Origin of the sequence: Vibrio sp. B172a, assembly GCF_030248355.1 — a bacterium.
Classification (GTDB): domain Bacteria; phylum Pseudomonadota; class Gammaproteobacteria; order Enterobacterales; family Vibrionaceae; genus Vibrio; species Vibrio owensii.
Window position 1 is genome coordinate 346,029 of record NZ_JAHGAC010000007.1, and the last position, 53,041, is coordinate 399,069.

Sequence of the window (53,041 nt, forward strand, 5' to 3'; positions counted from 1 at the left end):
TGAGACAGAAACGCTCATATCTGGCATTTTGGTTAATTTCCGTGCTTCAACTCACACTTTTCTGACAATTCTCTACTATGTTCAGCGGGTAATCTAAATCCGCAATAGGAAACAATATGAATAAATACATGGCAGAGGTTTTTGGTACTTTTTGGTTAGTGCTTGGTGGTTGTGGTAGTGCAGTGTTAGCGGCTGGCTTCCCTGATGTCGGCATTGGCCTGTTGGGCGTTTCTTTGGCGTTTGGTCTTACCGTACTTACAATGGCATTTGCTATTGGCCATATCTCAGGTTGTCACCTAAACCCAGCAGTAACTATCGGTCTATGGGCTGGTGGTCGTTTCGAGACTAAAGACGTAGTGCCTTACATCATCGCGCAAGTGATTGGTGGTGTTATTGCGGGTGGCGTACTTTACGTAATCGCAACCGGTCAAGCAGGCTTTGATGTAGTTGGTTCTGGCTTTGCTGCGAACGGTTACGGCGCGCATTCTCCAGGCCAATATTCAATGGTTGCAGCTTTAGTGACTGAAGTTGTAATGACGATGATGTTCTTAATCGTGATCATGGGTGCGACAGACAAACGTGCACCGCAAGGCTTTGCGCCTATCGCTATCGGTCTATGTTTGACACTGATTCACCTAATCAGCATCCCTGTGACAAACACATCGGTTAACCCAGCGCGTAGTACTGGTGTTGCGGTATTTGTTGGCGACTGGGCGGTTTCTCAGCTTTGGCTATTCTGGGTAGCACCAATCGTTGGTGGTATTCTAGGTGCACTTATCTACAAGAACCTTCTAGGTACAGAATCAAACGATTAATCGATTCTCGAACCTCAAGATCAAAAAAGCCGCTGAATTCAGCGGCTTTTTTATTAAATCTTGTGTCGACCCAGAAGGGAGTGTGACAAGGTAGTCCCGTCCACGAGCTCAAGCTCGCCACCTACTGGTACACCGTGTGCAATGCGACTTGCTTCCACTTGGTGTTCTTTACAAAGTTCTGCGATGTAATGAGCCGTCGCTTCCCCTTCTACCGTTGGGTTGGTAGCGAGAATCACCTCAGAGATATCTCCGCGGCGCAGACGGTAATCCAATACATCTAGACCAATATCACTTGGACCAATTCCGTCCAGCGGTGATAAATGTCCCATCAGTACAAAGTATCGACCTGAGTATTGACCCGTTGCTTCTACTGCTGCGATGTCTGCCGGACTTTCTACCACACAAATCTGACCATTTTCTTGGCGTTTTGGGTTAGTACAAATATGACAAACTTCTTCTTCAGTGAAAGTACGACACTCGGTGCAATGGCCAATTTCTGTCATTGCTTGGCTCAGCGCATCTGCTAGTTGCAGACCGCCTTTTCTATCACGCTGTAACAAATGAAAGGCCATACGCTGCGCCGACTTGGGGCCAACCCCAGGTAGACAACGTAAGGCCTCCATCAATTGTTCCAGCATATGACTGGTACGCATTGAAAATCCGCTTAGTTAGAATTCAGCAGATTAGAATGGCATTTTCATGCCTGGTGGTAGTTGCATACCGCCAGTTACTGAAGCCATTTTCTCTTTTTGAGTTTCTTCAACGCGACGTGCTGCATCGTTGAATGCTGCAGCGATAAGATCTTCTAGCATTTCTTTGTCGTCTTCCATCAGACTTTCATCGATTTCTACACGACGCACACTGTGGCTACCAGTGATTGTAACTTTAACTAGACCAGCACCAGACTCGCCAGTTACTTCCATATTCGCGATTTCTTCTTGAAGCTTTTGCATGCGATCTTGCATTTGCTGGGCTTGCTTCATTAGGTTGCCCATACCGCCTTTACCAAACATGTTTATCTCTCTGGTTTAATTAGGTGTTGCATCTGTTAATGGGGCTGCCACTTTGTGTTTTCAACCCCATTCCGTTCATTTTTTAGATAGGACGTACACTATCTTTATCAAGCTCTGCTGCAAAACGGCGCTCGATGAATTGTACGTGCGGATCGTTTTCTAAACTGTTCAGCGCTTGCTGTAATTTCTCTTGGTAGAGTCTATCTCTCAACTCTAGTGGCGTCTCACCACTTTCGCTAACATCAATACTCAAATGACACTCTTCACCCAACACATGGTTCAGTGCACTGTGCAGTTCACTTTGCGCTCTATCGGTGTTCAAGTGTGCCTGACTGCCTCTTAATTGTAGCGAAACTGTCGAGCCTTCTTTGTTGAAATGCGAGTTTAGTGCAAGTTGTTCGACCAACTTAGGCGTATCCATCTTGCTAATCAGGTTCGCCCACTCGCTTTTCTCTAGCGATTCATCAACCAATTTTTGCGCCATCTCTGGCGTCTTTTCGTGCTCTAGCGCTTGCTTGAGCTGCGTAGGTGTCAGCTGCGTATTGGCTTTCTTTTCAACCGGTTTGGTTGGTCGCCAACGATACGCTTCATCCTCTGGGGCTTGTTTTTCAGCTTGAGGAGCAGACTTAGGCGACACCTGCGCGGAATTGCCATGCAATTGCGCTAGACGGTCAATAACCGATTCTTTCTGTGCAGATGTCGCGTTAGACTTTTTTGGGCCACCACTTTGCGTTGATGCTCGTTGCTGCCCCTGACGCTGTGAACGTAATTGGTGACGTAGGCCGCTCAAATTACCACGAGCAGGTGCCGGAGCACTTTCTTGTGGCTGAGCTTGTTGAGGAGCTTGCTGCGTTGGCGCAGGGTTCTCACTCATCGGCGGAGCCATATCGTATTGTGGTGCCATATCGTAGCCACCCTGATACTCAGGTTGGTACTGCGGCGCTTCATTCATGGGAGCCGGGGATTGTGTCGCCGGCTGACTCATCGACTGAGCTGGCGCTTGATGTTGCGCTGACGGCGTTGGTCGGCTTTGCATGTGCTGTGCAGGCGCCTGAGCCACTGGAGCTTGTTGCTGCGATGGTCGTTGTGCCGATGACTGCGGAGCCGCTTGCGATGATGGGCTCACGCTTGATGTCGGCGCGACTTGAGGCTGTGATGAAGTAGAAATCACGTTCGCGCTATTATTTGCTGACGGACGGAATGCCATCATGCGCAATACGATCATTTCCATGCCGACGCGACCATTTGGTGACAACGTCAGATCTTCACGGCCTTTTAAAGCAATTTGGTAGTAAAGCTGAACATCTTGTGGTGTGAGAGCTTTACTCAATAATTCGATTTTTTCGGCATCAGGTTGCGCCTGATCCAAGGTCGATGGCAAAGCTTGGTACATCGCGACACGGTGAAGCTGCGACGCCAATTGTTGTAGCAATCCATCCCACTCGACACCGTTTGATGCAAGTTGCTGGATTTTGTCCATCGCCTGTTGCGGCTGCTTACTGCTGATCGATTCCAGCAAGTGAATCGCTTGGTCTGTATCAATCGTTCCAAGCATGTGACTCACGATATCGGTTTGAATCGTACCGTTGCCTAGAGCGATAGCTTGGTCAGTTAAGCTCAGTGCATCACGCATACTGCCATCTGCAGCGTGCGAGATCATGCCAAGTGCTCTTGCTTCTGCAGAGACTTGTTCTTTTTCCAGAATATGGTCAAGCTGCTGATGAATATCATCAACACTGATTGGCTTAAGATGGAACTGCAAACAGCGTGACAGAATCGTCACCGGCAGTTTTTGTGGATCTGTCGTAGCCAACAAGAACTTCACATACTCAGGCGGCTCTTCCAGCGTTTTTAACAGCGCATTGAAAGAGTGACGCGAAAGCATGTGTACCTCATCGATGAGGTACACTTTAAAACGTCCGCGAGCGGGTTTGTATTGAACGTTGTCTAACAGTTCACGAGTGTCTTCAACTTTAGTACGAGAAGCTGCGTCGATCTCCAGTAGGTCAACAAAGCGACCTTCATCAATCTCACGACAAGTATCACACTCACCACAAGGGTTAGCAGTAATACCTGTTTCACAGTTCAGGCCCTTAGCAAACAGTCGGCCAATCGACGTTTTACCAACGCCTCGCGTGCCGCTAAATAGGTACGCATGGTGTAAACGATTTTGCGCTAACGCGTTCTCCAAAGCAGTTAAGACATGGCTCTGCCCGACTACTTGATCAAACTTATTAGGACGCCATTTTCGCGCTAAAGCTAAATAACTCATTGAATGTATTAGTGTCCTTCAAACTCGCAAATGCTGTAAACGTTCAGACCTAGACCTTCTAGGCGCTTATCACCACCGATTTCTGGTAGGTTGATAACGAATGCAGCGTGCTCTAATTCACCACCTAGTTGGCGGATCAGTTTTGTTGTTGCTTCAATTGTGCCGCCAGTTGCTAGCAGATCATCAACAACCAATACTTTATCGCCTTCTACGATTGCATCAGTATGAATTTCTAGCGTATCAACGCCGTACTCAAGCTCGTAAGATTGAGCGACTGTTGGACGAGGAAGTTTGCCTGGCTTACGCACAGGAACAAAACCTACACCCAGCTCTAGTGCTAGAGGTGCGCCAAAAAGGAAACCACGCGCTTCTGTACCGACAACTTTCGTGAAGCCCATGTCTTTGTAACGCTCAACCAAAAGGTTAATCGTTGCTTGGTACGCTTTTGCGTCTTCAAGAAGGCTAGTCACGTCGCGGAAAAGAATGCCTGGCTTTGGATAGTCTTGGATGCTTTTGATGCTAGATTTGATCAGTGAAATTGTTTCTGTAGTCATAATACCGATTTACTTAGATTGGCTCATCGCCCTCTGTTCTTATCGCAGTATATATGAGGGCAACAAACAATAGGTTTTCATCCCTATGAGCTCATTTTCTTAAAAAGTCACAGGCGCTGAAAATACAAACGCCCACTCGAAGAGCGGGCACACTATTCTCTACAATCTTAGTGATTTTCTTCTCGGTCAGCAACCAACTCAGTCACAGGTAGACGCATAAACCAACTCAGTAAAACGATTAGCATCACTAAAAGCGCAATTTTTACCCAAATGATAGGGGCGACGAGAATGGATACGGTAAAGCTCAGCACAATAAATACCGCTCCACGTTGTTTTACTTTACGGGTAACGGCTCTGTGCTTATGCCAATTATCGAGCATTGGACCAAACGTTTTGTGTTCGTGTAACCAACGATGAAACGCAGGGCTTCCACGCATAAAACACGCGCTTGCCAATAAGATAAAGGGAGTGGTGGGTAATAAAGGAAGAACGATACCGGCGATGCCAAGTATCATGCAGAGTCCACCAGCAATATTGAAAAAGTAACGCTTAATACGAATGGTGGACTCCAGTAAACAATCGCTCGATTAAAAACCTGCGTAACCGTTCATTACGCGAAGCCAGGTTAGCGTTGCAGGTAGAGTTGGGATCAAAAGGACTGCAATGAAACCTAGAAAGTAAAAAATATTATAAGGCTCTTTAAAATCTTTGTCTGCCATGATGCTTCTTCTCACTTGTTGACTTTGCTTCTCCCAACCATGCGTCGTTAAAATATCGTTGCACAAATGGGTCATTATTGTTTTAAGCGCTGACTATACCTTAAACATCAAACGCTAAACACCAACAAAAAGTAAGGTTATAAAGGGAAACAACGAGGGAGATACGGAATGAAAAAACAAAAAAAGCAGCATCGATATGCTGCTTTCATTTAGATGATTTATGTTTACATCAAGCGGTTCAAACGAACGATGTTTAAGCTAAAGCTTGATGTTCCTAGACAGCCAATAGACAGTTGACCACTCGTCGTAATCGGGAGCTCACGAGTGATGAAGTTCTTCATACTGCCATCACCAAGACGGTTCCCCGCCGCTATATGTTGATTCGTATGACCATCAGACCATTGGCTATCAAGACCCGCTGGTAAAATTGAAACCGTCGATGACGCTAAATCCGCAACACCAAACACGGCATTTACTGCTCCAGCGCAATCCGAGCATTGAATGCCCTTCTCAATGATCTCGACCATATCTTTCAGATCGGCACTAAAGCTTTTCAGGTTGCGTAAGTAGTCATCAAACAGAGCGCGCACAAGTAATGTCGTCGCTACCCCATCCTCTTCCAGTGATGCTGAATCGACGAGGTAAAACGCAAACTGACCGTTCATCAACCACCGATAATCAAACACCAACGGCATAACATCCGTAGACTGCAATAATCGGTAAGAGCACTTCCAGTCGCCTTGCGATGCATCTTTCTCCGGAAGCAGTGCATGGAGCAAATCACGTGCAGCATTCGGGTTTTGCTGTAAATACTCTAAGTGCCAATGGAGCTCTTGCTCATCAGGCATTTCTCCGCCGTCATCGACTCTAAACCACTGGCTGGAGAAGTCCCTATGGTCAGAATAATGGCAGTCGGCTTCCTCAAGCGTGTTATCGATCGCTTGAGACAAATGTTTATAGTTTCCAATTGGTTTTGGTAAGAAGTCTTTAATGCCAAAACGCAGCGCTTTCGCTACATCAGACATTTCGTCGGTGCCCGATACCACGATCAGTGGCATAGATGGATACTCTAGGCTTACCTCTTCTACAAATTCGATTCCGTCTAGGACGGGCATTGATAAGTCACATAAGACAAGATCAGGCTGGCACTCCCTCAGCTGCTGAAGCGCCTCTAGGCCATTTTCAGCTTCTACTACCTTGAAACCCTGACTTTCCAAATAGGCACTAGTTACTCTACGAAATATAGGGTCATCGTCCACCAACATGATGAGCTTGTGATTGACCACTTCCTGCGCCGAGACCATTGCCGTTTGACTGTGAGTCTTAAACATACCTTTACACCTCACAAAGCTCAGTCAAAAAACAAATTCTAAGTTATTATTGTTGTTGTATTCACATCTTACGAAACGTTGTGCAGCAAGACGTCAGGCCCTTTCACCTTGTTATAAACCGTAGCCTGAAATTGACGTTTATACAAATATTCCATTGTTTATCAGTATTTACTAAGAGCCTCCTGCTGTGTTCAAATGACGCAACATGTTGACTTAAAGCAAACTTTGATCACAAAGTTAATTATAAATTAGCCATAAACGGTAGTTTAATGTGTCTGGAAATATGAAATTAGATGATCTAAACCTATTTCGATTGGTTGTCGAAAATGGGAGCTATACCGCAACTTCGCGAAAAACCATGATTCCGGTGGCAACCATCACCCGACGCATTCAAGCGCTTGAAGACTCTGTCAATCTTCGATTGCTGAACCGTCATGCGCGTAAACTTTCTCTGACTGAAGCCGGAGAACGTTTTTACCATGAATGCTCACCTTTGCTGCAACGCCTAACCTCGACAGCAGAGGAAATTACGGATGATTGCCGTGGTGCATCGGGCAAGATCAAGATCTCTGCGCCGTACAACTTGACGAAGCGCATGATGATGCCGATGTTCAATTCGTTCATGAAACAGTACCCAGATATCAACATCGAACTGACAACGGAAAGCAACGCTGATCAACTTGATCCTACAGAATGGGATGTGATCTTCCGTGTTGGCCCACAACGTGATTCCAGCCTGATTGCACGTAAAATCGGTGAAGTGAAAGACATTCTGGTCGCGAGTCCTGATTACTTGAGCGCAAACCCTGCTCCAAATCACGCTGAAGAGCTTTCTAACCACTCTTTGCTAAAAGGTTCACCACTTATCAAGTGGACGCTGATTAACAGCAAGGGCGAGTCTGTGGTGAACGTAGAGCGTGGTCGTTTTCAAGCAAACGCACTGAACGTGGTTCGTAGCTCTTGTTCGGAAGGTCTTGGCATTACGTTGATGCCTGATGTGATGATCAAAGAGTACATCGAAAGTGGCGATCTCGTGCGCATATTGCCAGATTGGAGCGCAAACCCGCGTGACATTTACATGCTTTACAACCACAAAGATCACCTACCAGAAAAAGTACGACTATTCATCGACTTCGTGATCGCCTACAACATTCATTAATGTTGAGCACAGATACAAAAAACCAGAGCCGAAGCTCTGGTTTTTTTATGTCTTTAGTAGCGCGATTTAAGCACCTTCGTTGTGCAGTTCTAGGTTTGCTAAGTCTTGCTGAATCTCGAGTTGCGTTTTCGCATCATCGTTGCGCAAGCCATCAAGGAAATCTAGATATTGCTGATCGATATCACCTGTCACGTATTCACCGTTAAATACAGAGGTATCGAATTGCGTGATGTCTTGATTGCCAAGACCAACCGCTTCAACCAAGTCATCCAAACGCTGATAAATCAGTGCATCTGCGCCGATTTGCTTACAGATAGTTTCGTTATCACGGCCATGTGCAATCAGCTCTGTTGCGCTTGGCATATCGATACCGTAAACGTTCGGGAAGCGCACTTCAGGAGCCGCTGAAACCATAAACACTTTGTTCGCACCGGAATCACGAGCCATCTCAATGATCTGCTCTGAAGTTGTGCCACGAACAATAGAATCATCGACAAGTAGTACATTCTTATCTTTGAACTCAGAACGAATAGCATTTAGCTTACGACGAACAGATTTCTTACGTTGCTGTTGACCCGGCATGATGAACGTACGGCCGACGTAACGGTTTTTCACGAAACCTTGGCGGTATGGTTTATCAATGGCTTGTGCAATTTGCAGCGCAATATCACATGATGTTTCAGGAATTGGGATAACCACGTCGATATCAAGATCTGCGTAATCTTCACGGATACGGTCACCCAGCTTTTTACCCATTTCAACACGAGCGCTGTAAACCGAGATCTTATCAATGAATGAGTCTGGACGAGCGAAGTAAACGAATTCAAAGATACATGGGTTCAGTTTTGGATTGTCGCCACATTGCTTGGTAAACAACTCGCCTTCAAACGTTGCGTAAATCGCTTCACCTGGTGCGACATCACGAACAAAGTCAAAACCAACCGCATCAAGTGCTACAGATTCTGAAGCCACCATATACTCTGTTCTGCCTTCGACTTCACGCTTACCTAAACATAAAGGGCGAATACCATGTGGGTCACGGAAAGCAATCATGCCATGACCGATGATCATCGCTGCGACAGCATAAGCGCCACGGATTGTGCGGTGTACATTCGTTACAGCGCGGAAAACGTCATCCGCCGTAACGTTACCTTTTACCGTATCGATCTCATGAGCAAGTACGTTTAGAAGTACTTCTGAGTCTGAAGTGGTGTTGATATGGCGGCGGTCTTTTTCAAACAGCTTCTGACGAACTTCATGAGCGTTAGTCAGGTTACCATTGTGGGCAAGTGTAATACCGAAAGGGGAGTTTACGTAGAAAGGTTGAGCTTCAGAGGCACTTGAACTGCCAGCGGTTGGGTAACGAACGTGACCGATACCAACCTCACCTTGTAAGCGTTGCATGTGTCTTGCTTCGAACACATCCTTCACTAAACCGTTCGCCTTACGCAGACGAAAACGATTGCTTTCTATGGTACAAATACCAGCGGCATCTTGGCCACGATGCTGTAACACCGTTAACGCGTCATAAATAGACTGGTTTACAGGCGTTGTGCCCACGATTCCAACAATACCACACATGTCCTAATCCTCGATTTGCGACAGTAGCTGGCACTACTAGATAGTGCCAGACAGAAAACTTGATGTTGCTTTTAAATGCTCGAAGAATGGGGCGATGATACGGCTGAACTCAGGGACCAACTGTGACTCTTTCCACCAATCCGAGCTTGGGAATGCAGTAAACGCATCCATAAAAAACAGCACCGCAGAAACAATCAGTACTCCGCGTAAACCACCAAACACCACACCGAGAATTCGATCGGTACCTGATAGCCCTGTTTTTTGTACCAGTTGACCAATGACGTAATTCACCACTGCACCAACCACTAAGGTTGCGACGAATAACGCCGCAATTGCGGCTCCGTTTCGAAACATTTCATCTTCGATGTTGGTGAAGTACACCGCCAATTTGGCGTAGTAGTTGCTGGAGATAAAAAATGCTCCAAACCAAATCACCAAAGACAAAGCTTCTTTAGCAAAACCGCGAACTAAACTGATCAGAGCTGAAAATCCGATCACACCTAAAATGACAAAATCTAACCAATTCATGTTTTCTTCATCTTAAGTTGGCGCGCATTTTAACAGAAAAAATGCTGACGCAAACGTTTTCTTATGGATTTAATGGCTTAAATTTAAGCAATTGACCTTTTGAGCCTGTAATTTTTTGTAATTCCTTGACCTGTCGTTCAAGTTTACTTTTTGATACATCAGGACCAACAATCACTCGAGTAAAAGCTGTCTCTTTTTTTACATGAGCTTGGTAACCACGCTTCTGTAAATCCTCTACTAATGCAACAGCATTCTCATGATTTTTCAGTGCCATCAACTGAATGATCCAAGCAGAATCTTCATATTGATTTTTTTCTTCAACTGGACGAACCGCAACTTCCACCTGTTCAGGTTGTTTCGTTTCTTCTGGTTGGGTAACTGGCTCTGGTTCTGGCTCCGAAACGGCGATTTGAGGCTCTTCAGATTCATCCACCGTTGCCGTAACCGGAGATTCAGGCAAAGAGACATCATCTTCTACAGGCTCTAGTATTTCGAAGTTCTCCACATCGCTATCAAGCTCAGGTTTGATAGGAATACTGGCAAACTCTTCTTTGTAGTGCAGTTTCTTACCATCTAGCACGTCTGGAAGCACGATGACCCCCACCGCCACTAGAATGATGGTGCCGACTAAACGACTTTGGAATTTACTTGCCATCAAATTACCTTTGATTACTCATTATTTGATTGCCAATGCTCCAACACTTCGCCCACTGTATGGAATGAACCAACCACCAAAATAACATCGGCTTGAGCGGCGTGTTTCTGCGCGCTCTCAAACGCTTCGACTGGGGTTTGGAACTGAACTTGACCTTGAGGTAAGTATTGGCACAGTTCATCTGCTGTCGCCGCGCGTGGGCCAGTTAGCGATGCTGGGTACCATTGTGTTGCAATTGGAGTTAATGCTTCGATTGTTGCCTTGATGTCTTTATCGTGCAGCATCGCGACCACAACGTGGATATTCTTATCCGCGTATTGGCGTTTCACCTTCTCAACTAAGTATTCAGCTGAGTGAGGGTTGTGCGCAACATCAAGAACGATTTCAGGCCCCGTTTGCAGAACCTGCATTCGGCCAGCTAGACGAGCATTATTCAAGCCATTAACGATATTAATGTCAGTGATTTGCAATTCTGAAGCGCCAAGTGCCATTAAAGCTGTTGCTGCATTTGGTAGCGGTAACGATGGAACTGGTAGGTCTTCTAATGCAAATGCACCACTGGTCCACTTCCAGCCTTTCTCAGTCAATTGGTAATCGAACTGGATACCAACTTGGAAGAACTCAGCTTGAATGTCATCAGCGTGCGCAGCAACGGTTGCTGGCGGCGTTGGTTGGCCACAAATCGCAGGTTTACCAGCACGGTAGATGCCTGCTTTCTCAAAGCCAATCACATTGATGTCATCACCAAGCCAATCAACATGGTCAATGGCCAAGCTGGTAATAACAGAGACATCATGATCCACAACGTTTGTTGCATCTAAACGCCCGCCGAGGCCAACTTCTAGCAGAACGACATCGACTTTCTCAACTTGGAAAATACGAAGTGCGGCTAACGTACCGAATTCAAACAAGCTTAGACTAATATCACCGCGTTGTTGCTCAACGTAGTCAAACGCTGCACAGTGCTTGCTGTCTTCTGCATCGACTCCGTTAATACGAACACGCTCGTTGTAACGAATTAGGTGTGGTGAGCTGTAAACACCCACTGAATAGCCTGCATCTAATAGAATCGCTTCCATCAATGCACACGTCGAACCCTTGCCATTGGTGCCGGCAACAGTAATCACAGTAGGAGCTGGTTTGGTGAGGTTGGCTTTTTGCGCTACCGCTTGAACACGGTCTAAGCCAAGGTCGATAGCTGAAGTGTGGAGATTTGTTAAATAATCAAGCCACATCGTTAGAGAGGATGTGGCTTGAGGAATAGAGTTTTGGGTCATCTAACTTTAACCATTAATTTCTTTGGTTTTTATGTTAGCTGATACTTTACCCTTTTTCGTCCGCTTCTGGTACAGAATATGGTTCTTCATTTGGAGATTCGTTAACCGAAACCACCATAGGAGACTTGTGGTTAGTTAGCTTAGCCACTAGACCACCCACGCGCTGACGCATTTCACGACGGTCAACGATCATGTCAATCGCACCGTGCTCAAGAAGGAACTCACTACGTTGGAAACCTTCAGGAAGATCTTCACGTACTGTCTGTTCGATTACACGACGACCTGCAAAGCCGATAAGTGCTTTAGGTTCACCAATGTTGATGTCACCTAGCATTGCCAAACTCGCTGATACACCACCCATTGTTGGGTCAGTCAGTACAGAGATGAATGGTAGGCCTTTGTCAGAAAGACGCTCAAGTGCTGCACTGGTTTTCGCCATTTGCATTAGAGACATCAGTGCCTCTTGCATACGCGCACCGCCACTTGCTGAGAAACAAACAAGCGCACAGTTGTTTTCAATTGCTGCTTCTACTGCTTTAACAAAGCGTGCACCAACAACAGAACCCATTGAACCGCCCATGAAAGAGAATTCAAACGCACACGCTACTAGTGGCATGCCCAGCAATTCACCTTGCATTACGATCAGTGCATCTTTCTCGCCGCTGCTCTTTTGCGCTGCAGAGATACGTTCTTTGTAGCGTTTAGAATCTTTAAACTTCAGTTTATCTTGTGGCTCAAGTTCAGTGCCAAGCTCTACGCGTTCACCTTCATCTAAGAATGTTTCTAGACGACGACGCGCTTTCATGCGCATGTGGTGATTACACTTAGGACAAACTTCTAGGTTGCGCTCAAGCTCAGCATGGTACAGAACCTGCTCACAAGAAGTACATTTGGTCCACACGCCTTCAGGAATAGAGGCTTTACGTGAACTTACTAGGTTGCTTTTCTCTAAAATCTTTTCAAGCCAACTCATGGAAGACCTTTTCTCTCAACTCTTCCGCTTCATTGCGAAAGATATAAATTCGGGAATATTGCGGATGGATTAAAACATATCTTGCCGCGACTGTAGATAAAAAACTGGTTGTACCTATTTTTGATATCATTAATAACGCACAGTTTCTGCACGTATCCAGTCTAAAGTACCGATATTTTGAAACAAAATCGCAAATTTAGTTCAAATTATCTGGCAAAAACAGCGGACCGATCGGAACTTGTGGTAATCCAAACTCTTCAGGGTAGTCCACGTCCACTAAATACAGACCTTCAGCTTTCGCCGTTGCACCTGCTAATTTGCGGTCTTTTGCTTCAAGTAGCCACTTGATCCATTCTGGTTTTTCTTCGCCACGACCTACCTTGATCAGGCTGCCAGTAATGTTACGCACCATATGGTGGACAAAAGCATTCGCTTTAATATCAATCACGATGTAATCACCATGGCGGGTCACATTAAGGTGCATCAAGTTGCGGAATGGGCTCAACGACTGGCAATGCGCAGCGCGGAATGAACTAAAGTCGTTCTCACCTAACAGGTACTGACCTGCTTCATGCATTTTCTTCTCGTCTAGCTCACCGTGATAGTGGCTAACGCCAGAATTTAAAATACCAGGACGCAATGCGTGGTTGAAGATGATGTAGCGGTAACGACGTGCGGTTGCTGAGAATCGAGCATGGAAATCATCGTTCACTTCCACTGCCCAGCGGACAGCGATATCACTTGGCATGTTCGCGTTTGCGCCCATGGTCCAAGCCACCATTTTACGACTCACGTTGGTGTCAAAGTGAACGACCTGACCAGTGCCATGTACGCCAGCATCGGTACGACCTGCACACTGTACTTCGACAGGGTGGTTCGCGACCACAGATAATGCTTTCTCTAGCTCTTCTTGGACACTTTTCACGTCTCTTTGGCGTTGCCAACCAAAGTAGTTTGTACCGTTGTATTCGATACCTAATGCGATTCTCATTTTAACCTTCGAACTCTAAAATGGGGCGGGAAGTATATACGTAAGTCCTTCCAGATACAAAAAAGGGCAGCGTTTGCTACCCCTTTTTACTTATCGACCGTTAATCGTGTCGATGAGAGTTTTAGCCTCTCGGCGAATATCGTCCTCACCGTAGACGATCGCTTCCTCTAACAGTTTAATCGCGCCTTGAGGGTCGTTCATTTCAAGGTAGATCTTTGCTAGGTCTAGCTTGCCAGCTGCTTCAGCATTGGTATCTACGTCAACATCACCAATATCGCCAATCACATCCGGAAACTCATTCAAACCCACATCGAGTTTGAGCTCTTGCTCTTCAAACTCACCACCGTCTTTGTCTACCTGAGCCATCAATTCATCAATGGTCATGAATTGATTTTTCTTCGGATCAAAATCGGTTAGGTCGTCTTGCTCACCCCAGTTTTCTTGCGCGATCTCAGGCTGTGCAAGTGCTTCTGATGAACTCCACACTTCACGCTGGTCTTCTGGAACCTCTGCCGTTGATGAGGTGTTTTCTGGCGACAGCTTAAAGCCATCCCAATCGTCACCAACATCCAGCATGGTTTCAAAGTCCATACCTGCACTTGCAATAGTGTCGCTGTCTAACTTGCCATCAAACACTTCAGATTCAGCATTTTCAGACAACAAGTTCGCCATCGCAGACTCTTCAAAGTCATTTAATTCCGACTCTAGGTCATTGCTCGGCTCAGGCTCTAAATCGGCACTGAAAGCGTCTGGTTGCGCGAAGACTTCAAACAGAGCGTCATGGTCATTCTCTGCTTGTTGTACAGCTTGAGAGACTTCTGAGTGCTCTTTAACAACCTCAGGTTCAACAGTGTCAGAGTCAGAACTTGCTACCTCTTCTGTCACTGATGCCAAAGCATCTTCTTCATTGAACTCTGGTAGTTCAAAGTCATCGAAGTTGAACTCGTCTTCTGCTTCAACAATCGGCGCTTGAGGCTCAGCGATTTCAGATTCCGCTAGCGCTGGCTCTTCAGCCATCGAAGCTAATGCGTCTTCTTCGTTGAACTCTGGAAGCTCGAACTCGTCGAAGTTGAACTCTTCTTCTACTTCCGCGACTGGCGCTTCAGGCTCAGCGATTTCAGATTCCGCAAGCGCAGGCTCTTCGGCCATCGAAGCTAATGCGTCTTCTTCATTGAACTCTGGAAGCTCTAACTCATCGAAGTTGAACTCTTCTTCTGCTTCCGCAACTGGCGCTGCAGGCTCAGCGATTTCAGATTCCGCTAGCGCTGGCTCTTCAGCCATCGAAGCCAATGCATCTTCTTCGTTGAACTCTGGAAGCTCTAACTCATCGAAGTTGAACTCTTCTTTTGTTTCCGCAACTGGCGCTTGAGGCTCCGCGATTTCAGATTCCGCTAGCGCTGGCTCTTCAGCCATTGAAGCTAATGCGTCTTCTTCGTTGAACTCCGGAAGCTCTAACTCGTCGAAGTTGAACTCTTCTTCTGCTTCCGCAACTGGTGCCTGAGGCTCAGCGATTTCAGATTCCGCTAGCGCAGGCTCTTCGGCCATTGAAGCTAATGCATCTTCTTCGTTGAACTCTGGAAGCTCTAACTCATCGAAATTGAACTCTTCTTCTGCTTCCGCAACTGGCGCTTGAGGCTCAGCGATTTCAGATTCCGCTAGCGCAGGCTCTTCAGCCATCGAAGCCAATGCGTCTTCTTCGTTGAACTCCGGAAGCTCCAACTCGTCAAAGTTGAACTCTTCTTCATCAATAGCCGATTCAGTCGAGCTTGCTGCTACGGGTTCTTGTTCAATTTTGTTTTCAGGTTCTATCTCATCAACCAGCCAATCTTCCTCTTGAGGAATTCCAAATTCGTTTTCAACCGTATTTGGTGTTGGCGTGAACGCTGGAGCCGGCTCAGTTTCCGGTTCTACCATCGTTTCTTCTTGTGGCTGAGACGCTTCTGTTAAGCTTTCTGCTTGAGGATCTAACGCTTCAGAAACTTCAGCTGAATACTCTTCAATTGTATTTTCTGCTAGTTCGTTACCTTCAACCGATAGTTCAGCCGGAGCTTCAGGTTGCTGCTCCGCATTCTCACTTGCTACTGGCTCTTCACCAATTAAAGCATCAAGTTCTGCTGCAAAGTCTGAACGCTCTTGCTCACTTGGTAGCAACGCTTCGTTGTTACTTTCGAATAACTCATCAAGCTCCGTCATTAACGGTTCATGCTCTGGGGAAACGTCCTCAAGGTCACCTAAGAAATCATGGCTATCAAAATCATCAATCGATTCTGGTTGCTCTTGTTCAATCGGCTCACTTGAAAGTTCTGCCTGAGTTTGGCTATCAACTTCAGGTTGGTTCTCACTCAGCAGAGCGTCAATATCCAAACCAGAATCCAGACCAAGCGCTGCTTTTTCCTCCTCCAGATCGGCAGCAGGCTCAACATCTGCCATTGGCTGAGGTTGTTGAACACTCTCTTCAGCTTCTGGCTCTTGCTCATCAAAGCCTAACGAAGCAAGGAGATCGTCGCCACTCTGCTTGTTTTCTGCTTGCTCTAACTCGTCATCTTCACGAATCAGTTCATCAAATGGATCGATTTCACTGCTTGTTTCGTCCTGCTCTTCTACGCTCTCGTCGCTAAGCAGTTCGTCCAGCAGATCAACACTGTTTTCATCAATGTCTTCAAGAGAATCGTCACCATCGAACCCCGACAGCTTTTCTAGCTCATCAAGCGGGTCAAAGTCATCATCGGAGGCGTCTTCATCATCGAAGCCAATGAGCTCATCAAGTAAATCTGTGCTGTCTTCATCGATGGTAGGCTCTTCACTTAAACCTGCGATGTCTTCCAACTCTTCAAGTGGATCAAGTTCGTTAAGCGGTTCGCCATCGTCTTCACCGATCAATTCATCAAGTAACGCAGATGCTTCTTCTTCACTTGAATCGCTATCAGATAAACTAGATAACGTTTCTAGCTCATCAAACAAATCATCATCAGTGTCTTTTGGCGTTGGCTGTTCGTACTGTGCAAGCAACTTGTCGATGTCGTCATCTGTCGCTTCACCTGCAGAGAATGCGGTTTCTGATACCGTTGGCTTATCGTCTTCAACGTCTAAGTTGAGATCGTCCCCATCAAGGTCAGCAAATAGATCATCGAGCATCGCTTGATCAAGCGCATTACTTTGTAACTCTTCCGCAGGATCATCTGCAGCGAGCAACTCAGCAAAGGCGTCGTCAGACATGGCGTCAGAGCCGTCTTCGTCAGAAAGATCGAAGCCTGCGTCATCGTCGTCATCCAACACTTCCAACTCTGGCGTGACTTCATCGAGCGCACGCTCCATCTCTTCAAGACCAAGGGCTTTTTCTTCGCCATTGACCTTGATGCCGTTGCTTGAAGAGTCAAACTCATCGAAGCCGACATCCAACTCGCCATCGTCGCCAATGCCAGCGAATGGGTCTTCGCCGTCGTCGCCTTCTAGATTGAAGTCGAGGTCATCGTCATCGAGGTTACCGAAAACATCCTCTTCTTCAGGCTGTTGTTCTTCTTGTTCGAATAGGTTTTCTGTTTCGTCGTCATCGCCGAACAGGTCATCATCTAGGCTTAGCTCTTCATCTAATTCATCAGCAGCCGCTAAACCGATTGGCGCCGCAAGAGGATCAACGTTTTGCTGTTCTTGTGCAGCAGCTTCTTCCTCTTTCGCTTTAGAGCGTCGACCAAGTAGCATAACGACTAGCAACGCAATCAAAGCACCCGGAATTAATGCCGCAAGACCGACAAGCCAACCATTCGACAAAATTTTGTCCATGGTGCTTGGTTGCATGCGTTGTTGCTCAGCGACACGCTGGCGTTCCTCTGCCAGCAGTTTTTCTACTTCTGAACGAATGCGTTCTTCATCGTTGAGCGAGGTTTTTAGCGTTTCGACTTCACTCTGTACTTCAGAAAGCATTAAACGCAGGCGATGGTTCTTCTCTTCTAAAGATTCCAACTCACTTTGCGAACCTTGCAGCTTGTCTTTTAGCGCACTGACTTGCTTTTCACCCTCAGGTGATGTGCTCACTGCAGGTACTGGAGTGGTTGGTTCTACCGCTTTAATTGGCTCTGGTTTCGGTGCTTCTGGCTTAACTGGCTCAGGTTTAGGCTTTGGCGCTTCAACCACAGGCTTCGGCGGTTCAACTTTCGGTTTTGCAGGCTGAGCAGGCGTTGGTTTTGGCTGAGTAAGGCGAGCTTCATGCGCTTTCATGATCGCAATCGCTTGGGCCGTTGTCGCACTTTGCACTTGCTCTAGAGAAGGCACACGCAGGCGACTTCCTGGAATAAGCTCGTGGATATTTTGCTTATCAAACGCTTGAGGGTTTATGCGATAAATGGCGAGTAGCGTTTGTTGTACGGAAACATTTCGAGAAGGTCGTAATTCAGAAGCAATCGACCAGAGAGTCTCGTTTTGACCAGTCGGACCGAAGAAACGCGACGGTTGGTCATTTTCAGGTGGAGCGGGTAATGCTCGTTCAATCTCCTCAGCGTAGCTCGGAGATGCTTGCACTTCACCAGAGGGTCCTACAAGACGAATACCTTCGGCTTGAACCACTGACGATGTCTGAGTCGCGCTCATCAGCACAAGGGCTGCTAACAAACGCTTATAATTTTGACGCATAGAAGGCTCAGTTAGGTGCTAGTAACAATTTGAAATGGTGATCGGTTAAATATATCGGATAAAGCACGCAAAACTATAGCGTTGAGGGTAAAAAATGTGTGGCTCTCACCATATTCGTACTAATCTCACACAATTTTACGCAGTTCGAACAAAAAAGCCTCGCATAGTGCGAGGCTTAAAGGTTCTTAGCGAGGTCGACTTAGTAGTAGTCGCGGATCAGAACTTCTGCGATTTGAACCGCGTTAGTTGCTGCGCCTTTACGAACGTTATCTGCAACAACCCATAGGTTTACGCCGCTGTGATGGCTGATATCGTTACGGATACGACCTACCATTACGTGGTCTTTACCGCCCGCATCGCGAACTTGTGTTGGGAAGTCTTCACCGTGGAATACTTCGATACCGTCAGTTTGCTCAAGCAAGTTAACGACTTCTTGTGCATCGATTGGTGAACGCGTTTCAACGTGAAGTGCTTCTGCGTGGCCGTAGAATACTGGCACGCGCACACAAGTTGGGTTTACGGTGATTGATGGGTCGTTAAAGATCTTTTGCGTTTCCCACACCATTTTCATTTCTTCTTTGGTGTAGCCGTTTTCCATCATCTGATCGATTTGTGGAATACAGTTAAATGCGATCTGTTGAGAGAATTGCTTCTTGTCTGCTGGCAGACCGTTTAGCAACTTCGCTGTTTGACCTGCGAGCTCATCAATACCCGCCTTACCTGCACCAGAAACCGATTGGTACGTTGATACGTTAATACGCTCAATACCAACAGCATCGTGAATAGGCTTTAGTGCCACCAACATTTGGATGGTCGAACAGTTCGGGTTCGCAATGATGTTACGGTTACGGAACTCTGCAATCGCTTCTGGGTTAACTTCAGGCACAACAAGAGGAATATCGTACTCGTAACGGAAGTGTGATGTGTTGTCGATAACAATCACGCCTTCATCTGCTGCGATTGGAGCCCATTTTGCTGACAGTTCACCACCAGCAGAGAACAGAGCGATGTGGGCTTGTGACCAATCAAACTCTTCCACGTTTTGTACGCGAATTGTTTTACCATTGAAACGGTAAGTCTTGCCTTCACTGCGTTCACTTGCCAACAGGAAGATTTCGCCTACTGGGAATTTGCGCTCTTGAAGCACTTCCAAAATTGTTTCACCGACCGCACCGGTCGCACCTAATACGGCAACATTGTATTGCTGGCTCATTGACTTACCTCAACCTGAAAACCTAGTTCTGCTAATGGTGCAAGATTGCATGTTTGGTTACCCACTAGCGTGACAGCGCTGTACTCGCGGCGATCCCAGTAGTTTTTACGCATCAGGTCAAAAGAGCCTGGCTTACTGATTTCGCGGCGGAAAAGAGCGTCATCTTTACGCACATCATAGATTAACTGCGTGATGTTGTGCAGCGTTGCTTCATCCCATGCTCTGTCCAATACCATAGTCGGGACAGGCGCGGTCGGCAGTAAATCGCTGGCATGCGCACGTAATTCGTTATTTAAGAACTCACAGTAGCTGTTGAAAATCATCGTCGTACCGCGAGCTTTCCCTTCCAGACCATAGCCTGCAACGTGAGGGGTTGCGAATGCTAGCAGAGGCAGAAGCTCCATATCAACCTCTGGTTCAAATTCAAATACGTCGAGTGCCGCTGTAAAGCCGTCGTTTTTCAGCAAACGTTGCTTCAACGCTTGGTTATCCACAACTGGACCGCGTGCCGCATTAATAAGAATTTGATCGCTACGAAGACCATTTAACACCTTCTCATTAATCAAATGATGGGTTGGGTGTGGGCCATCTTTAGTGATAGGTGTGTGCAGCGTGATGATGTCAGAACGTTCGATGAGCTCTGCTAACGGAGTGAAACTGCGAGAATCGCCTTCTTCTTGTTTGAGTGGGTCATTGATGAGTACGTTGATACCCATACCTTTCAAACATTTCTCTAGGTAACTGCCGACTTGACCCGCACCGATGATACCAACGGTTTTATCGAAAACTGAGAAACCTTGCTGTTGTGCTAGCACCATCATGACGCTGAACGCATACTCAGCAACGCCAACTTTGTTACATCCTGGTGCTGCGGTGAAGAAAATGCCTTTATCTTTTAAAAGCGCTTGGTCAACATGATCCATACCCGCCGTTGCCGTACCAACGAACTTCAGCTTGTTTGCTTTGCTGATCAGCTCTGCGTTTACTTTGGTAACTGAGCGAATCATTAGCGCATCTACATCGACTAAATCATCGGCTGTCAGTGTACGACCGGGTTTTAGAATCACTTCACCGAGTTGGCTGAATAGCTCTTCAGCGTACGGCATATTTTCATCAACAATAATTTTCATAGCGCCAGCGTTTAACATCCATTTGTATGAGTTCGTTTATTCGCAATATGCGAAGCTAAAGCGATTGTGCCTTTTTCTTGAAAAATCTCAACAATTAGAGTGAGCAAAAACAGGTTTCAGAAAAGAAAAAGCCCGGCTAAATTAGCCGGGCAAAGTTCCAGAACAAAAGGATCCTATCCCGCTCTCCTTGGGATAGAGTCTGCGTCTGTTCGATCAGTTTGACTGATCAAGCTCTGGAAACTGGTTTGTTGGTCCGTTTACGCCGTATGGGAAATCACAGTGATATTCCGACCAACAAATTCAGTTAGCTTTGGGTCGCTTACGCTTGGTACTTTTTGATTACCAATGTTGCGTTTGTACCACCAAAACCAAAGCTGTTTGACATAACAGTCGTTAGCTCAGCGTCGCGAGCTTCCGTTACGATGTCTAGACCTTGTGCTGCTTCATCCAAGTTAGAGATGTTCACACTTGGCGCAATGAAGTTGTTGTCTAGCATTAGCGTTGAGTAAATCGCTTCGTGAACGCCAGCTGCACCTAGTGCGTGACCTGTCATTGCTTTTGTTGCAGAAATCGCAGGGCTGTTGTCGCCGAATAGCTCTTGAATAGCGCCTAGCTCTTTCACGTCACCTACAGGAGTAGAAGTACCGTGTGTGTTGATGTAGTCGATAGCGTCAACATCTTGCATTGCCATCTTCATACAACGAACTGCGCCTTCACCTGATGGTGCTACCATGTCGTAGCCATCAGAAGTCGCGCCGTAACCTACGATTTCACCGTAAATTTTCGCGCCACGTGCTAGTGCGTGCTCTAGTTCTTCGATAACTAGCATGCCGCCGCCACCAGAGATAACGAAACCGTCACGGTCTGCATCGTAAGTACGAGAAGCTTTTTCTGGCGTTTCGTTGTACTTAGTAGATAGTGCGCCCATTGCATCAAACATCATAGTTTGAGACCAATCTAGCTCTTCACCACCACCTGCAAATACGATGTCTTGTTTACCAAGTTGGATAAGCTCCATCGCGTGACCGATACAGTGTGCAGACGTTGCACAAGCTGAGCTCATTGAGTAGTTCACACCACGAATCTTAAATGGTGTTGCAAGACACGCAGATACTGTTGAAGACATAGTACGTGGCACCATGTAAGGACCTACGCGTTTTACGCCTTTCGCACGCATCGTGTCAGTTGCTACTGTTTGGTTTAATGCAGAAGCACCACCAGAACCAGCAACGATACCTGTACGATCGTTTGAAACTTGTTCTTCAGATAGACCAGCGTCTTCAATTGCCTGCTGCATTGATAGGTATGCATAAGCAGCCGCATCACCCATAAAGCGCATCTGCTTACGGTCAATAAACTCTGCAGGGTTGATTTTCAGATCACCCCACACCTGCGAACGCAGACCGTTTTCTTTAAACTGCTCAGACGCAGTGATGCCAGATTTGCCCGCTTTAAGAGACGCTAGAACTTCTTCGACGTTGTTACCGATACTTGAAACAATACCCATACCGGTGATTACGACTCGTTTCATTATGACATTCCTATAATTCAAAAATCCGCTAGATAATAACTAAGATAGTCAACAAAAGTGGTCAGCTTTCCCAGAAATTCGTACAATCGCCGAATTCTAACCGCGCCAAATCACATATTTGCACCATTATGACTTCGATTAAAAACGCAGAACTTGGTTGGAACGAAGCTGGTACACCGGTTTCTGACCAATTTGATGATGTTTATTTCTCCAACGTAAACGGTCTCGAAGAGACGCGTTACGTGTTCCTCAAACAAAATCATCTACCAGAAAGATGGCAGGAATTTGACCAAAGACGTTTTGTTATTGGTGAAACCGGATTTGGCACAGGGTTGAACTTCTTAGCCGTGTGGCAATGGTTTACCGAATTTCGTCGCGAATATCCAGAGGCAACGCTAAAAGAATTGCATTTCGTTAGCTTTGAGAAGTACCCACTGAGCAAAGCTGATCTAGAAAAAGCGCACCAATCATGGCCAGAGTTGGCAGAGTTTGCTGAAAAGCTGCAACAACACTATCCAGCGGCTGTGCCTGAGTGCCATCGCATTGTTTTAGAAGATGGCGCTATCACGCTCGATCTATGGTTTGGTGATATCAAAGACTGCATGCCGCTTGTTCCTTATGCTGAGCAAGGCTTGATTGATGCTTGGTTCTTAGATGGGTTTGCTCCAAGCAAAAACCCAGAGATGTGGAACCAAAGCCTGTTTAATGGCATGGCAAAATTGGCGAAACAGGATTGTACGGTCGCAACCTTCACGGCAGCGGGCTTTGTACGCCGCGGCTTAAACGAAGCGGGCTTTGCAATGAAAAAAGTCAAAGGCTTCGGCACCAAGCGTGAAATGATCGCAGGTTCAATGGAACAACGCGAAGCGCATTCAAACCACCTACCTTGGTTCAACCGCACTGCATCGACCAATCATGATTCCATTGCGATTATTGGTGGCGGTATTGCCAGTGCAGCTCTGGCTAAAACGCTGATTCGACGCGGTCAAAATGTCACGCTTTACTGCAAAGACGTTCAACCCGCAGAAGGCGCATCCGGCAACCGACAAGGCGCAGTGTACCCATTACTAAATGGTCCACACAAAGGCGTTTCACGCGTGTTCGCTCCGGGCTTTTTGTTTGCCCGTCAGTTTGTTGACCAAGCAGCGCAAGATATCCAATTTGATCACGATTGGTGTGGCATTACTCAGCTGATGTGGGATGACAAATCTGCAGATAAATTAGAGAAAATGCTTGCTGGCAATTTCACACCAGAGTTAATTCACAAACTATCTGCTGAAGAGACGGCGGAAAAAATAGGCTTGCCGATTGATATGGCATCAGTTCATTACCCTCTTGGCGGTTGGTTATGTCCTGCTGAACTCACCCGTGGTTTGATTGCTCAACTAGAAAGCACCGAGCTTTTTGAAGCGAAGTTCGAGCATCAAGTCGAGTCACTAGATTGGGATGAAGCGCGCAAGGTTTGGGTATTGAAAGCGAACGATCAAAGCTTTGAACATTCAACTGTCGTGGTTGCTAATGGCAGTGAGTTCCAAACACTCAGCCAAACTGCTGATCTACCAATGGGTCAGGTAAAAGGTCAAGTTAGCCATGCCCCTGCAACTGAAACGCTGTCTAAGCTAAAAACAGTATTGTGTTACGACGGTTACATGACACCTGTTAACCCGAATAATCAGCATTTATGCATCGGTGCAAGTTACGACCGCAGTCACCTAGACTACGAGTTTGACGAAGAAGCACAAAAAGACAACGCCGAGAAGTTGGTGAAGTGTTTGCCGAACCAAACTTGGACAAAAGAAGTGGATACCTCTGGGAATTTATCACGCCAAGGCATTCGCTGTGTTAGCCGTGACCACCTGCCATTTGTCGGTAACGTAGGCGACTTTGAAACCATCAAAACGCAATATGCAGATCTGCAAAATCAACAAGAACAAGACGTTGAAGCGATTCACCAGTTCCCTAACCTATTCTGTTTCCTAGGTTTAGGCTCTCGTGGTTTGAGTTCTGCGCCTCTAATGGCAGAAGTGTTGGCATCACAAATCTGTGGCGACCCGTTACCACTGCCTGTTGATGTGCTGACTGAGCTGCACCCTAGCCGTATGTGGGTAAGAAAGCTACGTAAAGGTAAGGCGATTACTGAGTTATAACGCGTTTCGAGTGCGTAAAGAACCCCTCCTAGCCTCCCCTTAAAAAGGGGAGGAACAAATTCTTAACCCCGCATTGGTCCTCCCCCTTTCCAAGGGGGAGTTAGAGGGGGTAGCTCTGAGAACAAACAACCACCCCTCGCCTCGTCTTAAAAAGTGAGGAACCAGTTCTTAGCTCCGCATTAATTCTTCCCCTTTCTAAGGAGGAGCTAGAGGGGGTTACAAGTGTTTAGTTCAACGCCGCCACGGCCGCTTTCACCTGCTCTGCAATTTCCGCATTACGGAACTCACCCGCTTCCAAATCAAAGTTATCGTAGAAGCTTGGAATAGATTGCGATGCTTTCACTTCAGCACCAAAGTAAGGTGCAGAGCCTGTCGCCGCAGCGAGTACCGTTTGTGCACCACCAGGGCCAGGTGAAGTCGCTAAGTACACTGCGGGTTTATTTTGGAATACGTTGCGATCGATGCGTGTCGCCCAATCGAATAGATTCTTATACGCCGCTGGGTAAGAGCCGTTGTGCTCAGCAAAAGAAATCACCAAAGCGTCCGCGGTTGCGATGTCAGCAAGAAACGCTTTTGCGCCTTCCGCCTGACCGATTTCTTTCTCTTTGTCTTCACTGAACAAAGGAACATCGTAACTATTGAGGTCTAACACTTGAACTTCTGCCCCTTCGACAAGGTTAGCAGCGTAAGTTGCAAGGGTTTTATTGATAGAGGTAGAGCTAGTAGAAGCGCCGAATGCGATAATTTTCATGGTTGTAATCCTTTGTTCACGTTTTGTACTAACAAGAGTAAAAGGTGAACGAGTGTGCTACAACCACAAAAATTTTAAGGAGAGATTCGAAAATTTCGAAGGAGTTTATTTCAACTCTTTTTGCTTCAACCAGAAGCTTAGAGCTGCCAATCGAAGCATATATAACTGAATGAGACTTAAGCTTGCGCTTGAAGCTCTTGCCATAGATCGCTCACGATCACGCGATCGGCTGGCGTTAGTTCTGAACGTGCTTCTTCAAGACTGTTTTCGATGCGAGATTTAAGCTCAGTTACATCGTTAATGCCTTCCTCTTCACACGCTGCAGCAGACAGAGAAATGTGACCACGTAAATAACCACCAGCAAACAGTTCATCATCCGATGCTGTTTCAATGCGAGCATCAATCAGTTCTAGTAGTTTTTCTTCAAATTCAATAATCATGGCGTTTCTCTGAGGTTATTTAACGATAAAGTCAGATGGTTCCAGCGGCTTGATTTGGTAAAAGGCACGCAACGCATCCGATAGCATTTTCACGCGAGGCGGAAGACCGTTTTCTAGAATACCCATTACTTCATTGTGCACTTTGTGCATGAAACCAAGACGATCTGGTTCAAAATCGCCGTGTAGATTGTCACAACTGACGTTAAAAGGGAAGTCAGCACTTTTCGCTAGAATCCACTCGTAAGCTTGAGGGCGAATTTCAACTTTTTCGAACTCAGCTTGAACCTCTGCTGTGCGACCATCTGGTTCGTACCAGTAACCAAAATCTTCCAGCAAACGACGCTCTGGTCCTGCTACGCACCAATGAGCAATCTCGTGCAGCGCTGACGCGTAAAAGCCACGAGCAAAAATAATCCGATGATGCGGATGTTCTTCATCTGCTGGCAAGTAAATTGGCTCATCGCCGCCTAGCTCTAACTCAGTGTTAAAAGGCTCAAGAAATGTGTCATTGAAAATAGCGATAAGGTCTTGATATTCGTGGTTCATCATCGATTCTGTACGTCAAATTGATATGCGGTGCGCATTGTCGCTGTTTTTCTTACACAGGTAAAGCCACACAACATGTTTGGTTATTAGCTGAGTTAATCTGAAAGTCGCTTTCTCCATACAATTTCTCATTCGTCACAGATCACATTTCCCACTACACTCACGCCTTATTTTTACGCTTAACGATGGCGACTTCAACGCCACTTAAAGCGAGATTCTTTTTGGGTTTAAGCCTCTCCCCAAGGTTTAAATCTTGTTGGTAAGTTTTGCTGCTGTTTTCCTTAATCTCAAGGACCATGACAGAGCCCCTTTATTTGAGTGTCCCCTTATGCTGCTAAGTGTGTTGTACATCATTGGTATCACGGCTGAAGCCATGACTGGTGCATTGAGTGCCGGCCGAAGAAAAATGGATTGGTTTGGTGTTATGTTGGTAGCCAGTGCAACGGCTATTGGCGGCGGTACGGTGCGCGACATCCTTCTTGGCCACTACCCATTAGGTTGGGTAAAGAATCCAGAATTTTTGGCAATCACTTGTGTAGCTGGCGTTCTGACGACTGGCTTAGCGAAATGGGTGATTAAATTCAAAGGGCTATTTATCCGTTTGGATGCACTTGGCTTGATCGTATTTAGCATCATCGGCACCAAAGTCGCGATTGGTATGGGCTTACACCCTGGTATTTGTATGGTGTCAGCACTGGTCACTGGCGTATTTGGTGGTCTGTTACGTGATTTGATTTGTCGTCAAACACCGCTTGTGTTGCATGAAGAGCTTTACGCCTCTGTCGCACTTATCGCATCAGGTTTGTACCTAACGCTACTTGAGTTCAACGTACCGGACGTAACCGCGACGATTGTGACTCTGATTACTGGTTACATGCTGCGTATGGCGGCAGTTCGATTCAAATGGCGCTTGCCTTCATTCCACTTGGAAACCGAAGGTTCTATTCACTGATTCGAATCAAAACTGTTGAAAAGACATGAAAAAAGGCTGCTCTCTGAGCAGCCTTTTGTGTTTCTATCGAGTTAAGTTTCAAACTTAAATCTTTGGAGTCTCGGTTTGTACGCCATGGTTTTGACCACGATGACGTAGCAAGTGATCCATAACGACAATAGCCAGCATCGCTTCTGCGATAGGCACGGCGCGAATCCCCACGCATGGATCATGACGACCTTTAGTGATCAACTGAGTTGGTTCACCTTCTTTAGTGATGGTTTCACCCGGAACCGTAATGCTTGAGGTTGGTTTAAGCGCGATGTTTGCAACTATCTCTTGACCGGTAGAGATACCGCCAAGAATGCCGCCTGCGTGGTTGCTACCGAAGCCTTCTGGCGAAAGCGTATCACGGTGCTCACTGCCTTTTTGGCTTACCACGTCAAAACCGTCGCCGATTTCTACGCCTTTTACCGCATTAATGCTCATTAGCGCATGTGCGATGTCTGCATCTAGACGATCAAATACTGGTTCACCAAGGCCAACAGGTACGTTCGTTGCCACAACCTGAATTTTTGCGCCAATAGAGTCGCCTTCTTTTTTCAGGTCACGGATAAGTTGGTCGAACGCTTCGACTTTGTCTGCATCTGGGCAGAAGAACGCATTGTTTTCGATTTCATTCCAATCCACTTTATCGATTGAAACGTCACCCATTTGCGACAAGTAAGCGCGGATTTCTACACCGAACTCGTCTTTCAGGTATTTCTTAGCGATTGCACCAGCCGCCACACGCATTGCCGTTTCACGAGCAGACGAACGGCCGCCACCTCGATAATCGCGCACACCGTATTTTTGGTGGTAAGTGTAATCAGCGTGTCCTGGACGGAACTTGTCTTTGATGTCTGAGTAGTCTTTAGAACGTTGGTCTGTGTTCTCGATCATCAGACCAATTGAAGTACCGGTGGTTTTACCTTCAAAAACGCCAGAAAGAATTTTTACTTCGTCCGGTTCACGACGTTGGGTAGTGTAACGTGATGTGCCAGGACGGCGACGGTCGAGATCCGTTTGCAGATCTGCCTCAGTGATTTCCAAACCTGGAGGGCATCCGTCTACGATACATCCTAGTGCGATACCGTGACTTTCTCCGAATGTCGTTACTCGGAAATGTTGTCCGATACTGTTTCCTGCCATTACTTCCTCAAGTTCTTGTCGCCACGCTCTCCATGAGCGCAACTGCTTTTCAATTCTTCGTGGAATCATAGTGGCGGTATTACGTTTTGATGTAAAGCCCGATTTGGCGGAAAAAACAAAACAGCCGAAATTTTCCAAGCTCAGTGCGAAGCGGATAAAAAAACACCGAGCACTGGGCTCGGTGTTTTCAATGTCTATTCGAATGGTTGATTTAAACAGACTTAGTCTTTGTACAGTTTGAACTCTTCTGCACACTCAACCAATTGGTCACGCGTTAGCATGAATACGCCGTGACCGCCATTCTCGAACTCAATCCAAGTGAATGGAATTTGTGGGTACTGTTCCATCATGTGAACCATTGAGTTACCTACTTCACACACAAGGATACCGTCGTCTGTTAGGTAGTCTGGCGCGTTAGCAAGAATACGACGAACCAGTTTTAGACCGTCAGTACCAGCAGCTAGACCTAGCTCAGGCTCGTGCGTGAACTCGTCTGGCAGGCTGTTCATGTCTTCTTCGTCCACGTAAGGTGGGTTAGACACGATCAGGTTGTACTTCTCTTTTGGAAGATCGCGGAACAAGTCAGAGCGGATTGGGAACACTTGTTGCTCCATGCCGTGATCTTGGACGTTTTGCTCAGCCACTTGTAGAGCGTCTGTAGAGATGTCGATCGCGTCAACTTCTGCTTCAGGGAAGGCGTGCGCACAAGCAATTGCGATACAACCAGAACCCGTACATAGGTCCATGATGCGCGTAGGCTCTTCCACCAACCAAGGTTGGAATTCCGCTTGAATCAATTCGCCGATAGGAGAACGTGGCACAAGTACACGCTCATCAACGAAGAACTCAAGACCGCAAAACCATGCTTTGTTCGTTAGGTATGCAGTTGGTGTTCGCTCGTTGATGCGTTTTACTACGCGCTCAACGATACGCAGACGCTCGCTTGTCGTAAGGCGAGAGTTCAATACGTGCGGAGGCACATCAATCGGCAAGTATAATGTCGGCAGGATAAGCTGAACCGCTTCATCCCACGCATTATCAGTGCCATGACCGTAAAACAGGTTAGCGGCGTTAAAGCGGCTTACCGTCCAACGAATCATATCTTGAAGGGTATGGAGCTCCGATACCGCCTCTTCTACAAAAATCTTATCCAAAATTGCCTCCGAAAAGCGCTACAATACTGCCATAAATTGTAAAAATGAAATTGTTTACCTAATGAGCAAAAAAGACACCGAACACGATGACGATTTCGCCTTGTTTAAGGATGCAGTACAGGGCGTAAAAAAGTTGCGACAGGATACCATAATCCAGCAACCAAAAAAAAATTCTAAACAAAAAGAAATCAAACGCTCAAACCGTGAAGCGAGTGATTCTGAGTTTTACTTTTCTGATGAGTTTGTTCCGCTTCTTAATGAAGAGGGACCAACTCGTTATGCACGTGACGATGTGTCCACTTATGAAGTGAAACGTCTTCGTCGTGGCGTGTACGTGCCTGACGTCTTCCTAGACATGCACGGCATGACACAACAAGAAGCCAAGCGAGAACTCGGCGCGATGATCGCGTACTGCGTGAAAAACGAAATCCACTGTGCGTGTATACAACATGGCATCGGTAAGCACATCTTGAAACAGAAAGCGCCGCTTTGGTTAGCTCAACACCCAGACGTAATGGCATTCCACCAAGCGCCTCTAGAGTTTGGCGGCGATGGTGCCCTACTGGTGCTGCTGTCTATTCCAGAAAAATAACTCACCGACTTCGACAGTATTTCGCTAACGAGCAAGAACGACAAAGGCAGGTTAACCCTGCCTTTTTGTTTTTCTCGAGCCATTATCCCGAGAGCTAGTGTTCTATGGCGTGATATGCCAAAGCACTTCACCGCGTTGTGTTTGCGGATCAAATTCAATGCACACCAAGCCTGATGTCGGGAACATTGGCGGCGTCATGTCTTTCACAAATTCCGAGGTAAGGTAGCCCACCAGCGGCAAGTGCGACACAAACAAAAGAGATTCAAGCTTCTCAACTTCAATTAGTGCGTTAGCGAAATCAAACACTTGGTCGGATTGACCGTAAGGCGTGATGTCTTCACACGTTTCGATGCTCTTAGCCGAAAAGTGTGCGCTGATTTCTTGCCAAGTTTGCTGCGCTCGAATGTACGGGCTCACCAGTACTTTGTCGAATTGAGCAAAACCTTGCTCTTTACATGCTCGGGCAACTGCTTCCGATTCAGTTCTGCCTCTTGGGGTCAGTTGTCTTTCTGCGTCGGTGTTCGCAAAATGCTCTGCTTCACCGTGACGCAAGATAAATATTTTCATGTTATTTCCTAGGGATAGCTAACGCTACCAAAAGGTTGACTGCTATCTTTATACGGATAGCGGGCTAACTTTAATAATGTCGAAACAAAAATACTGATATAATTATCGGTTCATTATACCAATTCGCTTGCTAAAGATAGCGACTTTCTTAACAATCTATTAAAAAGAATATACTCAGTTCATCACATTCTACGATGAAGTTATGAACTCAGTGCATTCCTTCAAATAGCTCGAACCCCATAGCAATTTGCTGATGGGCTTATGCAGTACTCTTACGAATAACAAAAATGCGGCAAGCAGTATTTGTCGAAGCGCAAACTTTGCGCCTCCCCACTCGGGGATCATAATTACTGTAATGCGAAATCTGGAGACGCATCGTGCACCTAAGTCCAAACGATTCAAATCAATACCGCTACATTACATTGAGTAATGCTCTGCGCGTGTTGCTGATTCATTCCGACACGGCTCAACAGTCGGCAGCAGCCCTAGCAGTAAACGTTGGACACTTCGATGATCCGATGGATCGCCAAGGTCTGGCACACTATCTAGAACACATGCTTTTTTTGGGTACGGAAAAATACCCTAAAGTGGGCGAGTTTCAAAGTTATATTAGTCAACATGGTGGCACCAACAACGCTTGGACGGGCACCGAGCACACCTGTTTCTTCTTCGATGTCACACCAACTGCTTTTGAAACTGCGCTTGATCGCTTCAGCCAATTCTTTACCGCACCACTGTTTAACGAAGAAGCGTTAGACAAAGAACGCCAAGCGGTCGATTCCGAATACAAGCTCAAACTGAACGACGATTCTCGCCGTCTGTATCAAGTCAACAAAGAAGTCATCAACCCAGAGCACCCGTTTTCAAAATTTTCTGTCGGCAACTTAGATACACTTGGCGATCGCGATGGCAAATCCATCCGCGACGAGATAGTTGAATTTCACCACTCGCAGTATTCTGCCGATTTGATGACACTGACTTTGTTTGGTCCGCAATCTCTTGATGAGCAGCAAGCGTGGGTAGAAACCATGTTTGCCGACATCCCAAACCACCAGCTACGCGGCAAGTCGATCGATGTACCTATCGGCACTGAAGAAAGCACAGGTATCCTGGTTCAAGTCGAGCCAATTAAAGAATTCCGTAAACTGATTCTCACGTTCCCAATGCCGGGAATGGACGCTCACTATAGCGTGAAGCCTCTCTCCTACTTTGCTCACCTGTTGGGTTACGAAGGTGAAGGCAGTCTGATGCTTCAACTCAAAGAGAAAGGCTGGATTACCTCCCTTTCTGCAGGCGGCGGTGCGAGTGGCAGTAACTACCGCGATTTCACCGTAAGTTGCACACTGACGCCAAACGGCTTGGACCATATCGATGACATCGTTCAAGCGGTATTCCAATATCTCTCCATGATCAAACAAGATGGTATGGATGAGTGGCGCTACTTGGAAAAACAAGCGGTGTTGGAATCTGCTTTTCGCTTCCAAGAGCCATCGCGTCCAATGGATTTGGTCAGCCATTTGGTGATCAATATGCAGCACTATCAACCGGAAGACACGGTTTATGGTGACTACAAAATGGCAGGCTATGATGAAGCGCTTCAACGCTCATTACTCCAATATCTTTCGGTTGAAAATGTTCGCGTCACCTTGATAGCAAAAGGCTTGGAATACAACCAAACCGCAGAGTGGTACTTCACGCCTTACTCAGTAACGCCGTTCAGCGAAGAACAGCGCCGTTTCTATCAACAAATTGACCCAAGTTGGCAATTCGTTCTCCCAGAAAAGAACCCATACATTTGCTACGAGCTCGATCCAAAACCGTTTGAAAACGGTGGCTCATTGCCTGAGTTGGTGGAAGATGTAGAAGGCTTCCGTTTATGGCACTTGCAAGACGATGAATTCCGAGTACCAAAAGGTGTCGTTTACGTCGCTATCGACAGTTCACACGCGGTAGCATCACCGAAAAACATCGTGAAAACGCGACTATGTGTTGAGATGTTCCTCGATTCTCTAGCCAAAGAGACTTATCAAGCTGAAATCGCGGGCATGGGTTACAACATGTATGCTCACCAAGGCGGCGTCACGCTGACATTATCGGGTTTTAGCCAGAAGCTGCCACAGCTGCTGGAAATGATTCTGCATCGCTTTGCTGCACGTGAGTTCAGCCCTGCTCGCTTTGAGACCATTAAGCAGCAACTGTTACGCAATTGGCGGAATTCATCGCAAGATCGACCTATTTCCCAGCTTTTTAATGCACTAACAGGTCTACTCCAACCGAACAATCCTCCATTCGCAACATTGGTTGAAGCATTGGAAGAGATTGAAGTGGATGAGCTGTCAGTGTTCGTTGAATCGATTCTGGCTGAGCTACACGTTGAGATGTTCGTTTATGGCGATTGGCAGCGTCAGCAAGCTCATGACATGGCAAACACATTGAAAGACGCATTGCGTGTGAAAGAACAACGTTACGAAGAAGCGCTTCGCCCACTCGTCATGCTAGGTGAAAACGGCAGTTTCCAACGCGAAGTAAACTGTAATCAGCAAGACTCAGCTGTAGTGATTTATCACCAATGCGAAGACATCTCGCCTCGTAACATTGCACTTTATTCCTTGGCGAACCACCTAATGTCGGCAACCTTCTTCCATGAAATCAGAACTAAACAACAGCTAGGCTACATGGTTGGCACGGGGAACATGCCGCTTAACCGCCACCCGGGGATTGTACTTTATGTGCAGTCACCGAATGCTGCACCAGCCGAACTGGTTACCTCAATCGATGAGTTTTTAAATGCGTTCTACATGGTGCTGTTAGAGCTCAATGAATACCAGTGGCACAGCAGTAAACGCGGATTGTGGAACCAAATTGCAACGCCTGACACCACATTACGCGGGCGAGCGCAGCGCCTATGGGTAGCAATTGGTAACAAAGACACCGACTTTAATCAGCGTGAAAAAGTGTTGGAAGAGCTTAAAGAGTTAACTCGTACTGACATGATTCGCTTTGTGGTCAATGAGCTTAAACCTCGTACTGCGAATCGTTTGGTAATGCATTCACAAGGCATCGCTCACGCGGACGAACCCCGTATCAATCTCGGTTTAGAAGTGGGCTCGATCGAAGAGTTTCAACTGCGTCCAAAAGACTTCGGTCTCGGGTAAGAGACTTAAGTATAGAAATGGCATGAAATGGTAAAAGTAGTCATTTCGTTTATGCTGTAATCACCTTGTTCAACAATTACGCAAACACGAGGACTAAATGAAAAAGCTACTTTTACTTGCTGCTGTACTTATGCCACTCGCGCCTGTTGCCCATGCAGACATCACAATTAAGGGTGACGATTTCGAACTGAGTGAAGACTGTTTGCGCCTTGATGGTGATAACGTATCAATAAAGTCCGACGATTGCTCCTCAGGGAAACATGACAAAGACCACAAAGGTAATTCTAGTGTCCACGGTGATAACAACCCAGGCAAAGGTCACGACAAGGACAAAAAAGACAAGAAGAAATAACGTCTCATAATCTCAAACACAAAAAAGGCTTGCATCACGCAAGCCTTTCTATTTTTAGCGCTAGCCGTTAATCGTAGAAGTTACGACCTTCGCCAGCTCGAGTTAACAAACCATCACACGGTGCGTAACGATCACCGTATTTCGATGCAAACTCGTTCATTTTCTCAACCAACTCTTTCAAACCGAATTGATCCATGTAACGGAATGGACCACCTAAGAATGGTGGGAAACCAATACCAAAGATCGCACCGATATCACCATCGCGTGGAGAACGGATAATACCGTCGTCCAAACAGCGAACTGCTTCGTTTAGCATTGGCAGCACACAACGCAATGCAATGTCGTTGTCGCTCAGCTTCGACTCTGGCGTCAGGTTCAATAGCTTGTACACTGACTTATCGACTTCTTTCTTCTTGCCTTTGTAGGTGTAGAAGCCTTTACCAGTCTTACGACCTTTACGACCATCGTTCAGTAGTGTGTCGAATACGTCTGGACCTTTAAATCGTTCGCCCAATTCGTTAACCAAGATCGGCATGATCTTAGCACCGATATCCACACCGACTTCGTCCAACAAGGTGATAGGACCAACTGGGAAACCGAAGTCGAGCAGTGCACCATCAAGTTGTTCGATTGGCTCATTTGCCAGCAAGATGTGCGCAGCCTCGTTCATGTAAGGCGCAAGAATACGGTTTACATAGAAGCCAGCTTTGTCTTTAACAACGATTGGTGTCTTACCCTGCTTCTTCGCAAGTGCAACAACCGTAGAAATGGTCTCTTCTGACGTAGTTTCATGAGGAATTACTTCCACCAGCGGCATTTTCTCTACAGGGCTGAAGTAGTGCAGACCGACGATGTTTTCTGGACGCTCTGCTTTCTCCGCAATTTTGTGAATTGGCAGTGAAGACGTGTTGGTCGCAAAGATGGTCTCTGGTTTTGCGTTCGCTTCAATATCTGCAACCATCGTCTGCTTAAGGTCAAGATCTTCAAACACCGCTTCAATAACCACATCAATATGGTTAAAGCTTGTGAAGTCAATGCCACCAGACAGTTGCAGCATCTTCGATTGCAGGCCCGCTTTAGAGATAATGCGACGTTTGCGCTGCTTTTCGAACAACTTGTAGTTGTAGTTCAACGCGTTAAGCACGCCATCATTGCTGACGTCTTTAATACGTACTGGCACTTTCGCCTTCGCAACAGAAACATGGCTGATGCCTGCCCCCATTAGACCACCACCCAACACGCCAACTCTGTTGACAGCTGCTGGCTCGGCTTCCGCACCGTTTTCTTTCTTCATTTCAGTAGTAGCAAAGAAAATAGAGCGCAGTGCTTTCGATTCTGAGCTCATCACCAGTTCGCCAAAGCGCTTCGCTTCAAGCTCTTGACCTTGAGCAAAGCCTTTTTCAAGACCGTGCTGAATGACTTCGAGAATCGCAACCGTTGCTGGGTAGTTACCGCGGGTCTTCTCATTGGTTTTTTTCGCGGCTTGCTCAAACACAAACTTACGACCTAAACCGCTGCCCGACATCAACTTCTCTTTTGTCGATTGCTTCTTGTTACCTTTGTTCTTCCCTTTTTCGATAAGCTGCTCAGCTACATCAAGAAGAATCGTCTCCGGTACACACGCGTCAACAACGCCCAGTTTTTTCGCCTTCTTGGCACGCAGTTGTTTGCCAGTAAGGATGAGGTCTAGCGAAGGCAACAAACCAATCAGACGAGGAAGGCGCTGAGTACCACCAGAACCAGGCAACAAACCAAGTTGCACTTCTGGCAAACCAAGACGCGTTTTATCGGAATCAGTACACACTCGGTAATCACACGCTAGCGCAAGCTCTAAACCGCCACCTAGACATGGGCCGTGAATCGCAGCAACAACCGGATAAGGCAGATCAGACAACTGCTGGAATAACTCTTGACCTTGCTTAGCCAATGCTTCCGCTTCACTCGCCGTTGTGCACGCTTCAAGCATACGAACGTCAGCACCAGCAACAAAGTTATCTGGTTTTAAAGAATGAATGATCATCCCTTTCACGCCACTGGTGTCTTTGAGTTGAGCGAAGATCTCTTTCATCTCATCTGCAAACGCCGCTTGCAACGTGTTCATTTTCTCGTTTGGCACATCGATGGCTAGCCAAGCAATGTTCTGCTCATCAATCTTTAGACTAAATGCTTTTTGCTCGCTCATTACTCAACCTCCAAAATCATTGCTGCACCAAGGCCACCTGCGGCACATGCGGTATTCAACGCAAGACCACCACCTCGACGTTTAAGCTCACGCAGCGTTTGCGTCATCATACGTGCGCCAGTTGCGGCAAATGGGTGACCGTAGGCAATTGAACCGCCAAGGACGTTGAACTTATCCATGTCGATCTCACCTATCGCTTTCGAGCGACCTAGGTTTTCTTGGGCAAATTTGTCAGAAGCAAACATCTTCACGTTCGCCAATGCTTGAGCAGCAAAGGCTTCGTGCATATCGATAAGCGTCAGATCTGAAAGTTCTAGACCTGTGTTCTCCAACACTTTTGCTGTCGCGTATGTTGGTCCCATTAGCATGTCCATTTCTACGCCAATGGCTGAGAATGCATAACCGCGGATGTAGCCAAGTATTTCCATACCTAGCTCTTTCGCTTTGCCTTCGCGCATTAGCATCACGGCAGCACCGCCATCGGTTAATGGCGTACTGTTCGCGGCTGTTACGCTGCCGTATTGACGGTCGAAAGCCGGACGCAGTTTCGCGTAGCCCTCTAATGTCGAGTCATGACGAATGTTGTTATCTTCAGAGATCCACTTTTTGTAAGGCGCTGGGAAAGCAGTCATCACTTCGTCTTCGATCTTGCCGTCTTTCCAAGCTTGCGAAGCTAGAGAGTGAGAACGGTGTGCCAAAGCATCTTGCTCTGCACGAGTAATGCCATGTGACTTCGCCATTTGCTCGGCAGTTTGACCCATTGAAAGACCCGTCGAGTACTCAGCTACCGCTGGCGGTACTGGCATTAAATCTTTAAAGCTGAGTTTTTTAAGAATGTTGAGCTTTTGACCCAGCGTTTTGGTTTTGCTTAGCGCAAGCAAGTTCGCGGCAAGTTTCTTAGAAACACCAATAGGTAGAACAGATGAAGAGTCCGCACCACCCGCGATACCAACATCAATGCTGCCCGCCATAATGCTCTCAGCAACGTTGACTGCAGCTTGGAAGCTGGTCGCACACGCGCGAGTAACACTGTAAGCGTCAGTGTGGATGTGCATTCCTGTACCAAGCACAATTTCACGTGCAATGTTTGGCGCTTCTGGCATTTGAACTACTTGTCCAAATACCACTTGTTCGATGAGTTTCGGATCGATGTCTGTGCGAGCAAGCATTTCGCTCACTACCATTTTGCCTAAATCGACCGCTGGCACCTGGCTGAACTCAGTGCTTTGACGAGCAAAGGGGGTTCGTAGCCCTGCGACAATAGCAACACGTTCACCGTGGCGTGTTTTCACTTCCTGCTTGCCCATTGTTTCTCCTTAAATACAAGAGGTCTGACCTGATGCATTGTAATCAGTTTGTTAAATTTATCAAACATGCGTTTAAATAAACGTGAAGCGAGTAGATCTATTGCTCTAGTTCATTGATTCTTAGGCGATTAAGAATGATTAACTATAGTGAGTAAAACAGAGGAGAAGTGTGCGGAAGGTAAAATTGAAGCAAAAAAAAACCACACAAAACTGTGTGGTCGGAATATCTATAAAACAATTAACATACGCCAATTGTAAAATTAATCAGTTTCCTGATTAGGAGAAAGTAAAGTCAGCCTTCAAAAGGAAGTGTCATCTTGCTCAACATGTTAGTCGTCAATGACTAACTAGATGACAAGATGTACTATAGCCCCTTCACTGCGCGAGATTTTGAAATAGATCAATTTTATGGCGATTTTACGGGTTCCCACCGTATCAAAGTTCGAATAACTTCAAATCGCCCCAAAAAAGGTGTAGGAAAGTACCCCATTAAAACGATATAGAATAAATTATCATCACTTCAAATAAGTGCTTGATCGTAGAAGAAGTATATTGTGCTGCTGCTAAACTACATACAGATGTAGTCAAATCGAACTATGACCTCACAGAGCAAGACGGAGGCTCCTGTGGCAATATTTAAAATGTTTGGAAAGAAAAATTCCAACAGTCCGGTCAACTCTGATATGGACAGACAAAGAAAATACGAAGCTCTTGTTCGGGGCTATCACAGAGACTTGTATCGCTACGCTTACTGGTTGTGCAAGGATAAGGCTGTTGCAGAAGATTTGGTTCAAGAGACCTGTCTGCGTGCATGGAAGTCGCTGGATAGTCTTCAAGATGAAAAGGCTGCAAAATCTTGGCTTATTACCATATTAAGACGAGAAAACGCACGCCGCTTCGAGCGTAAACAATTTGATTTGGTTGATATCGATGACTACGGCAATGATGCTAAAGTCAGCGATGACCCACATCATCAACAGGAATGGCTGCAAGCTCAGATCATGAAGCTCGACGTCGAATACCGTGAACCTTTATTTCTTCAAGTTGTAGGCGGTTTCAGTGGAGAAGAAATCGGTGACATTCTTGATTTAAACAAGAACACAGTAATGACGCGCCTATTCCGTGCCCGTAATCAATTAAAAGAGATGTTGGATTCTCAAGATACTCAGAGAGGACAAAAAAATGGATGATTTAGAATTTCGTCGTCGTATTTTGTCGGATCCAAAACAGAAGGATGAAGAGATTCTGCAAGCTTTAGCTGAGAACGACGCTAACAGCAAGTTTGTTGATGACGTTTTGGATCTCGACCTTAAAATCAAGCAAGCCATGAATGTGGATGTGCCTGAAGACCTTGCCGACAAAATTCTGTTTAGCCAAACGTCAAACGCGCTAGATGACGACAAAGTGGTAAGACCGAATTTTGCTCGTAAAGCGATGGCACTGGCTGCATCGGTTGCGTTTACTGCTGGTCTACTTGTAGGTCAAATTAACTGGGGTAATGTCATTGTTTCTCCAGCGCAAGCGAGCCTAGCTGATACCGCAATGAAGCACGTCGTGGCTGAGAAAGAGTTCGTTAACCAATTAGACGAGAATGTTTCTAATAGGCAAGTAAATGCCAAGATGATGCCTTTCCATTATCAGATCAATGGCGACTTCCCTTACCACGTCTACTACCTGAATCATTGTGGCTTTGGTGAGTCGAACAATGCTCTTCATATGGTCTTCCAAGGAAAAGAAGGCAAAGTAACCATGTTTGTTACTGACGTGAAGAGTGATCAGAAAGTCGACTTTGATAAAGATGGTATGAGCGGCGTTGTGAAACCAGTAGGTAAAGCAAGCATGATTCTTGTTGGTAACAGCGGTGAAGACGTTGAAGCCATCGCAGCGAAACTCGCTCCTATGATGGAACCGATGTAAGAACTTCATCGAAACCACATGACTAAACAGTCAAAAGCCGCTAAATTTCGAAATTTAGCGGCTTTTTGTTTATAAATTCAAAGCAAAACATTCACCCCACCTATTGAGTTTAGAGTCAAAACTCTAAATTATGCACTTTAGGTGCAATTTCCCGACATTTAGACATCATTTCTGCAATTTTTATTCAAATTTATCCAATGGTCGGATTTGTATGGTCCACTCTTAATACTACTATCTGCGCCACTGAGCAAAAGCTCAACTTATCGTCCAAAGAGACGAAACTAATAAGGAATAAATAATGACTCAGAATACGCGTCTGTTTAAAAAGACTCTCCTAGCAGTGACGGTTGCAATGGCATCTGGTCAAGCAATGGCAGCTGGTTTCCAGCTAAACGCACAATCAGCGACTGGTATCGGTCGTGCATTCGCAGGTGATGCAGTAATTGCAGATAACGCATCTGTAATGGCTCGTAACCCAGCAGCAATGGCTCTATTTGACAAAATGGAACTGTCGCTAGGTTTTGAGACTATCACTACTGATATCTCAGCTAAAAATGTGACTTACAAGAACCCATTTGGTCAAACGCTAGATAACACTAGCTATGATGATATTGGCAGCACATCTGTAGCACCGAACATTCATCTTATCGTGCCAGTGAACGACAAGTTTGCTTGGGGCGTAAACGCATACTCTAACTTCGGTACAAAAACAGAGTTCAGCAATGACCTAACATGGTCTGAGTTTGGCGGTTTAACTGACGTGAAAAGCGTTAACGTTGGTATTGCGGGTTCTTACCGTCTAAACGACCAATGGAGCTTTGGTGCAGGTCTAGACCTAATTTACGGTACAGGTAAGCTACAACGCACTCTTGGTACAGACCTATTCGGCGGTATGATTCCAAAAGGTACCACTCTATTAGATGCTGATGCGGCAGGTTTTGGTGTTGGCTTCAACGTTGGTACCGTATTCGAACTAGATGAAAATAACCGCTTCGGTTTCTCTTACCGTTACAGCCCAGAAATTGAAGCAGAGGGTGATATTGCATTCTTACCTGCAGGTGCGAAAGATTCTAATGGTAAGCTAAACCTACCTCTACCAGACATGGCAGAGTTCTCTGGTTACCACAAAATTCAAGACACTAAGTTCGCGGTACACTATAGCGTTCAATGGATCGGTTGGAGCGCATTCGATACTCTAGACGGTACTGTAAACGGCTCTAATCAAACATTTAACGATTACGAGTGGCAAGATGGTTGGCACTACGCTATCGGTGGTACCTACTACATGAACTCTGACTGGACACTACGTACTGGTTACATGTACGACACAAGTGCACAAGACCAGAAGACATCAGTATCAGTGCCTGACTCAGATCGTCAATGGTTCTCAGCTGGTGCAACTTACCACATTGATAACGCATCAAATGTTGATATTGGCTTTACATACCTATTAGGTGAAGACGTTAAAGTTAAAGAAACATCTAGTTTAGGTACCTCTATCGAAGCAACGACTCGTGCAGACGCGATTCTATTCGGCTTACAATACAGCCGCAGCTTCTAAGCATTACGCGACAAGCTAATATAAGTACTCTCTATATAAAAGGCTGGAATTCCAGCCTTTTTTCTTATCTATTGTTTTCTATTCACCGAGATTGGGCGCACACGTGTAATCAAAAGCCGTAATTATAACTCACAGGTGTTCGCTGAAACTTTTTCACACAGCCGTTACAGTTAGATAGATCATCTAAATATCCCCACATAAATAGATTATAGAACTGAAAACACTGTTTTATTGGCTTTTCATTTTTAAAGTAATAACTCCAGTCGTAAACTTTCGCTCCACGTTATAAATAACTCAGCGAACATTACAATGAAAACCAACAAGACTCTCCTATCAACAGCAGTGGCATTCGGCCTACTTAGTACTTCAGGCGTTGCAAACGCAGCAGGTTTCCAACTTGCAGAATACTCTGCGACAGGTCTAGGTCGTGCATACGCTGGTGAAGCAGCAATGGCTGATAACGCAAGTGCACAATGGCGTAACCCAGCAATGCTAACTTACCTAGAAGGCACACAAGTGTCTGTTGGCGCTATTTACGTAAACCCAAATGTAGATGTTGATGGTACAACGACTTACATTGATGGCCCACATAATGCGAGCTCTCACGATTTTGCACACGATGCCATCATTCCAAACTTCTACCTATCTCATCAGTACAACGACAAGTTTGCTATTGGTCTAGCATTTGGTACTAACTACGGTATGGAAACGGATCTAGGTAAAGATTTCGCGGCCGCTAACTTTGGTAACGAAGCAAGCGTAACGTCAATGGAAGCAAACCTGAACGCGGCTTACAAACTGAATGAAGCACTAAGCATTGGTGGTGGTATTCGTTACATCATCGCAGACGGCAGCATTGGCGCGGTTATGCCTCCACAGATGAAGCAGTTAGCAGGTCTTCCACTTAAATACATGGAAGGTGATGATACAGCTTGGGGTTGGCAAGTGGGTACGGCATGGCAAATCAATGATAACAACCGCATTGGTTTTGCATATAAATCAGCGGTAGATCTAACACTTGAAGGTCATGCAAATGGCATGGCATTCAACTTAACAAAGCCATATGCTAAAAAAGCAGGCTCAATGGACTTAACATTGCCAGCAACAGCGGAACTGGCAAGCTTCCACCAACTAAATGACCAACTAGCAGTTCACGCGAGCATTAACTGGACTGATTGGAGCAGCTTTAAAGAGCTTGTTGCAGACTTCCCAGGTGAAGCATCAAACCTAATCAAATCGGAAAACTGGGAAGATAACTACCGCTTTGCTGTAGGTACTACTTACAAGCTTGACCAAAAATGGACACTGCGCTCTGGCGTTGCCTATGACATGTCAGCAGTTGATGACAAGTACCGTACAACGACTATTCCAGAAACTGATCGTCTATGGCTGAGTGTTGGTGCAGGTTACGAATGGTCTAAAAACCTAACGCTAGACGCTGGCTTCACTTACATCTTTGCTAAAGATGCGCCAATCAGCGAACCTCGTGATGCATCTGATAAGGAAGCAGTTGCTTTCGGTGGCGCATTCGAAGGTGAAGTAACTGGTAACGTATGGCTAATCGGTGTTCAAGCGAACTACACGTTCTAATCTGAACGCTATTTCTCGATAAAAGAAAGTTACCGATAAAAAGAAAGGCTTGGTGAGAACCAAGCCTTTTTATTTTGCTATTTGCTGAAGCGATTAGAAGTCTTCTTCTAAGTACTCGTCCAAGTATGCTTCTTCGTCTTCATCCACTTCATCAACATTGTTGATTTCCGCTTTGAAATCTTGACGCTGTAAGTAGACATCACGCGTTAGAACATATGGATCTGGAGATGCTTCAAGCTGTGCTTCTTGTGGAACCAATAGCGCACGTTTCTCCATGCCCTCTAGTGCCCACTTACCAAGACCAGCCCAGAAGTTAAGGTAAGACAAGGGTACATACATACCATCTACCGTATCTGTCACTTCACGTAGCGTATATGGACCATAACCAGGAATCATAAAGTATGGGCCGTTACCAACGCCATAGTGCCCGACTACGCTGCTGAATTCTTTGTTGTCGTATTTAGTAATACCCGCGGCCGTTGCAATATCGAACAAACCGAAAATACCGAACGTGGAGTTAATCCAAAAACGGTTAAAGTGATCAACGGCTTTAGTGCCATTACCCATAACAAGGTTGTTTACCACACTTGCTGGCTCATCTAAGTTTGCTAAGAAGTTAGCAATACCAGAACGAACCGGCACTGGTGTGTAGTCAACGTACGCAAGAGAGATCGGACGAACCAAATACGGGTCTAAGTAATCGTAGTTGATGTCCCACATTGCGCGGTTGAAGCCTTCTAATGGATCATAAGCATCAGAAGTCGTTTGATTAGTTTCGTTTTCTTCAGTTACTGCCTCCTCGGGCGCACTTGAACAGCCAACCAGTCCAACTGCGAACAGTAACAAGAAGATGGATTTACCCTTGTTATACATTCTTCGTTCCATAACGACTATTAATATACCTAAGCAACCTTTTGATATAAGTACGGAAAGCACCGAAAGAAAAGTCACTTGGGTATATAAATAAAGGCCAGCAATCGCTGGCCTTTTTCATTCTACTCGATAGTTGCTAGTCATACCACAAAACAGAGATGGCAATCACTAAGTGTCAAATATCAGAGACGATTATGCTTATTGATACTGCTTATCGATCATCACTTCAACTGGCTGACCGAAATAAACCACGGCGCTCTCACCGTGCCAATCTTGGTCGCGAGTCGCCACGTTGCCATCAGAGTCGACACGAACGCGAACCATCAGCTTCTCTAGAGAAGAAAGCTTCTGTCCGTCCATCATCGCATTACCATCATCCAGTACCACTGTACGAGGGAATGTACCTAATGGGTAGCGAGCTGCTGCAACTGGCATCGGAGAACCGTCTGCACGGTGGATTGAAACGATCAATACCGCGTTTGGATCCAACTGAGCTTCTGGCGCAACGTTAATCGTCACCGCCACACTCTTGTCTGGAGAAACCGCTTCGCCCATTTGCTTGCGCGCGCTTTCGATACTGCGGCCTAACATTTCGTAGCGGCTGTCTTCTGGACCAATCATTTGCTGCATGATACCCCAGTATTTGATTGCCGCCGGGAAGTCTTGACGCTCAAATGCATCAAACGCTAGTAGCGAGAATACACGTAGATCAACGTAATCCTGCTGCATCAGTTTACCAAGCAGAGAACGAGCCGTTGCTTGATCCATCTCGTCTTGAGAAAGCATCAGTGCCTGTGCATAACCAAGTTGAACATCTGGGTCTTTTGGCTCTAGCTTGTACGCTTTTTCCATCGCATCAATAGAAGTCGTCACGTCACGGTTAGCCAAAGCAATACGACCTAGTAGCAACCACCCCGTTGAATCTTCAGGCTGGTAATGCAGACGAGTACGCAGTGCTAAAGATAGGTCAGCCATTTCATCTTCACTCAAAGGTTCAGATGACGCAGACATTAGCTTTTTAGAAAGCTCTGGCAGGTTCTCGTTAACTTCTTGCCACTTGATCACATCTTGAGATGCACCAAATTTGTAGTACAAACCGTAGCTTAAAACTACTGTCAGAATGACTGATGGGATTAAGACTGCAATAGGAGAAACTTTGGTTTCTTTTTGCGCTTTATCACCCGGAATATCGTCTAGTAGTGACTGCTTTAGATCCGAAATCAGATCGTCTTCGCTTTCCACCAGACCTTCGTCTGTTTCTTCAGCAAGCTCAGATAGACGGTCTTTATAGAACGCCTTGTTTAGCTCATCACGTAACACTTCATCGTTGTTGGCTTTTTGCTTTAGCAGTGGCAATGCAATCAATGCACATGCCACAAGCGTAAGAACAACGGTTGAAACCCAAAATAGTGTCATTATTTCTTATCTCCGTTGTTCTCTTCATCAAGTAATGATTTGAGACGCGCTTCTTTCTCTTCGTCCCATTGCTCATTGCTTGCTTGAGCTGCTTTTGCTTTGGATTTACGGCTACGTAGCACGATCAAACCAAAGCCGCCTAATACCACTGCTAGTGGGCCTAGCCACAAAATTGCAGTCGCAAAGGTAAACGGAGGATTGTAAGTTACGAAGTTACCGTAACGAGCAATCATGTAGTCTACGATCTCATCCTTCGACTTACCTTCTTTGGTCATTTCGTACACCTTGTGGCGTAGGTCTTGAGCCAATTCTGCATTCGAATCTGAAATAGTGTTGTTCTGACATTTTGGACAACGCAGAGTATGGCCTAGCTCTTTGAACTGCTGCTCTTGCTCTAGGTTATCAAACTCATACACTTCAATCGCTGCGTGGGCAGCAAGAGAGAATGTCATTGCAGCCAATGCCGCTAAGATAAACTTTCTCATTGCTTCGCCTCCTCAACCAACTTGGTGTAAAGCGGCTCTAGTTTTTCCGCCCAGTTGCGAGGGTTTACATCACCAACATGACGGTAACGGATCACACCGTTTGCATCGATGATAAATGTCTCTGGTGCACCGTACACACCAAGGTCTAGACCTAGCATGCCGCTACCATCAAACAAGCTGATCAGGTATGGGTTACCCAAATCGTTCAGCCAACCTACCGCTTTATTGCGATCATCTTTGTAGTTCATGCCGATGATCTTCACACCTTTCCCTGCAAGCTCATTGAGGTACTTATGTTCAGCGTAACAAGTCGGACACCAAGTCGCCCAAACGTTAAGTAGCAGAGGCTCACCTTTGAAGATCGATTGATCGTATTGCTTGCCCGGCTCAGCCAAATCTTCCAGATGGAACTCAGGTACAGCTTTACCAACCAGTACTGATTCCAATTTTGTTGGATCATCACCCTCTTGGTTACGAACCAACTGAGTTGCGAAGATACCCGCCAGTACCATGAACGCCACTAACGGGATAAATAGGACTTTCTTATTCATTTCTTATGCCTCCTTCTCCGCTAGCTTTGACTTTTCGTCTTTCTTAGCCGTTTTGCGGAAGCGGTAACGTCTATCAGAAATAGCAAGCGCACCACCTAAAGACATGATCAATGAACCAGCCCAGATCCAACGAACGAATGGTTTGTAGTAAATACGTACTGCCCAAGAACGGTTATCGTCTAGACGCTCACCCATTGCGATGTATAAGTCGCGAGTGATACCACGGTCGATAGCCGCTTCTGTCATCATTGACTTCGCCGTGCGGTAGAAACGTTTTTCAGCGTGTAGCGTGTTCACGTACTTACCGTCATTGGTGATTTCAAAGTCCGCGATGTAACCATCGTAGTTTGGACCATCTTTGTCACGTAGACCTGAGAAGTAGAAATCGTAACCGTAAATCTTGAAGTGCTCACCTGGCGCCAAACGCACGTCACGTTCGATGCTGTAGTTTTGCACCATCGCAATACCAATCACAGTAACGGCTAGACCGATGTGACCAAGCATCATTGCCCAGTGGCTACGTTGAAGTTTACGAACACCTTCGCCAAAGCTGTGACGGTGAGTAGCACGCTCGTACAACTCAAAACCATGCATTGCGATGATCCAGATTGCCATTACCCAACCGATGTAAGCCATCGCTGAGAAGAAGTCTGCGAACAGGAATACGCACACTGCACCTAGTGTGAAAGCAAGCACACCAGAAACAATCATTGGCTTAATAAGCTTAGATAGATTGTCGCGCTTCCAACGAATCATAGGGCCAATACCCAATAGGAAAGCGAACGGCATCATCAGCCATGCGAACAGCATGTCGAAGAATGGTGCACCGATAGATACTGAACCAAGACCAATTTGCTTGTGAACCAATGGCAACAAGGTACCAACCAATACTACGACTAGCGCAGCAATTAGAAGCACGTTGTTTGCAAGCAGCGCGTTTTCACGCGACACCAAGTCAAAATTACCACGTACACGAACCGCTGCCCCTTTCACTGCGAATAGCAGGAGTGAGCCACCGATTACGAAGACTAGGAAACCTAGAATAAACATACCGCGTGACGGATCAGACGCGAATGCATGAACCGAAACCAAGATACCGGAACGAACTAAGAAGGTACCCAACAAACTTAGTGAGAATGCCGAGATCGCCAGTAGTACTGTCCAAGCTTTAAATGTACCGCGTTTTTCGGTTACCGCTAGAGAGTGCATCAACGCAGTACCCGCTAGCCAAGGCATGAATGATGCGTTTTCTACTGGATCCCAGAACCACCAGCCACCCCAGCCAAGTTCGTAGTAAGCCCACCAAGAGCCTAGCGCGATACCTAGCGTTAGGAATACCCAAGCTGCGGTTGTCCAAGGACGAGACCAACGAGCCCAAGCGGTATCAAGACGACCAGTCATCAAAGACGCAATTGCAAACGAGAACGCAACCGAGAAGCCTACGTAACCCATGTAAAGCATAGGTGGGTGAACGATCAAACCTGGGTCTTGAAGAAGAGGGTTCAAGTCACGACCATCTACCGGGAAGAACGGCAACGTGCGTAGGAATGGATTTGAAGTCAGGATGATAAACAGTAGGAAGCCCACTGAGATCATGCCCATTACCGCAAGTACACGTGCAACCGATTCTTGTGGCATGCCACGACTGAAAGTAGCAACCGCCACTGTCCATGCTGCTTGGATAAGTACCCAAAGCAATAATGAACCTTCGTGCGCACCCCAAACCGCAGTCAGACGGTAGTACCAAGGCAATTGGCTGTTTGAGTTACTTGCTACGTATTGCAACGTAAAGTCGTTGGTGTAGAAACCCCAACACAGAATAACGAAAGAGAAAAATAGCATGATGAACATCGACCACGAAAGCGGTCGTGCTGTGTTCATCAGCATCGTGTTGTTGTTTGATGCACCCCATAGCGGCAATACGCTGAGCAACAATGCCATTGCTAGCGAGAGTATGAGGGCAAAGTGACCGATTTCAGCAATCATTGGCCGCTTCCTTGTTTTTGTTCAGTTGTGTACTGCAAAGGCTCATGAGTCTTCTTCATCGCTTCTGCAATCTCAGGTGGCATGTATTCTTCATCGTGTTTTGCCAACACTTCAAAAGCTTTTACGGTTGTTGCGTCTTCAAGAACACCTTGAGCAACGATACCTTGACCTTCACGGAACAAGTCAGGAAGGATACCTTCATAAACGATGGTTACTTTAGGGCCCACATCGTGCAGATCAAAGCTTACTTTTAATGATTCAGGGTCACGGCGAACCGAACCTTCAACAACCATACCACCGATACGTAGACGCTGGCCTACCTCAGGCTTTGTGCCGTCTGGCTTACCGTTTACCAATTCCGTCGGCGTGTAGAATAGATCCATGTTTTGGTTCAGTGCGTAAAGCATCAAACCGATGGTTGCACTAATACCGATAAAGATCGCTAAAACAATGCCTAGCCTCTTTTTACGTCTCGGGTTCATAACGTGTTCTCCATATTCTTCGCCGCGTCGATACGCGCTTGACGATCAATTTTCGCTTTCACTTCTTTTAACAACGCATCCCCACGGCGGATACTCGAAATCAAAAGAATGAGCATAGATAAGAAAGTAATACCAAACGCGCTCCATACGTAACCTGCGTAGCCACCCATGGCAAATAGTTCGCTCAGAGAATCAAAATGCATAATCAATTACCTCACTGAGTTTTTTCAGCTGCGAGTTTTTGCACCCAAGGGCGATGACTCTCTTTGCTGATAATTTCGTTACGGAAGCGCACCATCGTTACCGCGCCAAAGAAGAACGCAAAACCAAAAATGTTCAGCAACAAAGGCCAAAGCATGTTGGATGAGATCGATGGTTTTTCAAATTTGGTGATAGTCGCGCCTTGGTGAAGCGTGTTCCACCACTCAACTGAGAAGTGGATAATTGGTAGGTTCACCACACCGACGATAGCCAAAATACCTGCGGCTTTTGCGGCGGTCTTTTGGTCATCAAATGCGTGGTAAAGTGCAATAACACCAAGGTACAAGAATAGAAGAATTAATTCGGAAGTAAGACGTGCATCCCATACCCACCAAGTACCCCACATAGGTTTGCCCCAAACGGCACCCGTTAGTAGAGCAATAAAGGTGAATACAGCACCGATCGGCGCCATAGCCAGTGCTGCCATGTCAGACAGGCGCACTTGCCAAACCAAGCCGATAAACGCGGCAATGGCCATCGACATGTAAACACCCATCGACCAAATAGCCGAAGGTACATGGATGTAGATAATTCGGAAACTGTCACCTTGTTGGTAATCAGAAGGCGCAAATGCAAGGCCCCAGACAGTACCAACTGTTAGGCATACGAGGGCCAATACAGAAAACCAAGGTAGGAACTTACCACTCAGGTGATAAGCTGCTTCAGGCTTGGCATAAGGATGTAGCCATTTCCACATGTTAAGTTCTCACTCTTACTTCAGGGACACTGTCCAGAGGGCCGAGACCGTAGCAGTGCTTTAATAATAATTCTTTGATCAAACGTCGCTTAAATCGCATTTATTGAGTTAGTTAACACTAACTCGCAGTGCTGCGCTGATAGCAAACGGTGTGAGGGTGACAGCCCCCATCAACATTGCGCCTAAAATCGCCAGTTGTCCGTTATACGCCATACCTAGTGCTGCAGCATCAATCGCGGACGTAGCGAAAATCAGAATTGGGATGTAGAGCGGAAGAATGAGCAAACTCAAAAGAACGCCGCCTTTTTGCAACCCAACCGTCAGTGCCACACCAATGGCACCGATAAAACTCAACGTCGGCGTACCAATCACTAGAGTCAGTACGACAGACAGCCAAGTGTTGAAATCAAGAGAAAGCAGAATTGCCAACAATGGGCTGATTAAAATCAGAGGCAATCCCGTTAGCAACCAGTGAGCTATGACCTTAGAAATCACAACAAGTTGCAATGGAATTGGCATTAGCATCATTTGCTCTAGTGCGCCGTCTTGAAAATCATCACGGAATAGACGCTCTAATGATAATAAGGCGGACAGCAGAGCAGCAACCCAAACAATGCCAGCTGCAATACGTGCTAACAAATTAGGCTCAGGACCGATGCTAAGAGGGAAAAGTGTGATCACAATGATGAAGAACCACAATGGGTTCAAAATGTCCGCTTGACGACGAAATGCGATCAGAAGCTCGCGGCGAATAATGGTTGTCATGGCCGAAATCATATCAATCACCCAGTTTTATTTTTCTAAGTTTCGGGCTGTCTGCAAACATATCTTGGTGCGTGGTTAGCACGACGATGCCGCCATTGTCAGCATGGCTAACAAACAGTGCCTCTAGCACTTTCACGCCTTGTTTGTCGATTGCAGTTAAAGGTTCGTCCAGAATCCATAGGATTTGGTTGCTTAACCAAAGCCTTGCCAACGCCACACGACGCTGTTGGCCAGCAGAAAGCTGTGCTACAGGCACATCTTCTCGACCCGCAAGCCCTACTTGGGCTAAAGCAGCAAAGATTTCTTCATCGGAGGAGCGATTATTATGGATAGATTGGTAAAAGCGCAGGTTTTCAAACGCGGTAAGTTCGCGTTTAACGCCAGTTTGATGCCCTAAGAACAGAAGGTCTTGATGGAAAACGTCACGAGATTTTTCAACCTCTTCGCCTTTCCATTTAATGGTGCCTTCTTCTCTGTCCCCTAACCCTGTAACGATACGCAGCAATGTGGTTTTGCCTGTGCCGTTGCGTCCTTCAATCTGGACCAATTCACCAGGCTTGATTTCGAATTGCAGGTTTTCAAACAGGACCCTGTCATCACGGATCGCAGTTAGGTTAGAGACTTCTAACATAGGGCTTCAACTAAAAAATGAACGAGCCGCTATATTAGCACAGCTTAGTTGTGACAAAACAGGATAAGAAAGCGATGATGTATGTAAGTTCGTGAGTTTTTGTTAACTTATAGTCACATTTTGATAAAAATAACCATAAGTGATTATAAGTTTTTATTTTAAAAATAAAAAAAGAAGCCGAAGCTTCTTTTTTAATCTTTATCGACGCCTTCCACGGGGTGGATAAGTCGGGTCATCAGAGGGTTGACTGCTTAGCGGTGGGATTTTCTCTTTCCCTGCCAGTTTTTTCTGCAGCGAAAGCATCAATTCTGCTTCTGCTTTTGGCAATTCACACTCTTCAATCAACTCATTGATGTCGGCACCAAGTTGAACCATTTTCGAAGCGCGGCTGTACAAACGTCCGTCTGTATCTGCGTGTTCAAGTTCACGAATGCGTTCATTAAGATGTTGAATCACATCTTGTTGTTCAGTCACTTTTTGACCTAGGCCTACCACCACTGAACGCACTTCCAACAGTTGCTTGTTTAGTTTTTGTGTTTCTTTGTCAGCATGGCGTGACTGTGCACGTTGCTGATCCATCTGCTTTTGCAAACCCGCACGCACGCGCAGTTGAAGCAAAAGCAGTACTAAGAATACAAACGCTAGGCCACCCAATATGAGCGGCAAAGATAGCAAGGTTTCTTCAGCCATGATTCATCAGCCAATTATAGGTGAGCCATCTCATCCCATTCGTCATCAGTTAGCAGCTTGTTCAAATCAACAAGGATAAGCAGTTTACCGTCACGGTTGCTTACGCCTTGGATGAACTTCGCGCTTTCGTCAGTGCCTACAGAAGGTGTTGTATCGATCTCAGAAGAACGTAGGTAAACCACTTCAGCAACGCTGTCTACTAGAATACCGATAACTTGACGCTCAGACTCAATCACGATGATACGCGTGTTGTCTGTTACTTCGCCTTCCATTAGGCCAAAACGTGAACGTGTATCGATAACAGTTACAACGTTGCCACGTAGGTTGATAATACCTAGCACGTAATCTGGCGCACCTGGAACTGGAGCGATTTCTGTGTAGCGAAGAACTTCACGAACTTGCATTACGTTAATGCCGTACGTTTCTTCTTCTAGTTGGAACGTCACCCACTGAAGAACTTCGTCGTTCGATGTATCTTTCTTCACTTCTACTTCAAAAGCTTGAGACATAGTTAATCCTCGTTAATGTCGTTCCCGACCAAAAATCTAATTCAGTGATTTTACATCTAAACCCGCGTTTAGCATGTCTATAAGTGCTTGGACATGAATTAAAGCACACATTTTTTCTTTCACCATGCCCGCTAGCCAAGGGCGTTTGCCCGCTTGTTCACGCCAACGGACTTTGTCGATATTGAGCGTTTCAGTACCCATCAATTGGTTACTGGCCAACCCCCACATGCTTTCACCAAGCATGACGACGTATTGGTAGTTATCTTTGTAGTTTTCGTCGCGAAGCTTATCTGCCATCACCCACTTTGCAGTGTCGACGACATCAAATTGTTGCTCACGACTGGTTTGTAAACCTAGGTACCATGCAGGGCGACCAATCAAATGGTTCAGCTCTGTGATGCGGTGAATACCACCTAACTCATCAAGCGGCACCGCAAAAGTCACACCATTTACATCAAAGTAAAGCACTTGAAAGTCAGCGCTACGCTGCGTGCTCTCCCAAGTATTGGGTAACTTTGCACCCGCCTCGGTTTCCAGTTCTGTCTCTGTGTGCTGTTCAATCTCCACTTCAACATCAACTGTGGGTTCAACCATTTCAATTTCTGGTTGCTCCCAAACTGGCTCAGGTTGTTCAACCTCAACAGTCGGTGCCGGCTCTTCGTCGATCACCCACTCTTGAATTTCTTCAACGGTTTCCACCGCTGTTTCGACTTCAACTTCTGTCTCCATTGCTTTTGCTTCAATCGCAATATCAATGGTGTTTTGTTCCAGAATGTCATCGATATCCAACTCTGCCACCACGTTGGTGGACTCAAGTTGGCTAAGCAATCGCTGAACGTCTTCCAGATTAGGCGCTTCTAATTCTGGCGAGTACGAATCACTGTATTGATACGACTCCGGTTCTGCGTATTGCAGCTGTAGTTTTGGCTCTGGCTCTGGCTCTG

50 protein-coding genes are annotated in these 53,041 nt (G+C 46.2%); 11 read left to right on the top strand and 39 right to left on the bottom strand.

Translation table 11 applies throughout. The features are described 5' to 3' along the window. Nucleotides 1-116: 116 nt before the first annotated feature. On the top strand, nucleotides 117-815 hold the full coding sequence (gene aqpZ, locus KIT90_RS09595) for an aquaporin Z (protein ID WP_009707332.1): 699 nt from the start codon (nucleotides 117-119) through the stop codon (nucleotides 813-815). A gap of 53 nt (nucleotides 816-868) precedes the next feature. Here aqpZ and recR read toward each other — a convergent pair whose 3' ends face one another. From recR to KIT90_RS09630, 7 genes are all read right to left on the bottom strand, one after another. Further along, nucleotides 869-1,468 carry a recombination mediator RecR gene (gene recR, locus KIT90_RS09600; protein WP_005432989.1) on the bottom strand — a complete coding sequence of 200 codons (600 nt, stop codon included), beginning with the start codon at nucleotides 1,466-1,468 and terminating at the stop codon, nucleotides 869-871. A 30-nt stretch (nucleotides 1,469-1,498) separates the two neighbouring features. Further along, the gene (locus KIT90_RS09605; RefSeq protein WP_005432961.1) at nucleotides 1,499-1,828 is read right to left on the bottom strand and encodes a YbaB/EbfC family nucleoid-associated protein; all 330 of its coding nucleotides are present in this window, start codon (nucleotides 1,826-1,828) and stop codon (nucleotides 1,499-1,501) included. Nucleotides 1,829-1,910: 82 nt separating this feature from the next. Further along, entirely contained in the window at nucleotides 1,911-4,100 is a 2,190-nt protein-coding gene (gene dnaX, locus KIT90_RS09610; protein WP_285376458.1) for a DNA polymerase III subunit gamma/tau, read from the bottom strand. 8 nt (nucleotides 4,101-4,108) lie between these two features. Continuing rightward, nucleotides 4,109-4,654: an adenine phosphoribosyltransferase gene (gene apt, locus KIT90_RS09615; RefSeq protein WP_005452085.1), complete on the bottom strand. Its 546-nt coding sequence runs from the start codon at nucleotides 4,652-4,654 to the stop codon at nucleotides 4,109-4,111. Between the two features lie 167 nt (nucleotides 4,655-4,821). After that, nucleotides 4,822-5,226: a YbaN family protein gene (locus tag KIT90_RS09620; protein ID WP_033006063.1), complete on the bottom strand. Its 405-nt coding sequence runs from the start codon at nucleotides 5,224-5,226 to the stop codon at nucleotides 4,822-4,824. 15 nt (nucleotides 5,227-5,241) lie between these two features. Further along, nucleotides 5,242-5,373, bottom strand: a complete 132-nt coding sequence (locus KIT90_RS09625; RefSeq protein ID WP_005380608.1) for a hypothetical protein — start codon at nucleotides 5,371-5,373, stop codon at nucleotides 5,242-5,244. Nucleotides 5,374-5,597: 224 nt separating this feature from the next. Beyond that, a complete protein-coding gene (locus KIT90_RS09630) occupies nucleotides 5,598-6,704 on the bottom strand; it encodes a response regulator (RefSeq protein WP_038896106.1) in 1,107 nt (368 codons plus the stop codon). Between the two features lie 283 nt (nucleotides 6,705-6,987). Here KIT90_RS09630 and KIT90_RS09635 point away from each other — a divergent pair, with 283 nt between their 5' ends. Continuing rightward, nucleotides 6,988-7,863, top strand: a complete 876-nt coding sequence (locus KIT90_RS09635) for a LysR family transcriptional regulator (RefSeq protein WP_005439791.1) — start codon at nucleotides 6,988-6,990, stop codon at nucleotides 7,861-7,863. Nucleotides 7,864-7,929: 66 nt separating this feature from the next. Here the strand turns inward: KIT90_RS09635 and purF are convergent, their stop codons facing one another. The 10 genes from purF to fabB all read right to left on the bottom strand — a co-directional run bounded on the left by purF (nucleotide 7,930) and on the right by fabB (nucleotide 22,368). Continuing rightward, nucleotides 7,930-9,444, bottom strand: a complete 1,515-nt coding sequence (gene purF / locus KIT90_RS09640) for an amidophosphoribosyltransferase (RefSeq protein WP_005439792.1) — start codon at nucleotides 9,442-9,444, stop codon at nucleotides 7,930-7,932. Between the two features lie 36 nt (nucleotides 9,445-9,480). Continuing rightward, a complete protein-coding gene (locus tag KIT90_RS09645) occupies nucleotides 9,481-9,972 on the bottom strand; it encodes a CvpA family protein (protein ID WP_005432921.1) in 492 nt (163 codons plus the stop codon). A gap of 61 nt (nucleotides 9,973-10,033) precedes the next feature. Beyond that, nucleotides 10,034-10,627 (bottom strand): SPOR domain-containing protein, encoded by a 594-nt coding sequence (locus KIT90_RS09650; RefSeq protein ID WP_285376459.1) that lies wholly within the window; start codon nucleotides 10,625-10,627, stop codon nucleotides 10,034-10,036. A gap of 14 nt (nucleotides 10,628-10,641) precedes the next feature. After that, nucleotides 10,642-11,904 carry a bifunctional tetrahydrofolate synthase/dihydrofolate synthase gene (gene folC / locus KIT90_RS09655; protein ID WP_285376460.1) on the bottom strand — a complete coding sequence of 421 codons (1,263 nt, stop codon included), beginning with the start codon at nucleotides 11,902-11,904 and terminating at the stop codon, nucleotides 10,642-10,644. 46 nt (nucleotides 11,905-11,950) lie between these two features. After that, a complete protein-coding gene (gene accD, locus KIT90_RS09660; RefSeq protein WP_005439795.1) occupies nucleotides 11,951-12,877 on the bottom strand; it encodes an acetyl-CoA carboxylase, carboxyltransferase subunit beta in 927 nt (308 codons plus the stop codon). A 196-nt stretch (nucleotides 12,878-13,073) separates the two neighbouring features. Then, nucleotides 13,074-13,868 (bottom strand): tRNA pseudouridine(38-40) synthase TruA, encoded by a 795-nt coding sequence (gene truA / locus KIT90_RS09665; protein ID WP_005439796.1) that lies wholly within the window; start codon nucleotides 13,866-13,868, stop codon nucleotides 13,074-13,076. Nucleotides 13,869-13,958: 90 nt separating this feature from the next. Beyond that, nucleotides 13,959-18,494: a FimV/HubP family polar landmark protein gene (locus KIT90_RS09670; protein ID WP_285376461.1), complete on the bottom strand. Its 4,536-nt coding sequence runs from the start codon at nucleotides 18,492-18,494 to the stop codon at nucleotides 13,959-13,961. A 199-nt stretch (nucleotides 18,495-18,693) separates the two neighbouring features. Further along, on the bottom strand, nucleotides 18,694-19,707 hold the full coding sequence (locus KIT90_RS09675) for an aspartate-semialdehyde dehydrogenase (RefSeq protein WP_005433088.1): 1,014 nt from the start codon (nucleotides 19,705-19,707) through the stop codon (nucleotides 18,694-18,696). After that, the gene (locus KIT90_RS09680) at nucleotides 19,704-20,837 is read right to left on the bottom strand and encodes a 4-phosphoerythronate dehydrogenase (protein ID WP_285376462.1); all 1,134 of its coding nucleotides are present in this window, start codon (nucleotides 20,835-20,837) and stop codon (nucleotides 19,704-19,706) included. The genes KIT90_RS09675 and KIT90_RS09680 overlap by 4 nt, the downstream gene beginning before the upstream one ends. 319 nt (nucleotides 20,838-21,156) lie before the next feature. Then, a complete protein-coding gene (fabB, locus tag KIT90_RS09685; RefSeq protein WP_005433116.1) occupies nucleotides 21,157-22,368 on the bottom strand; it encodes a beta-ketoacyl-ACP synthase I in 1,212 nt (403 codons plus the stop codon). 128 nt (nucleotides 22,369-22,496) lie between these two features. Between fabB and mnmC the strand changes: the two genes are divergently transcribed. After that, a complete protein-coding gene (mnmC, locus tag KIT90_RS09690; RefSeq protein ID WP_285376463.1) occupies nucleotides 22,497-24,515 on the top strand; it encodes a bifunctional tRNA (5-methylaminomethyl-2-thiouridine)(34)-methyltransferase MnmD/FAD-dependent 5-carboxymethylaminomethyl-2-thiouridine(34) oxidoreductase MnmC in 2,019 nt (672 codons plus the stop codon). 226 nt (nucleotides 24,516-24,741) lie between these two features. Here mnmC and KIT90_RS09695 read toward each other — a convergent pair whose 3' ends face one another. From KIT90_RS09695 to KIT90_RS09710, 4 genes are all read right to left on the bottom strand, one after another. Next, complete coding sequence (locus tag KIT90_RS09695; RefSeq protein WP_020197100.1) at nucleotides 24,742-25,266, bottom strand: NADPH-dependent FMN reductase; 525 nt, start codon at nucleotides 25,264-25,266, stop codon at nucleotides 24,742-24,744. Nucleotides 25,267-25,442: 176 nt separating this feature from the next. Next, nucleotides 25,443-25,706, bottom strand: coding sequence for a YfcL family protein (locus tag KIT90_RS09700; RefSeq protein WP_005433127.1), 264 nt, complete (start codon nucleotides 25,704-25,706; stop codon nucleotides 25,443-25,445). A 15-nt stretch (nucleotides 25,707-25,721) separates the two neighbouring features. Further along, on the bottom strand, nucleotides 25,722-26,252 hold the full coding sequence (locus tag KIT90_RS09705) for an elongation factor P hydroxylase (protein WP_285376485.1): 531 nt from the start codon (nucleotides 26,250-26,252) through the stop codon (nucleotides 25,722-25,724). Nucleotides 26,253-26,412: 160 nt separating this feature from the next. Then, entirely contained in the window at nucleotides 26,413-26,550 is a 138-nt protein-coding gene (locus KIT90_RS09710; protein WP_285376464.1) for a hypothetical protein, read from the bottom strand. 30 nt (nucleotides 26,551-26,580) lie between these two features. Between KIT90_RS09710 and KIT90_RS09715 the strand changes: the two genes are divergently transcribed. Further along, nucleotides 26,581-27,204 (top strand): trimeric intracellular cation channel family protein, encoded by a 624-nt coding sequence (locus KIT90_RS09715; RefSeq protein WP_038896114.1) that lies wholly within the window; start codon nucleotides 26,581-26,583, stop codon nucleotides 27,202-27,204. Nucleotides 27,205-27,288: 84 nt separating this feature from the next. Here the strand turns inward: KIT90_RS09715 and aroC are convergent, their stop codons facing one another. Then, nucleotides 27,289-28,374: a chorismate synthase gene (aroC, locus tag KIT90_RS09720; protein WP_039842461.1), complete on the bottom strand. Its 1,086-nt coding sequence runs from the start codon at nucleotides 28,372-28,374 to the stop codon at nucleotides 27,289-27,291. A 221-nt stretch (nucleotides 28,375-28,595) separates the two neighbouring features. Further along, nucleotides 28,596-29,528, bottom strand: coding sequence for a 50S ribosomal protein L3 N(5)-glutamine methyltransferase (gene prmB, locus KIT90_RS09725; protein ID WP_005433096.1), 933 nt, complete (start codon nucleotides 29,526-29,528; stop codon nucleotides 28,596-28,598). A 61-nt stretch (nucleotides 29,529-29,589) separates the two neighbouring features. Between prmB and smrB the strand changes: the two genes are divergently transcribed. Further along, complete coding sequence (gene smrB, locus KIT90_RS09730) at nucleotides 29,590-30,120, top strand: endonuclease SmrB (RefSeq protein WP_285376465.1); 531 nt, start codon at nucleotides 29,590-29,592, stop codon at nucleotides 30,118-30,120. Nucleotides 30,121-30,222: 102 nt separating this feature from the next. Here smrB and sixA read toward each other — a convergent pair whose 3' ends face one another. Further along, nucleotides 30,223-30,687 carry a phosphohistidine phosphatase SixA gene (gene sixA, locus KIT90_RS09735; protein ID WP_005438776.1) on the bottom strand — a complete coding sequence of 155 codons (465 nt, stop codon included), beginning with the start codon at nucleotides 30,685-30,687 and terminating at the stop codon, nucleotides 30,223-30,225. A gap of 377 nt (nucleotides 30,688-31,064) precedes the next feature. On the opposite strand from sixA, the gene KIT90_RS09740 reads away from it, so the two are divergent. Further along, a complete protein-coding gene (locus tag KIT90_RS09740) occupies nucleotides 31,065-33,842 on the top strand; it encodes an insulinase family protein (protein ID WP_285376466.1) in 2,778 nt (925 codons plus the stop codon). A gap of 97 nt (nucleotides 33,843-33,939) precedes the next feature. Further along, on the top strand, nucleotides 33,940-34,194 hold the full coding sequence (locus KIT90_RS09745; protein ID WP_041057922.1) for a hypothetical protein: 255 nt from the start codon (nucleotides 33,940-33,942) through the stop codon (nucleotides 34,192-34,194). 67 nt (nucleotides 34,195-34,261) lie between these two features. On the opposite strand, the gene fadJ is transcribed toward KIT90_RS09745, so the two are convergent. Both fadJ and fadI read right to left on the bottom strand, forming a co-directional pair. After that, the gene (fadJ, locus tag KIT90_RS09750; RefSeq protein WP_045415618.1) at nucleotides 34,262-36,376 is read right to left on the bottom strand and encodes a fatty acid oxidation complex subunit alpha FadJ; all 2,115 of its coding nucleotides are present in this window, start codon (nucleotides 36,374-36,376) and stop codon (nucleotides 34,262-34,264) included. Then, entirely contained in the window at nucleotides 36,376-37,683 is a 1,308-nt protein-coding gene (gene fadI, locus KIT90_RS09755) for an acetyl-CoA C-acyltransferase FadI (protein WP_285376467.1), read from the bottom strand. The genes fadJ and fadI overlap by 1 nt, the downstream gene beginning before the upstream one ends. Before the next feature lie 641 nt (nucleotides 37,684-38,324). On the opposite strand from fadI, the gene KIT90_RS09760 reads away from it, so the two are divergent. From KIT90_RS09760 to KIT90_RS09775, 4 genes are all read left to right on the top strand, one after another. Further along, the gene (locus KIT90_RS09760) at nucleotides 38,325-38,873 is read left to right on the top strand and encodes a sigma-70 family RNA polymerase sigma factor (protein WP_020197092.1); all 549 of its coding nucleotides are present in this window, start codon (nucleotides 38,325-38,327) and stop codon (nucleotides 38,871-38,873) included. After that, nucleotides 38,866-39,600, top strand: coding sequence for a DUF3379 domain-containing protein (locus KIT90_RS09765; RefSeq protein ID WP_020197091.1), 735 nt, complete (start codon nucleotides 38,866-38,868; stop codon nucleotides 39,598-39,600). The genes KIT90_RS09760 and KIT90_RS09765 overlap by 8 nt, the downstream gene beginning before the upstream one ends. 298 nt (nucleotides 39,601-39,898) lie before the next feature. Beyond that, the gene (locus KIT90_RS09770; protein WP_285376468.1) at nucleotides 39,899-41,161 is read left to right on the top strand and encodes an outer membrane protein transport protein; all 1,263 of its coding nucleotides are present in this window, start codon (nucleotides 39,899-39,901) and stop codon (nucleotides 41,159-41,161) included. A gap of 309 nt (nucleotides 41,162-41,470) precedes the next feature. Continuing rightward, complete coding sequence (locus tag KIT90_RS09775; protein ID WP_285376469.1) at nucleotides 41,471-42,751, top strand: outer membrane protein transport protein; 1,281 nt, start codon at nucleotides 41,471-41,473, stop codon at nucleotides 42,749-42,751. A 93-nt stretch (nucleotides 42,752-42,844) separates the two neighbouring features. Here the strand turns inward: KIT90_RS09775 and KIT90_RS09780 are convergent, their stop codons facing one another. From KIT90_RS09780 to KIT90_RS09840, 13 genes are all read right to left on the bottom strand, one after another. Next, nucleotides 42,845-43,624, bottom strand: coding sequence for a VacJ family lipoprotein (locus tag KIT90_RS09780; RefSeq protein ID WP_009707358.1), 780 nt, complete (start codon nucleotides 43,622-43,624; stop codon nucleotides 42,845-42,847). 198 nt (nucleotides 43,625-43,822) lie between these two features. Continuing rightward, complete coding sequence (gene ccmI, locus KIT90_RS09785) at nucleotides 43,823-45,040, bottom strand: c-type cytochrome biogenesis protein CcmI (protein ID WP_285376470.1); 1,218 nt, start codon at nucleotides 45,038-45,040, stop codon at nucleotides 43,823-43,825. Beyond that, nucleotides 45,040-45,525: a cytochrome c-type biogenesis protein gene (locus tag KIT90_RS09790; RefSeq protein ID WP_285376471.1), complete on the bottom strand. Its 486-nt coding sequence runs from the start codon at nucleotides 45,523-45,525 to the stop codon at nucleotides 45,040-45,042. Before KIT90_RS09790 ends, ccmI begins: the two co-directional genes overlap by 1 nt. After that, entirely contained in the window at nucleotides 45,522-46,076 is a 555-nt protein-coding gene (locus tag KIT90_RS09795) for a DsbE family thiol:disulfide interchange protein (protein WP_005438756.1), read from the bottom strand. Before KIT90_RS09795 ends, KIT90_RS09790 begins: the two co-directional genes overlap by 4 nt. A 3-nt stretch (nucleotides 46,077-46,079) precedes the next feature. Beyond that, entirely contained in the window at nucleotides 46,080-48,062 is a 1,983-nt protein-coding gene (locus KIT90_RS09800) for a heme lyase CcmF/NrfE family subunit (protein ID WP_039842472.1), read from the bottom strand. Further along, a complete protein-coding gene (gene ccmE, locus KIT90_RS09805) occupies nucleotides 48,059-48,544 on the bottom strand; it encodes a cytochrome c maturation protein CcmE (protein ID WP_005433109.1) in 486 nt (161 codons plus the stop codon). Before ccmE ends, KIT90_RS09800 begins: the two co-directional genes overlap by 4 nt. Further along, nucleotides 48,541-48,747 carry a heme exporter protein CcmD gene (gene ccmD / locus KIT90_RS09810; RefSeq protein WP_005433154.1) on the bottom strand — a complete coding sequence of 69 codons (207 nt, stop codon included), beginning with the start codon at nucleotides 48,745-48,747 and terminating at the stop codon, nucleotides 48,541-48,543. The genes ccmE and ccmD overlap by 4 nt, the downstream gene beginning before the upstream one ends. An 11-nt stretch (nucleotides 48,748-48,758) precedes the next feature. Then, nucleotides 48,759-49,502, bottom strand: a complete 744-nt coding sequence (locus KIT90_RS09815) for a heme ABC transporter permease (protein ID WP_009707361.1) — start codon at nucleotides 49,500-49,502, stop codon at nucleotides 48,759-48,761. Nucleotides 49,503-49,610: 108 nt separating this feature from the next. Further along, on the bottom strand, nucleotides 49,611-50,279 hold the full coding sequence (gene ccmB, locus KIT90_RS09820; protein WP_005438746.1) for a heme exporter protein CcmB: 669 nt from the start codon (nucleotides 50,277-50,279) through the stop codon (nucleotides 49,611-49,613). A 1-nt stretch (nucleotide 50,280) separates the two neighbouring features. Further along, complete coding sequence (ccmA, locus tag KIT90_RS09825) at nucleotides 50,281-50,898, bottom strand: cytochrome c biogenesis heme-transporting ATPase CcmA (RefSeq protein ID WP_020197085.1); 618 nt, start codon at nucleotides 50,896-50,898, stop codon at nucleotides 50,281-50,283. 198 nt (nucleotides 50,899-51,096) lie between these two features. Continuing rightward, nucleotides 51,097-51,588, bottom strand: coding sequence for a DUF2802 domain-containing protein (locus tag KIT90_RS09830; RefSeq protein WP_005438735.1), 492 nt, complete (start codon nucleotides 51,586-51,588; stop codon nucleotides 51,097-51,099). Between the two features lie 14 nt (nucleotides 51,589-51,602). Continuing rightward, nucleotides 51,603-52,097: a chemotaxis protein CheW gene (locus KIT90_RS09835; protein WP_005438733.1), complete on the bottom strand. Its 495-nt coding sequence runs from the start codon at nucleotides 52,095-52,097 to the stop codon at nucleotides 51,603-51,605. A gap of 36 nt (nucleotides 52,098-52,133) precedes the next feature. Further along, the coding region (locus KIT90_RS09840) for a chemotaxis protein CheW (protein WP_285376473.1) at nucleotides 52,134-53,041 on the bottom strand (908 nt) is incomplete at its 5' end.

Bases quoted from the DNA above. Each gene is read 5' to 3' on its own strand.
- aqpZ (WP_009707332.1), top strand. From the start codon at position 117: ATGAATAAATACATGGCAGAGGTTTTTGGTACTTTTTGGTTAGTGCTT.
- recR (WP_005432989.1), bottom strand. From the start codon at position 1,468: ATGCGTACCAGTCATATGCTGGAACAATTGATGGAGGCCTTACGTTGT.
- KIT90_RS09605 (WP_005432961.1), bottom strand. From the start codon at position 1,828: ATGTTTGGTAAAGGCGGTATGGGCAACCTAATGAAGCAAGCCCAGCAA.
- dnaX (WP_285376458.1), bottom strand. From the start codon at position 4,100: ATGAGTTATTTAGCTTTAGCGCGAAAATGGCGTCCTAATAAGTTTGAT.
- apt (WP_005452085.1), bottom strand. From the start codon at position 4,654: ATGACTACAGAAACAATTTCACTGATCAAATCTAGCATCAAAAGCATC.
- KIT90_RS09625 (WP_005380608.1), bottom strand. From the start codon at position 5,373: ATGGCAGACAAAGATTTTAAAGAGCCTTATAATATTTTTTACTTTCTA.
- KIT90_RS09630 (WP_038896106.1), bottom strand. From the start codon at position 6,704: ATGTTTAAGACTCACAGTCAAACGGCAATGGTCTCGGCGCAGGAAGTG.
- KIT90_RS09635 (WP_005439791.1), top strand. From the start codon at position 6,988: ATGAAATTAGATGATCTAAACCTATTTCGATTGGTTGTCGAAAATGGG.
- purF (WP_005439792.1), bottom strand. From the start codon at position 9,444: ATGTGTGGTATTGTTGGAATCGTGGGCACAACGCCTGTAAACCAGTCT.
- KIT90_RS09645 (WP_005432921.1), bottom strand. From the start codon at position 9,972: ATGAATTGGTTAGATTTTGTCATTTTAGGTGTGATCGGATTTTCAGCT.
- KIT90_RS09650 (WP_285376459.1), bottom strand. From the start codon at position 10,627: ATGGCAAGTAAATTCCAAAGTCGTTTAGTCGGCACCATCATTCTAGTG.
- folC (WP_285376460.1), bottom strand. From the start codon at position 11,904: ATGACCCAAAACTCTATTCCTCAAGCCACATCCTCTCTAACGATGTGG.
- accD (WP_005439795.1), bottom strand. From the start codon at position 12,877: ATGAGTTGGCTTGAAAAGATTTTAGAGAAAAGCAACCTAGTAAGTTCA.
- truA (WP_005439796.1), bottom strand. From the start codon at position 13,868: ATGAGAATCGCATTAGGTATCGAATACAACGGTACAAACTACTTTGGT.
- KIT90_RS09670 (WP_285376461.1), bottom strand. From the start codon at position 18,494: ATGCGTCAAAATTATAAGCGTTTGTTAGCAGCCCTTGTGCTGATGAGC.
- KIT90_RS09675 (WP_005433088.1), bottom strand. From the start codon at position 19,707: ATGAGCCAGCAATACAATGTTGCCGTATTAGGTGCGACCGGTGCGGTC.
- KIT90_RS09680 (WP_285376462.1), bottom strand. From the start codon at position 20,837: ATGAAAATTATTGTTGATGAAAATATGCCGTACGCTGAAGAGCTATTC.
- fabB (WP_005433116.1), bottom strand. From the start codon at position 22,368: ATGAAACGAGTCGTAATCACCGGTATGGGTATTGTTTCAAGTATCGGT.
- mnmC (WP_285376463.1), top strand. From the start codon at position 22,497: ATGACTTCGATTAAAAACGCAGAACTTGGTTGGAACGAAGCTGGTACA.
- KIT90_RS09695 (WP_020197100.1), bottom strand. From the start codon at position 25,266: ATGAAAATTATCGCATTCGGCGCTTCTACTAGCTCTACCTCTATCAAT.
- KIT90_RS09700 (WP_005433127.1), bottom strand. From the start codon at position 25,706: ATGATTATTGAATTTGAAGAAAAACTACTAGAACTGATTGATGCTCGC.
- KIT90_RS09705 (WP_285376485.1), bottom strand. From the start codon at position 26,252: ATGAACCACGAATATCAAGACCTTATCGCTATTTTCAATGACACATTT.
- KIT90_RS09710 (WP_285376464.1), bottom strand. From the start codon at position 26,550: ATGGTCCTTGAGATTAAGGAAAACAGCAGCAAAACTTACCAACAAGAT.
- KIT90_RS09715 (WP_038896114.1), top strand. From the start codon at position 26,581: ATGCTGCTAAGTGTGTTGTACATCATTGGTATCACGGCTGAAGCCATG.
- aroC (WP_039842461.1), bottom strand. From the start codon at position 28,374: ATGGCAGGAAACAGTATCGGACAACATTTCCGAGTAACGACATTCGGA.
- smrB (WP_285376465.1), top strand. From the start codon at position 29,590: ATGAGCAAAAAAGACACCGAACACGATGACGATTTCGCCTTGTTTAAG.
- sixA (WP_005438776.1), bottom strand. From the start codon at position 30,687: ATGAAAATATTTATCTTGCGTCACGGTGAAGCAGAGCATTTTGCGAAC.
- KIT90_RS09745 (WP_041057922.1), top strand. From the start codon at position 33,940: ATGAAAAAGCTACTTTTACTTGCTGCTGTACTTATGCCACTCGCGCCT.
- fadJ (WP_045415618.1), bottom strand. From the start codon at position 36,376: ATGAGCGAGCAAAAAGCATTTAGTCTAAAGATTGATGAGCAGAACATT.
- fadI (WP_285376467.1), bottom strand. From the start codon at position 37,683: ATGGGCAAGCAGGAAGTGAAAACACGCCACGGTGAACGTGTTGCTATT.
- KIT90_RS09760 (WP_020197092.1), top strand. From the start codon at position 38,325: ATGTTTGGAAAGAAAAATTCCAACAGTCCGGTCAACTCTGATATGGAC.
- KIT90_RS09765 (WP_020197091.1), top strand. From the start codon at position 38,866: ATGGATGATTTAGAATTTCGTCGTCGTATTTTGTCGGATCCAAAACAG.
- KIT90_RS09770 (WP_285376468.1), top strand. From the start codon at position 39,899: ATGACTCAGAATACGCGTCTGTTTAAAAAGACTCTCCTAGCAGTGACG.
- KIT90_RS09775 (WP_285376469.1), top strand. From the start codon at position 41,471: ATGAAAACCAACAAGACTCTCCTATCAACAGCAGTGGCATTCGGCCTA.
- KIT90_RS09780 (WP_009707358.1), bottom strand. From the start codon at position 43,624: ATGTATAACAAGGGTAAATCCATCTTCTTGTTACTGTTCGCAGTTGGA.
- ccmI (WP_285376470.1), bottom strand. From the start codon at position 45,040: ATGACACTATTTTGGGTTTCAACCGTTGTTCTTACGCTTGTGGCATGT.
- KIT90_RS09790 (WP_285376471.1), bottom strand. From the start codon at position 45,525: ATGAGAAAGTTTATCTTAGCGGCATTGGCTGCAATGACATTCTCTCTT.
- KIT90_RS09795 (WP_005438756.1), bottom strand. From the start codon at position 46,076: ATGAATAAGAAAGTCCTATTTATCCCGTTAGTGGCGTTCATGGTACTG.
- KIT90_RS09800 (WP_039842472.1), bottom strand. From the start codon at position 48,062: ATGATTGCTGAAATCGGTCACTTTGCCCTCATACTCTCGCTAGCAATG.
- ccmE (WP_005433109.1), bottom strand. From the start codon at position 48,544: ATGAACCCGAGACGTAAAAAGAGGCTAGGCATTGTTTTAGCGATCTTT.
- ccmD (WP_005433154.1), bottom strand. From the start codon at position 48,747: ATGCATTTTGATTCTCTGAGCGAACTATTTGCCATGGGTGGCTACGCA.
- KIT90_RS09815 (WP_009707361.1), bottom strand. From the start codon at position 49,502: ATGTGGAAATGGCTACATCCTTATGCCAAGCCTGAAGCAGCTTATCAC.
- ccmB (WP_005438746.1), bottom strand. From the start codon at position 50,279: ATGATTTCGGCCATGACAACCATTATTCGCCGCGAGCTTCTGATCGCA.
- ccmA (WP_020197085.1), bottom strand. From the start codon at position 50,898: ATGTTAGAAGTCTCTAACCTAACTGCGATCCGTGATGACAGGGTCCTG.
- KIT90_RS09830 (WP_005438735.1), bottom strand. From the start codon at position 51,588: ATGGCTGAAGAAACCTTGCTATCTTTGCCGCTCATATTGGGTGGCCTA.
- KIT90_RS09835 (WP_005438733.1), bottom strand. From the start codon at position 52,097: ATGTCTCAAGCTTTTGAAGTAGAAGTGAAGAAAGATACATCGAACGAC.